This is a genomic window from Paenibacillus sp. FSL H7-0735, from assembly GCF_038008505.1.
GTDB classification, from domain to species: Bacteria; Bacillota; Bacilli; order Paenibacillales; family Paenibacillaceae; genus Paenibacillus_AQ; species Paenibacillus_AQ odorifer.
On record NZ_JBBOZH010000002.1, the window covers coordinates 749,729 to 807,399 of the forward strand.

The 57,671-nt window shown below is 45.3% G+C and carries 48 protein-coding genes and 1 riboswitch (2 of these 49 running past the window's edge); of the genes, 14 read left to right on the top strand and 34 right to left on the bottom strand.

Features of this window, described 5'->3' with window-relative positions; translation table 11 throughout:
- Positions 1 to 500, bottom strand: the 5' portion of a protein-coding gene (yyaC, locus tag NSS82_RS30925) for a spore protease YyaC (protein ID WP_036680201.1). The gene continues 25 nt to the left of window position 1, outside the view; only the first 500 of its 525 coding nucleotides appear in the window; the start codon lies at positions 498 to 500; its stop codon lies off the left edge, out of view.
- Between the two features lie 144 nt (positions 501 to 644).
- Between yyaC and NSS82_RS30930 the strand changes: the two genes are divergently transcribed.
- Positions 645 to 869 carry a DUF1128 domain-containing protein gene (locus NSS82_RS30930; RefSeq protein WP_036680203.1) on the top strand — a complete coding sequence of 75 codons (225 nt, stop codon included), beginning with the start codon at positions 645 to 647 and terminating at the stop codon, positions 867 to 869.
- A gap of 130 nt (positions 870 to 999) precedes the next feature.
- Here NSS82_RS30930 and NSS82_RS30935 read toward each other — a convergent pair whose 3' ends face one another.
- The 4 genes from NSS82_RS30935 to NSS82_RS30950 form a co-directional block, all read right to left on the bottom strand.
- The gene (locus NSS82_RS30935) at positions 1,000 to 2,004 is read right to left on the bottom strand and encodes an asparaginase (protein WP_036680204.1); all 1,005 of its coding nucleotides are present in this window, start codon (positions 2,002 to 2,004) and stop codon (positions 1,000 to 1,002) included.
- A 308-nt stretch (positions 2,005 to 2,312) separates the two neighbouring features.
- Positions 2,313 to 3,149 (bottom strand): sugar ABC transporter permease, encoded by an 837-nt coding sequence (locus NSS82_RS30940; protein WP_036680210.1) that lies wholly within the window; start codon positions 3,147 to 3,149, stop codon positions 2,313 to 2,315.
- Positions 3,146 to 4,453, bottom strand: coding sequence for a sugar ABC transporter permease (locus NSS82_RS30945; protein ID WP_076104195.1), 1,308 nt, complete (start codon positions 4,451 to 4,453; stop codon positions 3,146 to 3,148). Before NSS82_RS30945 ends, NSS82_RS30940 begins: the two co-directional genes overlap by 4 nt.
- A gap of 18 nt (positions 4,454 to 4,471) precedes the next feature.
- On the bottom strand, positions 4,472 to 5,818 hold the full coding sequence (locus NSS82_RS30950) for a sugar ABC transporter substrate-binding protein (RefSeq protein WP_076104194.1): 1,347 nt from the start codon (positions 5,816 to 5,818) through the stop codon (positions 4,472 to 4,474).
- Between the two features lie 447 nt (positions 5,819 to 6,265).
- Between NSS82_RS30950 and NSS82_RS30955 the strand changes: the two genes are divergently transcribed.
- The 3 genes from NSS82_RS30955 to NSS82_RS30965 all read left to right on the top strand — a co-directional run bounded on the left by NSS82_RS30955 (position 6,266) and on the right by NSS82_RS30965 (position 9,264).
- A complete protein-coding gene (locus NSS82_RS30955) occupies positions 6,266 to 8,032 on the top strand; it encodes a glycoside hydrolase family 13 protein (protein WP_305953667.1) in 1,767 nt (588 codons plus the stop codon).
- 253 nt (positions 8,033 to 8,285) lie between these two features.
- Complete coding sequence (locus tag NSS82_RS30960; protein ID WP_038573324.1) at positions 8,286 to 8,783, top strand: YtxH domain-containing protein; 498 nt, start codon at positions 8,286 to 8,288, stop codon at positions 8,781 to 8,783.
- Between the two features lie 148 nt (positions 8,784 to 8,931).
- Positions 8,932 to 9,264 (top strand): DUF5665 domain-containing protein, encoded by a 333-nt coding sequence (locus NSS82_RS30965; protein ID WP_036680215.1) that lies wholly within the window; start codon positions 8,932 to 8,934, stop codon positions 9,262 to 9,264.
- A gap of 185 nt (positions 9,265 to 9,449) precedes the next feature.
- On the opposite strand, the gene NSS82_RS30970 is transcribed toward NSS82_RS30965, so the two are convergent.
- The 9 genes from NSS82_RS30970 to NSS82_RS31010 form a co-directional block, all read right to left on the bottom strand.
- The gene (locus tag NSS82_RS30970; RefSeq protein ID WP_036680216.1) at positions 9,450 to 10,220 is read right to left on the bottom strand and encodes a sigma-70 family RNA polymerase sigma factor; all 771 of its coding nucleotides are present in this window, start codon (positions 10,218 to 10,220) and stop codon (positions 9,450 to 9,452) included.
- Positions 10,217 to 10,672, bottom strand: a complete 456-nt coding sequence (rsbW, locus tag NSS82_RS30975) for an anti-sigma B factor RsbW (RefSeq protein ID WP_036680217.1) — start codon at positions 10,670 to 10,672, stop codon at positions 10,217 to 10,219. Before rsbW ends, NSS82_RS30970 begins: the two co-directional genes overlap by 4 nt.
- A gap of 18 nt (positions 10,673 to 10,690) precedes the next feature.
- A complete protein-coding gene (locus tag NSS82_RS30980; RefSeq protein ID WP_036680220.1) occupies positions 10,691 to 11,029 on the bottom strand; it encodes an STAS domain-containing protein in 339 nt (112 codons plus the stop codon).
- A 96-nt stretch (positions 11,030 to 11,125) separates the two neighbouring features.
- Complete coding sequence (locus tag NSS82_RS30985; protein ID WP_036680222.1) at positions 11,126 to 12,796, bottom strand: response regulator; 1,671 nt, start codon at positions 12,794 to 12,796, stop codon at positions 11,126 to 11,128.
- A gap of 21 nt (positions 12,797 to 12,817) precedes the next feature.
- Positions 12,818 to 13,684 carry a CheR family methyltransferase gene (locus tag NSS82_RS30990; protein ID WP_051491113.1) on the bottom strand — a complete coding sequence of 289 codons (867 nt, stop codon included), beginning with the start codon at positions 13,682 to 13,684 and terminating at the stop codon, positions 12,818 to 12,820.
- Positions 13,685 to 13,763: 79 nt separating this feature from the next.
- Positions 13,764 to 17,432, bottom strand: coding sequence for a response regulator (locus NSS82_RS30995; RefSeq protein ID WP_036680346.1), 3,669 nt, complete (start codon positions 17,430 to 17,432; stop codon positions 13,764 to 13,766).
- Between the two features lie 2 nt (positions 17,433 to 17,434).
- Positions 17,435 to 18,601, bottom strand: coding sequence for a SpoIIE family protein phosphatase (locus NSS82_RS31000; RefSeq protein ID WP_038573328.1), 1,167 nt, complete (start codon positions 18,599 to 18,601; stop codon positions 17,435 to 17,437).
- A 237-nt stretch (positions 18,602 to 18,838) separates the two neighbouring features.
- Positions 18,839 to 19,363 carry a hypothetical protein gene (locus tag NSS82_RS31005; protein WP_051491114.1) on the bottom strand — a complete coding sequence of 175 codons (525 nt, stop codon included), beginning with the start codon at positions 19,361 to 19,363 and terminating at the stop codon, positions 18,839 to 18,841.
- A gap of 59 nt (positions 19,364 to 19,422) precedes the next feature.
- Positions 19,423 to 19,929, bottom strand: coding sequence for a DUF948 domain-containing protein (locus NSS82_RS31010; protein WP_036680224.1), 507 nt, complete (start codon positions 19,927 to 19,929; stop codon positions 19,423 to 19,425).
- 189 nt (positions 19,930 to 20,118) lie between these two features.
- Here NSS82_RS31010 and NSS82_RS31015 point away from each other — a divergent pair, with 189 nt between their 5' ends.
- Both NSS82_RS31015 and NSS82_RS31020 read left to right on the top strand, forming a co-directional pair.
- Positions 20,119 to 20,286 (top strand): DUF1328 domain-containing protein, encoded by a 168-nt coding sequence (locus tag NSS82_RS31015; RefSeq protein WP_036680225.1) that lies wholly within the window; start codon positions 20,119 to 20,121, stop codon positions 20,284 to 20,286.
- Between the two features lie 223 nt (positions 20,287 to 20,509).
- Positions 20,510 to 20,887, top strand: coding sequence for a hypothetical protein (locus tag NSS82_RS31020; RefSeq protein ID WP_036680226.1), 378 nt, complete (start codon positions 20,510 to 20,512; stop codon positions 20,885 to 20,887).
- Between the two features lie 221 nt (positions 20,888 to 21,108).
- Here the strand turns inward: NSS82_RS31020 and NSS82_RS31025 are convergent, their stop codons facing one another.
- Together NSS82_RS31025 and NSS82_RS31030 are read right to left on the bottom strand one after the other, a co-directional pair.
- Positions 21,109 to 22,188, bottom strand: coding sequence for a C40 family peptidase (locus NSS82_RS31025; protein ID WP_036680227.1), 1,080 nt, complete (start codon positions 22,186 to 22,188; stop codon positions 21,109 to 21,111).
- Between the two features lie 203 nt (positions 22,189 to 22,391).
- The gene (locus NSS82_RS31030; protein WP_038573333.1) at positions 22,392 to 23,261 is read right to left on the bottom strand and encodes a cation diffusion facilitator family transporter; all 870 of its coding nucleotides are present in this window, start codon (positions 23,259 to 23,261) and stop codon (positions 22,392 to 22,394) included.
- 133 nt (positions 23,262 to 23,394) lie between these two features.
- On the opposite strand from NSS82_RS31030, the gene NSS82_RS31035 reads away from it, so the two are divergent.
- On the top strand, positions 23,395 to 23,580 hold the full coding sequence (locus tag NSS82_RS31035; RefSeq protein WP_036680230.1) for a hypothetical protein: 186 nt from the start codon (positions 23,395 to 23,397) through the stop codon (positions 23,578 to 23,580).
- A 325-nt stretch (positions 23,581 to 23,905) separates the two neighbouring features.
- Here the strand turns inward: NSS82_RS31035 and NSS82_RS31040 are convergent, their stop codons facing one another.
- Positions 23,906 to 25,531 (bottom strand): ABC-F family ATP-binding cassette domain-containing protein, encoded by a 1,626-nt coding sequence (locus NSS82_RS31040; RefSeq protein WP_038573336.1) that lies wholly within the window; start codon positions 25,529 to 25,531, stop codon positions 23,906 to 23,908.
- Positions 25,532 to 25,686: 155 nt separating this feature from the next.
- Positions 25,687 to 26,652: an MBL fold metallo-hydrolase gene (locus tag NSS82_RS31045; RefSeq protein WP_076104191.1), complete on the bottom strand. Its 966-nt coding sequence runs from the start codon at positions 26,650 to 26,652 to the stop codon at positions 25,687 to 25,689.
- 223 nt (positions 26,653 to 26,875) lie between these two features.
- Here NSS82_RS31045 and NSS82_RS31050 point away from each other — a divergent pair, with 223 nt between their 5' ends.
- Together NSS82_RS31050 and NSS82_RS31055 are read left to right on the top strand one after the other, a co-directional pair.
- Entirely contained in the window at positions 26,876 to 28,012 is a 1,137-nt protein-coding gene (locus tag NSS82_RS31050; RefSeq protein ID WP_036680234.1) for a virulence factor, read from the top strand.
- A 101-nt stretch (positions 28,013 to 28,113) separates the two neighbouring features.
- A riboswitch (Lysine riboswitch) is annotated at positions 28,114 to 28,318 on the top strand.
- 199 nt (positions 28,319 to 28,517) lie between these two features.
- Positions 28,518 to 29,999 (top strand): amino acid permease, encoded by a 1,482-nt coding sequence (locus NSS82_RS31055; RefSeq protein ID WP_076273156.1) that lies wholly within the window; start codon positions 28,518 to 28,520, stop codon positions 29,997 to 29,999.
- A 108-nt stretch (positions 30,000 to 30,107) separates the two neighbouring features.
- Here the strand turns inward: NSS82_RS31055 and NSS82_RS31060 are convergent, their stop codons facing one another.
- From NSS82_RS31060 to NSS82_RS31080, 5 genes are all read right to left on the bottom strand, one after another.
- The gene (locus NSS82_RS31060; RefSeq protein ID WP_076273155.1) at positions 30,108 to 31,247 is read right to left on the bottom strand and encodes a transglutaminase domain-containing protein; all 1,140 of its coding nucleotides are present in this window, start codon (positions 31,245 to 31,247) and stop codon (positions 30,108 to 30,110) included.
- 139 nt (positions 31,248 to 31,386) lie between these two features.
- The gene (locus NSS82_RS31065) at positions 31,387 to 33,759 is read right to left on the bottom strand and encodes a glycoside hydrolase family 95 protein (protein WP_076273154.1); all 2,373 of its coding nucleotides are present in this window, start codon (positions 33,757 to 33,759) and stop codon (positions 31,387 to 31,389) included.
- A gap of 115 nt (positions 33,760 to 33,874) precedes the next feature.
- Positions 33,875 to 35,632, bottom strand: coding sequence for an ABC transporter substrate-binding protein (locus NSS82_RS31070; RefSeq protein ID WP_080742630.1), 1,758 nt, complete (start codon positions 35,630 to 35,632; stop codon positions 33,875 to 33,877).
- Between the two features lie 141 nt (positions 35,633 to 35,773).
- Positions 35,774 to 36,679, bottom strand: coding sequence for a carbohydrate ABC transporter permease (locus NSS82_RS31075; RefSeq protein ID WP_076128700.1), 906 nt, complete (start codon positions 36,677 to 36,679; stop codon positions 35,774 to 35,776).
- Between the two features lie 65 nt (positions 36,680 to 36,744).
- Positions 36,745 to 37,725, bottom strand: a complete 981-nt coding sequence (locus NSS82_RS31080; RefSeq protein WP_076100584.1) for an ABC transporter permease — start codon at positions 37,723 to 37,725, stop codon at positions 36,745 to 36,747.
- Between the two features lie 743 nt (positions 37,726 to 38,468).
- On the opposite strand from NSS82_RS31080, the gene NSS82_RS31085 reads away from it, so the two are divergent.
- Positions 38,469 to 38,870 carry a hypothetical protein gene (locus tag NSS82_RS31085; protein ID WP_076273153.1) on the top strand — a complete coding sequence of 134 codons (402 nt, stop codon included), beginning with the start codon at positions 38,469 to 38,471 and terminating at the stop codon, positions 38,868 to 38,870.
- 79 nt (positions 38,871 to 38,949) lie between these two features.
- On the opposite strand, the gene NSS82_RS31090 is transcribed toward NSS82_RS31085, so the two are convergent.
- The 4 genes from NSS82_RS31090 to xylA all read right to left on the bottom strand — a co-directional run bounded on the left by NSS82_RS31090 (position 38,950) and on the right by xylA (position 45,555).
- Positions 38,950 to 40,500: a response regulator transcription factor gene (locus NSS82_RS31090; protein ID WP_076273152.1), complete on the bottom strand. Its 1,551-nt coding sequence runs from the start codon at positions 40,498 to 40,500 to the stop codon at positions 38,950 to 38,952.
- Positions 40,497 to 42,284 (bottom strand): sensor histidine kinase, encoded by a 1,788-nt coding sequence (locus NSS82_RS31095; protein WP_076273151.1) that lies wholly within the window; start codon positions 42,282 to 42,284, stop codon positions 40,497 to 40,499. Before NSS82_RS31095 ends, NSS82_RS31090 begins: the two co-directional genes overlap by 4 nt.
- 207 nt (positions 42,285 to 42,491) lie before the next feature.
- Complete coding sequence (gene xylB, locus NSS82_RS31100) at positions 42,492 to 43,988, bottom strand: xylulokinase (protein WP_076273150.1); 1,497 nt, start codon at positions 43,986 to 43,988, stop codon at positions 42,492 to 42,494.
- A 250-nt stretch (positions 43,989 to 44,238) separates the two neighbouring features.
- Complete coding sequence (gene xylA, locus NSS82_RS31105; protein WP_076142240.1) at positions 44,239 to 45,555, bottom strand: xylose isomerase; 1,317 nt, start codon at positions 45,553 to 45,555, stop codon at positions 44,239 to 44,241.
- A 268-nt stretch (positions 45,556 to 45,823) separates the two neighbouring features.
- Here xylA and NSS82_RS31110 point away from each other — a divergent pair, with 268 nt between their 5' ends.
- Together NSS82_RS31110 and NSS82_RS31115 are read left to right on the top strand one after the other, a co-directional pair.
- Positions 45,824 to 46,984, top strand: coding sequence for an ROK family transcriptional regulator (locus NSS82_RS31110; RefSeq protein WP_076273149.1), 1,161 nt, complete (start codon positions 45,824 to 45,826; stop codon positions 46,982 to 46,984).
- 193 nt (positions 46,985 to 47,177) lie between these two features.
- A complete protein-coding gene (locus NSS82_RS31115) occupies positions 47,178 to 47,378 on the top strand; it encodes a hypothetical protein (protein ID WP_036680251.1) in 201 nt (66 codons plus the stop codon).
- A 135-nt stretch (positions 47,379 to 47,513) separates the two neighbouring features.
- Here NSS82_RS31115 and NSS82_RS31120 read toward each other — a convergent pair whose 3' ends face one another.
- The 7 genes from NSS82_RS31120 to deoC form a co-directional block, all read right to left on the bottom strand.
- Complete coding sequence (locus tag NSS82_RS31120) at positions 47,514 to 47,750, bottom strand: glutaredoxin family protein (protein WP_036680252.1); 237 nt, start codon at positions 47,748 to 47,750, stop codon at positions 47,514 to 47,516.
- A 67-nt stretch (positions 47,751 to 47,817) separates the two neighbouring features.
- The gene (trxB, locus tag NSS82_RS31125) at positions 47,818 to 48,759 is read right to left on the bottom strand and encodes a thioredoxin-disulfide reductase (RefSeq protein WP_036680254.1); all 942 of its coding nucleotides are present in this window, start codon (positions 48,757 to 48,759) and stop codon (positions 47,818 to 47,820) included.
- 183 nt (positions 48,760 to 48,942) lie between these two features.
- On the bottom strand, positions 48,943 to 50,907 hold the full coding sequence (locus tag NSS82_RS31130; RefSeq protein ID WP_076273148.1) for a heavy metal translocating P-type ATPase: 1,965 nt from the start codon (positions 50,905 to 50,907) through the stop codon (positions 48,943 to 48,945).
- Positions 50,908 to 51,231: 324 nt separating this feature from the next.
- Positions 51,232 to 52,371: a 3-dehydroquinate synthase gene (gene aroB, locus NSS82_RS31135; RefSeq protein WP_036680257.1), complete on the bottom strand. Its 1,140-nt coding sequence runs from the start codon at positions 52,369 to 52,371 to the stop codon at positions 51,232 to 51,234.
- 963 nt (positions 52,372 to 53,334) lie between these two features.
- Complete coding sequence (locus NSS82_RS31140; RefSeq protein WP_076273147.1) at positions 53,335 to 54,405, bottom strand: hypothetical protein; 1,071 nt, start codon at positions 54,403 to 54,405, stop codon at positions 53,335 to 53,337.
- Between the two features lie 206 nt (positions 54,406 to 54,611).
- Positions 54,612 to 55,904, bottom strand: a complete 1,293-nt coding sequence (locus NSS82_RS31145) for a homocysteine synthase (RefSeq protein ID WP_036680260.1) — start codon at positions 55,902 to 55,904, stop codon at positions 54,612 to 54,614.
- A gap of 311 nt (positions 55,905 to 56,215) precedes the next feature.
- Positions 56,216 to 56,893, bottom strand: coding sequence for a deoxyribose-phosphate aldolase (deoC, locus tag NSS82_RS31150; RefSeq protein WP_076273146.1), 678 nt, complete (start codon positions 56,891 to 56,893; stop codon positions 56,216 to 56,218).
- A 297-nt stretch (positions 56,894 to 57,190) separates the two neighbouring features.
- Between deoC and NSS82_RS31155 the strand changes: the two genes are divergently transcribed.
- Together NSS82_RS31155 and NSS82_RS31160 are read left to right on the top strand one after the other, a co-directional pair.
- On the top strand, positions 57,191 to 57,532 hold the full coding sequence (locus tag NSS82_RS31155) for a hypothetical protein (RefSeq protein ID WP_076099934.1): 342 nt from the start codon (positions 57,191 to 57,193) through the stop codon (positions 57,530 to 57,532).
- A 10-nt stretch (positions 57,533 to 57,542) separates the two neighbouring features.
- On the top strand, positions 57,543 to 57,671 hold the 5' end (the start) of the coding sequence (locus tag NSS82_RS31160) for a ketoacyl-ACP synthase III (RefSeq protein WP_076137015.1). The gene runs 864 nt beyond the window's last position; the window shows 129 of its 993 coding nt (coding positions 1–129); it begins with the start codon at positions 57,543 to 57,545; its stop codon lies beyond the right edge, outside the window.

Here is a 57,671-nt window from a genome sequence, read left to right on the forward strand (position 1 = left end):
GCCGCTATAGCGATATGTTCTGCCATAACCATCACTCTATGCAGTGGAGTAGTCTGCAGCGTCCGATAAGGTTTCGGGCCATTCATATCTACAACGGCCGCCAAACTATAGTGACCTACGGCTGGAAGATTTGCCCCCACCGATTGTGCAGGCAGCAGTGGCTCACTCGAAACGAAGTAATATCCAAGCGCGATCGGAGGGCCCAGACAAGCATCTACTGCAACTACAATATGCCCGGAGGGAATCTCAGCCACTCTGGCCACCAAATTATCTGCATCGCAAGGAGAAGGCAACGTACCGATTACATGTCGGAAGCCATGTTCCACAAGTTTGCTGCCCGTCAACGGACCGAGTGCATCTCCTGTAGATCGATCTGTTCCGATACAAAGAAACGTGACTTCCTCAGCGGGATGCAGAGCAGCTATTTCCATGAAAAAGGACACCAGTCCAGCATCGTCCATTTTAATGCGTTTTCCGCTTCCCTGTTCTCTGATTGCCAATACATTTGCTCCCTTCGATGATATTTTTTGATCTCATGCCTTTAATTTAACATGATTTCAGTGAACCCGACAAAAAAATGGTGGTCAAGCTGCCAAACATGGTAAAATACATGAATCAGTATACAGAGAGGATGTTTTAACCTAATGGATTTAACAAAGCCTAGTCAGGAAAATGTTGAGTATATGATCGAGGCTATCAAAAACAAATTAAAAATGGCCAGTGCTGCGGCGATGCAAGCCTCCGCTTTTTCAGTAGATCATTATGAAGATATCTATGATGTATATGAGGTAGCCATGGGCAGCGACAGACTGAGTATTTCTCAGGTGGAAGCACTCGTCTCCGAACTCGGCCGTCTACGTCATAAATAATAGTTCTCCCTATACAAGAAGAAACGATGTTGCCGTCCTTTAAAGATGACCACCGCTTCTCGTAGAAAAAAGCCCTTCGCTGCGTATCCAGAAGATGGATTCGTAGTCGAAGGGCTCTTTTTATATGATCCTACTTTATGAAATTAAGCTTGAACTCGGTATCCGCATGGCCTACTCGTGTACCCCCGTCATTGTAAATCACGCCTGAAAATGCATTGCGCAGCTTTTCCAAGGTATTTTTCTGACTATAACCAATTTGGTTTAAAATTCCCTGTACAATAAGTCCCCACTCTTCTTCCGACCCATCCAGAATCTTGAAGGCAATCCCCAGTCGCTCACGGCGTAAACCGAAGCAATACACACCCTTAAATCCACCTTTAGCAATAATATTATCATCTTCCAAAAGAATAGAATCAAGGCGACCAGATCCAGAAACCATCTCCGGATAAGCATTCATTGCCGTTGTAATAGTAGTAACCGCTTTGCGAGTAGCTTCATCTGCAATCAAATCCGGATTGGCTAATTTCAAATAGGCTGTCGCCAAGGCGGTCAGAGGCAGAGCAAATACCGGAAGTCCACATCCGTCCGTACCTAAACCGATGCTGTCTGGGGCCACACCAGCCATATAAGCAATGGTGTCGATAATCTCACGCTGCACCGTTTGCTCCGGCTGTGAGTATTCTTCAAGCGGCAAACCTTTGAGCTTACTGTAAGCTAAGATGCCCATGTGCTTGCCCGCACAGTTATGATAGAACTTTCTTTTGCCCGCACCACGAATGGCGTTCTCCCTGCTGGAATAATCCAGCGGGTAACTCGTTGCACAGATCATTTGTTGCTCATCGATGCCAATCTTGGAGGATATGCTCTCTAGCGCAGCAACATGGTAGCTCTCTCCCCGATGAGAGGCGGTCATCAGGGCAACCTCTGCGGGAGTAAAGCCGTAATGCTCCACGATCCCCCCACGTACGCCTGGAATAGCCTGAAGGGGTTTAGCAGCTGAACGGGTGAACGATACAAATTCCGGGTCACCTGCATACCCCATTAAATTTCCATTCTCTCCTACGATGGCAATATGCCCACTATGGACACATTCCAGCAAATCCGCCCGATACTCTCGTACTAATACGGTTTCCAAAATATCTCTCCTCTTTTCTCTAGATGCTCTATAACTCACAAGGACTTATTAGTATTCACATTTAATAAATGCTAGAAAATAACCCCGTGCTCCGGGGATTTTTGAGTACTCCACAAACTCCCTTAAGTGTTGGTTCCATGAGGAATTCTACTCCTATTTTCATTATTCTTCAATCCTGTCCACACCAAGAAGATTATAGAAACCGGATAAAATATAAAAAACCGCTTCCTTCTCAGAAGCTTAATCTCTGAGTAGAAAGCGGTTTTTATCGAATTCAGCGTAGCTTCACAAGGGTAGCGCAGTTCGCCTTATCCTTTGCTTGCACCTGCGGTGAGGCCATCCACCAAGAAACGCTGTAGGAAAATGAACAGCAGCGTGACTGGGAGAGCGACCAATACCGCTCCGGCAGCGAACAACGTAAACTCGGTTGAGTTGCTCTGGTTCACCATCCGGTAAAGCCCAACGGCGAGCGTTCTTGTATCCTCCGTGCGCAATACAAGGTCGGCGAATATAAAATCCACAAAGCAGCCGTTGAAAATCATAAGGCTGGCATAGGTGAGCATCGGCTTAGATAACGGGATCATGATAGAAAGGAATACTTTCATATGGCTCGCCCCATCCATTCGCGCAGCATCTTCCAAGCTTTTAGGAATCGTATCAAAAAAACCTTTAGCCACAAAAACATTCGTGATAATAGCGCCGCTGCTGTATACGAGCACAAGTGCCCAATGAGAATTCAGTAGCCCAAGTGTGTTCAGCAGCACGTAAACTGCAATCATAGCCATAAATCCCGGAAACATCTGCAGAACTAGGAGCGCGGTTAGTGTAGTTTTTCTGCCCGTAAATCGATAACGAGAAATGGCGTACGAAGTCAGCAGCAGCAAAAAGGTGCCGAGCAGCGTAGACAACGCCGCAATCTTTAGCGTATTCATGAACCATAACAAATATTTAGTTTGCTCAAACAGTTCCTTGTAATGAACAAAGGTAAAATTCTTAGGAATCAATGAGTCACTGAACAAACTGTTTCCTGTTTTGAACGAAGACATAATAATCCAGAAGGCTGGGAAAAGACTAATAAAACTGAGCACAATCAGCAATAAATGGCTTCCAAACGTTTTTAACGCTTCCGTCAGTCTTAGCTTCATGCAATCATATCCTCCTCTTTAAAGGATCGCGTCCGCCGGTAGCTCCAGATGGAGAATGTCGCGACCATCAGGAAGATGACAATCCCGATGACAGAAGCAAAGCTATACTGCGACTGGTTCAGCGCCAGTTTATAAAGCCAAGTCACCAGCAAGTCAGTGTGGCCCGCGTACTGGTAGTTGGGATTAACCGGTTCTCCGTTAGTCATTAGATAAATGACATTAAAGCTGTTAATGTTGCCGGCAAACTGCATAATCAGGATAGGTGCGGTTGCGAACAATACCATGGGCAGCGTAATCATGCGGAATTTATAAAATGACCCAGCACCGTCTACTTCTGCCGCTTCATACATATCCTTCGGAATTGTTGTCAGCACCCCGAAGGCCAGAATCATGGTCACCGGAATGCCGATCCACATATTAGCCAGAATTACAGTGACCTTAGCCCAGAAAGGATTGGTTAGCCAGGCCACACCCTCCAGTCCCAAGGCTCTTAAATAACTATTGATCGGTCCGAATTGATTATTGAACATATTGCGCATGACGAGCAGAGAAATCATATTGGGAATAGCGAACGGAACGATCAGAAGTGTGCGCCAAAGCTTTTTGCAACGGACACGGGGCTGGTGAATAAGTACTGCAATGAGCACACCTCCAATGTAAGTCGTCGCAGTAGCAATAACCGCCCAGATCAAGGTCCAAGTCAGCACTCCACCGAAGGTGGAACTCCAGACATCCAGACTAAGCATTTTATTAAAATTACCGAAACCCACCCAGTCTACCAGATGTGCTGGCGGTAAAATCGGGTCGGCATAGTTCGTAAACGCCAGTAGCACCGAAAAAACAAGTGGTAATATCGTCAGAAAAACCACAGCCACAAAGGGAATCGCGAGGACAAGATAGGCAAAATTCCTCCGCCCCATAGCTCTGAGCGATTCAGCGAATGAATGAATGGGCTCTTTCCGGTCCCGTGCAGCTCCAACTAGGAATGCATCTCTGATGTTCAATAAATGAAATGCTGTATAAAAGAGCAGCGCCAGCAATGCCATTAGACCATTGATCATCATAAAAATGGAGTGGTCGCCTTCCACCATCCGGGTTAATTTGCCTACCTTGACCATACGGCTTGGAAATTCCCCAAGCGTAATTAAGCCATGCAAATGACCCATCAGATCATGAGCAATATAGAAGATTCCAGCAGACCCTACCAGCAGGAATACCAATCCTTTCAGCCACTGCCGGTTGTAGAACTGGCCCAGTCCCGGAATAATAGCCGAGAGTAGCGCTGCGCCTGTTTTTTTCCTCATGGTTAAATCACCTGCCCTTTACTTCGACTCCAGATCGGCCTGAATCGTGGTTACAGTCTGATCCAGCGTCTGTTTAACATCAAGATTCGAGTCGTTCCACAGGGACACAAACGCTGCTTTTAGGGGTTCCCAGACGGATTTGATTTCTGAAACGGAAGGCATTGGAACGGAATTTTGGAATTGCTCGAAGAATCCGCCAATAATAGGGTCATCTTTGATTTCCGGCGCTTCTCCAGCCTCTATACTCGCAGGAATCGCTCCCGTCATCTCAAAGTTCTTAAGCTGGTTCTCCTTGTTGCTTGCAAAATGTGCGAACAAACGGCCTGCGACCGGATATTCCGTATATGAGTTAACATAATACGATTTGACACCGGAGAAAGAAAGACTGTCTTGACCGTCAGGTCCCTTTGGAAGAGGAGCCACACCCAGGTTAACATTTTCCTTAAACGCCGCTATGGACCATGGCCCATCGATATTCATCGCCAGCTTACCTTCTTGGAATAATTGGGTTTTCACGTCATAAGTGATATCTCCTGCATTCAAAGGCAGAATTTTTTTGAGGCTCTGCAGAAACGTAAATCCTTTGATAGTGCCCTCATTGTTCAATCCAATATCCTTGAAATTCGTATTGTTGTCTCCGTAAATATATCCGCCGAAGCTGCCAATAAACGGATAGCTGTAATATCCGACGAATTCCCACATGATTGCGAATTTGTTTTCCTTCGGATTGTTGTACGTATCTGCAAAAGCAATCACATCATCCCACGTTTTAGGAGCCTCAGGAATCAGATCCTTGTTGTAGAACAGCGCATAGGTTTCCACCGATTTAGGATAACCGTAAAGAATGCCATCATAAGACGATGCCTGAACGGCTGTTGCCACCATCGTTGATTTGGTTTCTTCCTCAAAAACATCATTTGGCAAAAGCAGCCCTGCTTTTACGGCTTGCCCGATCTGGTCATGGGGCAGAGTCAACACATCTGCAGCAAGTTTAGACGGACCATCCGTCGCCAGTCTTGCGCCTTGATCGCCACCCGCCATTTCCTCAACCGTGACGGGAACACCATATTCTTTTTCGAAATCAGCAGCTACCTGCTTCATGTATTCAAGCTGCTCCTTGGCTTCCCAGACCATAAGTTTGGCCCCTGCTTCTGGCTTCATTTCCTCATCAGTGGTTTTCTCTTCGGTATTTGTCTCATTTGTGGTTCCCCCCGGCTCGTTCACTGCGGAATTCGGACTCGAATTCGGCTTTGATGCGGAGTTCCCATTGCCAGAACCGCATGCGGTGACCGTCAAAGTTAACAGCAGGCATAGGACTAAACTAAATGTTACCGCTTGCATTTTGGAACGTTTACTCTTCTTCATTTGCTCATCTCCCCTTCGATCATGAGTGATTAAACCTAACCCGCATTGAAAAAAAGCATATAAAAAAAGGTACAACCTCATTTGCACAAAGTGCCGAGGTTGTACCTTTGCAGGTAACAGTGCCTTTAATTTGAATGCGTGTTATGAAAAATCAAGTTCGTTCGCCCTCATTCTATAATATCCATAATTTTGATTGCAATCAGGGTATAAGTCCAAACAAGACGGTTTAACAAAGTTTATCTTATCTTTTCTCTTATTTTCTCTTTATTCCTACCACATACTAAATATTCCATATTGTAAATTATTGTGAAATAACCTCTTGCTTTGCTCTTGAGGGTTATGGTAAGATGCAGACAAATTTAAAGGCAATGAAACCGCCAAGGGTTCAACCTCTGAAAATCATGAGGTTGGCCCTTTTTTGCGTTTACATGCCCGAAGGGATGGAAAATGAGTATGATTCAACCGGAAGCCGTTTATCACCGTATGGGACAAAATTGGTCATATGCCTACGATGAGTCTACACTTCATATTCGCCTAAGAACTAAGCGGGACAACGTATCACAGATCGACCTTTTCTGTGGAGATAAATTTGGCTGGGACAAAACGCATGAGGTCATTCCAATGCAGCGCCTCGCTTCTGACGGCTTGTTCGATTACTGGCAAGCCTCCGTCCGTCCTGTTTACCGCAGACTCGCGTATTACTTTGCGCTTTATAACAAAGACGAAGTTCTTTATTTTTTGGAAAAAGGATTTTATCCAGAGCCACCTGCTGTTGTATATGAGGGTCTGTTCGACTTTCCATTTTTGAATCGTGAAGATGTGCACTCCCCTCCATCTTGGGTGAAAGATGCAGTATTTTATCAAATATTCCCGGAGCGTTTCGCGAATGGTGATCCCACCAACGATCCGACAGATGTACTCGAATGGGGCGGCACACCGAGTCCTCGGAATTTCTTCGGAGGAGACTTGCAGGGTGTACTAGATCATTTGGATTATCTCTGTGAATTGGGCATCAATGCTATATATTTTAATCCTCTATTTGCGGCAACCACCAATCATAAATACGATACAGAAGATTATTACTTGGTCGATCCTCATTTTGGCACCAACACATTGCTGAAAGAGCTTGTGGACTCCTGTCATTCCAAAGGCATCCGTGTCATCCTGGACGGTGTCTTTAATCATTGCGGCCATACCTTCCCGCCGTTTGTTGATCTGCTCGCGAACGGGCAATCTTCGCGTTATGCCGATTGGTTCCATGTACGCGAGTGGCCGCCACAGGTCATCGACGGAATTCCCACCTATGACACATTTGCATTCGAGCCTATCATGCCTAAATTCAACACTGAGAATCCTGAAGTCATAGAATATCTACTGAATGCAGGCCGCTATTGGATCGAGGAAATCGGTATAGACGGCTGGCGGCTTGATGTCGCAAATGAAGTCTCCCATTCGTTCTGGCGGCAATTCCGCAGTACGATCAAAAGCGTTAATCCAGAGGCCTATCTCGTAGGAGAAATCATGCATGATTCCTTGCCGTGGCTGCTTGGCGATCAGTTTGACGCCGTTATGAATTACCCGCTAACGAATATTCAAATTAATTTTTTCGCCCACGGACAGATCAATGCTGCACAATTCTCTCAGTCGATTGCTACTATGCTAGCGAATTATCCGCAACAAATTACGGAAGCCGCCTTTAATCTGCTAGACAGCCATGATACAGTTCGTTTCCTGACACTTTGTGGCGGTGACATCAGGAAGTTAAAGCTGGCCGTTTTGTTCCAGATGACCTTTCAGGGAGCACCCTGTATTTATTATGGCGATGAAATCGGCATGGATGGCGGATACGACCCGGACAACCGAAAATGCATGGAGTGGGACTCCCAGAAACAGAATCAAGAATTGCTCGAATACTATCGCTGGACGATCAGCCTTCGTAAATCTCATCCCGCATTCCGGAGCAGTGGATTTAAAGCGCTGGAGATTCCGGGTTATCCAAAGCTGCTTGTATATGAGCGGTGGGACAAACAAAGCCGATTCATAATCGTATTGAATAATGAAGATGTTATGGCCGATGTCATCATTCCTGTAACCGGGGCAGACATGATATGGGTAAACCTAAAGACGCAGAAGCGGACTGAATCCTCCACATCCCAGCTGTATCTGAATCTGCCTGAATTCGGCTATGCGGTACTCCAAGCCGTTAATGATTAATCCGTAACATTCTAAATTCAATCGTAGAAGGATGGAGACATATGCTGCATATCACAGCCTGTCTTCGCCCTTCTTTTTGCGCATAAACAAATGTTGATAAAGCCTCAAAAACGCGGTTTATATGACCTAAAGCCATCTAGGTTACCGTATCCTCCCTTAACCTCCCGTAATCTCCCCCTTGCTCTTCAACTGTTTCAGCCCATACGCCAAAGTTTATATACGAAGTAAGATAAATTATAAGGAGTGATTGGTGATGAGTAACGTAGAACATGAAGTAGAGAACGGAAGCAGCTTATTAAAAGGTATCTTTATTGGTAGCTTAATTGGTGCCGCAGCAGCCCTGCTATTTGCACCAAAGCCTGGCCGTGAAATGCGCAGTGATCTGTCAGATAAACTTTCTCTAGCTACAGACAAGACCAAAGAAGTTGCTGGTGCCGTAACTGACAAAACCAAAGCTATTGCGACAACAGTTGGCGAAAAAGCAACCGATTTGGCTAGTACGGTATCAGATAAAGCCTCTGATATCTATACCACTGTCAGTGACAGCAAACAACAGATTGCCGCCACTCTTCAAGAGGCTGGAAGTAAAATTGGTGACACTGTAAGTGAAGCCTCAAGCAATGTAAGCTCGGATGTTAAAGACGCCTCTAAAGACGTAGCTGATGAAGCCAAAGCATCCTCTAAAGAGGTTGCCAATCAGGCTAAGGATGCGAAAGAGGATGTAAAATCCTCCTATAAATCCAATTACTAATCTGCGGCATCATACAGCTATCACTTTAACAAACAACAGCCAGCTGACCGCAGCTGGCTGTTGTTTAGTTATACCTTTATTCACATCAGCAGATACAACTAGACATTTAATTAATGCCCGTTCGGGCTATAGAAAGCAGGGATGGCGCATGGCAGATTCAAATAACCAAACAAAACCTTATGAAATTGATGAACATCCTTTCGAGTTGCGACATGAAGTGAAACGCTTAAACAGTCGTCTTGATAAGATCGCTCACTCACTGGAAAAATCAGAATTCAAGGACATTCTCGACAACTATTCAGATCCGAAAAAAAGAATCATCACAAACCTGATGGCCGGTATATCTCGGGGACTTGGACTATCTCTCGGAACATTTGTAGTCCTTGGTTTATTAGGCTACATTCTTAGTCTTTTTCTTAATGTTCCAGTAATCGGAGAGTATCTTGGCGAAATTAAAAAATACATTGATGCTAATAGCTAACCGCAAGACTATCGATCTATTCCCCAACGACCGCTTCCCCCGCTTGTCCGTCTAATCCTCTAGGTTGGACGGACAAGCGGGGGAATAAGTCTACAACAGTATACAAATAAAGGACATGCGGGTCTCCAGTCAGCGGAGAGAGGCATGTCCTTATCGTCGAAAATGTATACTACCCATACAGGAACTCAATAGGAAGAGTTGGCCATAATCTGCTTTAACTTCTCAGTGGCCCGCTTCTGTATGCGTGAAACGCTCATCTGTGATACCCCCAGCTTCTGGGCGATCGCCCGCTGGGATTGTCCATCTTGAAACGCTAACAGCAGCACCTGCTGCTCCTGTTCCTTCAATTGACCTAGTGCTTGTTGTAAATCCATACGTTTCTCTACGGTCTCGTAATCATTTGCGTCAGAGCTGATCAGCTCGCCTAGTGTAGCTCCTGTCTCCTCTTGAGAAAGGGGCGAGTCTAGGGAGACGTAATGATAACATTCTCTGCCCGCCAGTACTTCTACAGTTTCTTCAACAGACAAATCAAGATAATGAGCAATCTCATCCACCGCAGGCGAACGTTCCAGCTTCACTGTTAGTTCGTCAATCGCATGTTGAACAAGTGCTCCCTTTTCTTTAATCCGTCTAGGTACCTGTATGTACCAAGATTTATCACGTAGGAAATTCTTCATATGTCCAATCATGCTTTTCATCGCATAGGGCTCAAAAGGGATTCCAAGGCTAATATCATATTGCTGTAATAACCGGATGAGCGCCATTTGCCCGACCTGATATAAATCCTCATACAAGTCGGGGCGGTTGCGAGAAATTTTTCCAGCAGCCATTTTTACCATAGGCTCATATTTCTGTATCAGCACTGTTGCGCGTTCATTATCCTTAGTCTGCTGATATTCCCAAATTTGGGTGACTGCTTCATTCATGGACTCGGGGGGAGTCACCTTATCACTCATACCTTTTCCTCGCTAAAGTTAAGGTGCTTCTTCAAAGTTACTACCGTCCCTCTTCCGGCCTCACTTACGACGCTCACGTCATCCATCAACGCTTGCATTAAGTAGAACCCTAAACCGCCGACCTGAACGTCACTCAACTCTTTATCATGCAGTGTCATACGCTCACTGGACGAGTCTTCCAAACCGTCAAAGCTCTCCCCCTCGTCTTTGACTGTAATGGATAAGGCACTTTCACCCACCTCAAAGATTACATCAACCATTCCGTCTTGTTGTCCATAGGCGTACAATACTGAATTGTTACACGCCTCTGATACAGCTACCTTCATATCTTCAATATCTTCGTAGGTGAAGCCCATTTTTGAAGCAATACCATATAAATTTAACCTAACAATATCCACATACTCTGCGCTAGCCGGCAGCTGAAGAATTACTTTTTGCACATCATCACTCATTCTTTGTTCTATCCTTTCCTAGTGGGAATTCTCTTGGGAGGCAAAAAACTTGGTAATACCAGTCATGTCAAACAGCTTCTGAATTTGGGGAGGAACATCCTCAACCATAAACTTAACGTCCATACCTTGTCTTGATTTCAGGATCGAAAGTAGAATACCAATACCCGTGCTATCGATGTATTTTAATTCTTTAAGATTTATTACTAAATCATGCTTCGTATCACCTACAAGCGGCTCCATTACCAAACGGAAATCGGAAGCAACGGATAGATCAAGTTCACCATTCAGGAAAACCGTACATACATTTTCTTTTGTCTCTGTCTTAGCGTGAAACTTATTACTTTTATGCGTGTTCATAGACGATCTCTCCTGATAAATATTTTCTATATTAATAACCTCATAGTCCTACCTTTGAAACAAATAACATTAAAATATAAACTAGTAAATCTTGGGTTACGCCTGAAAAATAGATGTATCTGGTTCAACCATCCGATTATCGCTGCTAGAATACCGAGAGATAATCTGCTTAATACTGCTCATCTTAAGTGGCTTGCTGATATAGTCATCCATTCCTGAGGCTTTACAGCGATTCTGAATGCCATCCATGACATTCGCAGTCATTGCAATAATAATAGTCTTCTCAGCCGCCGGACCGCCTTCTCGACGGATTTGGGCGGTTGCCTCCAGGCCATCCATTACTGGCATTTGGAGATCCATAAAGATAAAATCATAGGGCTGCTTAAGCGCCATTTGCACAGCCTGTTTCCCGTCCTCAGCCATATCAGCTTCATAGCCGAGCTTATCTAGCATGCTAACCATCAGACGCTGATTGATAGGATGGTCATCTACAACAAGAATTCGGCTTCTGCTCTCCTGATTAAGAAGAAGATGAGGCGATTCCTCTTCTTGATAACCTCCTGTCAAATCTTCTCCAGGTACGGATGCTTGAATCGTAAAAATAAAGGTAGCTCCTTTTTGCTCCATGGATTCTACCCGTATTTCTCCGCCCATCATGCCTACAAGGGATTTACATATGGCTAAACCAAGCCCTGTCCCCCCGTATTTCCGTGTCATTGAAGAATCCAGCTGTGAGAACGGTTGGAATAATCGGTCGCATTTCTCTGGAGAAATACCAATCCCTGTATCCATGACCGTAAACTCGACTTCTACCTTGTGCCCAGATGTTTCTTTGATGGAAGCGACTAAATAGACACCGCCCTGATTTGTAAATTTAACTGCGTTAGCAATCAGATTAATTAATACTTGGCGTAGACGAGCCATATCTCCATATAAAAGTCTAGGCAACTTCTGATCGATAAAATAAGCGAGCTCCAGGTTCTTTTTTCCCGCTTCCACCGAAAAGAGGCTGAACACCTCTTGAATACATGTGCGAAGTTCGAACAGCTGCTCTTCGATTTCCATTTTACCGGATTCCATTTTGGTGAAATCAAGAATATCGTTTATAACCGTAATCAACGTGTCTGCACTTTTCCGAATGATCTCGGAATACTCCTTCTGCTCAGGAGCAAGGTCAGTCTCCATTAATAAATCAATCATACCCACTACGCCATTCATTGGTGTACGAATCTCATGACTCATCATAGCCAGAAATTCCGACTTCGCTTTGGAGGCGATCTCCGCCTCTTCCTTAGCCTTTACGAGCTCACTATTTATGATTTCCAGCTCTTTCGTCTTTTGCTGCAGCAGCATGGTCTGAGTCTGATGTTTTTTGCTCGTAATATACATCTCGACAAAACCTTGTATCTTAGACTTCAGAATTTGTGGAATGAAGGGTTTAACCATATAATCAATAGCCCCTGCAGAATAGCCCGCGAATAAATGCTCCGCTTCCTTACTATTCGCAGAGATAAAGATAATCGGAATTTCCTTTGTTTTTTCTCTGGCTTTAATCAACTTTGCGGTCTCGATCCCATCCATACCTGGCATCTGCACGTCCAGTACGATGACAGCAAAATCATACCTTAACAAACACCGCAGCGCTTCTTCGCCGGAGGTGGCTTTGACTAGCTCATAATGCTGGCTTTCAAGTACCGCCTCCAGCGCCAGCAGATTTTCAGGACGGTCATCTACTAGTAGTATATGAATTGGTTCTTGAAACCCCATAGGACCACCCTCCTTCATGCGTTATTTTATGTTACGGTATATTTTTTCTACTCTGTCCAAAGACTCATAACAATCGCTGTACTTCGTAAAGTGAATGGATTCTTTAGAGCCTAGAACAAGTATTCCAAAACGACTTAAACTTTCATGAAACAAGCCGTGAACATGATCACGCAGCTCATCATTGAAATAGATCATCACATTGCGGCAGAAAATAACATTAAACTCATTAAAAGAAGTATCTGTAGCTAAGTTATGCTCAGCAAATATAATGTTTTTGCGTAAATATGGCTGTAAAATAACCGAGTTATACTTCGCTGTATAGTATTCAGAGAATGCCCGGGTACCTCCCGCCTCCAAATAATTCTTAGTGTATTGCTTCATTCTGCTAATATCATAGACGCCTTCTTTAGCCTGCTGTAAAGAACGCTCATTCATATCTGTGGCATAAATCCGAGCCTTATCGTAAAGCCCTTCTTCATGAAGCAGGATGGCCATAGAGTATACTTCTTCACCAGTGGAGCATCCAGCATGCCAGATACGAATATAGGGATAAGTCCTCAACAACGGAACTACCTTCTGGCGAAACGTTAAAAATAACCCCGGGTCCCTAAACATTTCGGTGACCGGAATGGAGAGACTATAGACAAATCGTTCAAAACAGGCACGATCATGCAGCACCTTTTCTTGCAGCGCGGATATGCTGTGTACATTCTCCGCATGCACATGATGCCAGATACGCCGCTTCAAAGAAGGCAACGCATAATTCCGGAAATCATATCCATATAAACGGTGTACTCCATCAAGGAGCAGCTCGATCTCAATTTGCTCCAACTCGTCACTTCCTACCATAACGGGCTGCTCCTCATATCCGTGTTCTATCGCTTTCATTGTTATCCCGACTCCCTTATTAACACACCGTAATTCTAGTCATGTTAGTTCTTAAAAAGGTATTACCCCAAATTTGAGTTTACGAATACAACCAGACACGCATTAACGAAAGAAGTTGACCTGTTGCGATCGGTTTCTTCATATAATCAGAAGCTCCCGCTTCAATACATTTGGCACGATCCTCTTTCATTGCTTTGGCGGTAAGCGCAATAATAGGCAGTTTCTGATATTGCGGCATTTCACGGATTCGGCGCATAGCTTCATATCCGTCCATTTCCGGCATCATCATATCCATAAGCACGAGATCAAAATCTTCTTGCTCTACCAGCATTTCCAGCGCTTCACGTCCGTTCTCCGCAAACTTCACTTCCATGTGGTATTCTTCCAGTACACTAGAGAGTGCAAAAACATTACGAATATCATCATCGACGAGCAGTATTTTCTTCCCTTCGAATAACTCTTCCTTGTTATGCAGCTTCTGCAAAATTTTACGTTTATCTTCCGGAAGATTGGCTTCTACCCGGTGCAAGAACAACGTTGTCTCATCCAGTAGTCGTTCCGGAGAACGAACATCCTTGATAATTATGGATTCAGCATACTTGCGGAGCTGTGTCTCTTCTTTGCTATCTAAATCCTTACCTGTATAAATAATAATAGGAAGATCGTTTAATTCCTCATCATCACGAATCTGATCCAGCAGTTCAAAGCCGTTCATATCCCCAAGCATAAGATCCAGAACCATACAATCATATCTCTGCTTGCGCAGCTCCATCAGTGCCTCATTGCCGGTTGATACCGCGGTAATAGCTACATCATCATGACCAATCAATTCCATAATGGAACGACGTTGAATCTCATCATCTTCTACAATCAGAAGGTACTTCACAGTGCTGGACGTATAGTTCTCAATTTGTGAGAAAGCCCGCTCCAATGCTTCTCTTGAAGATGGTTTTCTTAGATATGCCATAGCTCCCATCATCAATCCTTGCTTCACTTCATCGTTCACTGAAATAACATGAACAGGAATGTGACGGGTCTGAGATGCACTTTTCAGCTCTCTAAGAATGGTCCAGCCGTCCATTACAGGCAGCTGTATATCGAGAATAATCGCATCTGGCAAATAAGTTTTTGCCATCTGCAGTCCAATATCGCCTTGAAGCGCTACTAAGCCTTTAAATCTGCGACCACGAGCCATGTCTAGCAAGATTTTCGCAAAGCTTTCATCATCTTCAATAATAAGCAGGACTTTGTCATTCGCCGTCAAATTGTCACGGTCATCCTCAATTGTCAGTTGTGGAAGGGGTACGTTAACGGCTGCTGGCACTAAGGTTGGAAGCATGTCTCCAATATATTCATCATATGTTGAATCCTCTTTGGACACAGCAGCTTCTATTTCTGCAGGTTGTTTACTGTAATTTGCCTTCACCGGCAAATACAAAGTGAAGGTACTGCCTTGCCCCTCACGGGATTCGAGCACAATAGCTCCACCCATTATACGAACCAATTCACGGCTGATCGACAATCCCAGGCCCGTGCCTCCATATTTACGGCTGGTTGTTCCGTCTACTTGCTGGAAGGCTTCGAATACAATATCTGTTTTGTCAGCCGGAATACCAATGCCACTGTCCTTCACAGCAATAGCAATATATTCATTATCACTCGGCAGATTTAGTGGCAAGAGATTTGTATCTGCCGGGCTAACTGAAAACTCGATAAAACCTTCGGTTGTAAATTTAAAGGCATTGGAAAGCAGATTTCTTAAGACCTGCTTCAACCGATGACTATCGGCAATTACGCTATCTGGCAGCGGCTCGTTAAAGGCTATCCGTAAGGAGAGTCCTTTTTTGAGCGCCTGTGGAGCAAAATTCTGCTTCACAAAGCTTTTCAGCTCAGTCAGTTTAATTTCTTCATGATTCAGTTCCATTTTTCCTGCATCAACCTTGGACAGGTCTAAAATTTCATCAATCATCTTAAGCAGGTCAGCACCTGACATATAAATCGTATGGGCAAATTCAACCTGCTTCTCCGTTAAATTACCATCCTTGTTCTCGGTAAGCAGCTGGGACAAGATCAGCAGACTGTTGAGCGGCGTCCGCAATTCATGGGACATGTTCGCCATAAATTCTGATTTATACTTACTAGTCACGGATAATTGCATAGCCTGTTTCTCTAGCTGAACCTTAGCATGCTCAATTTCATCTTTTTTCTCCTCAACCTCCTGCACTTGCTCCTCTAGTGCACGAGTCTTGGCGACGAGTTCCGTATTGTAATGTTCCAGTTCCTCCTGCTGACGTTGCAGCAGTTCTTCTGAACGCTTAAGTGCGTCCGTCTGCTCTTCCAAGTTCTCATTGGAACGACGCAGTTCTTCTTGCTGAGTCTGCAGCTCTTCTGACTGACATTGCAGTTCTTCCGTAAGTGCCTGTGACTCACGCAGTAATTTCTCTACAATCAGACGACGACTAATATTATTGAAAATAATGCTTAAATTATTCGCAAGTTGTTGCAGCAAATCATTTTTCAGACTGCTAAATGGCTGGAATGAAGCGAATTCTACTACACCGAGCAGCTCGTCTTCAAAAATAAGCGGATGAATGGAAATATATCCTGGCTGTGAATCCACAAAGCCGGATTTCACGGAGATATAATCTTCAGGAGCCCGCTCCAATCTGATTGGGTGCATATCAAGCGCACTTTGTCCTACGAGTCCTTCTCCAATCACAAAACCTTCCTTTGGTTTCTTATCGCTATCTACTGCATAATAACCACTGCTTCGCAGAAAATCGGGACGGTTAGCATCCTTTAAATATACTGCCCCAAACTGGGCTCCCAGCACAGGGGTGAACTCGTTGATAAAGGTCTGTGAGACCTGATCCAATGAGCTAACTCCCCGGAGAAGTTCTGTCACCTGAGCAACATTTGCATTCAGCCAGGATTGATCATTCTGCGCCTGTGCATAGGCCTGTTCCATTTGCTGTTTCTCTTCAAGATCTAAAGCCATTTTCTTAAAGACAAGGGCAACCTCACCAATCTCATCTTTAGAAGTAACCTTGATGCGCCTTATAGCCCGAATTCTGCCGTTGCCGAAGCTGGTAATCATCATCGAAACGACGTTAAGCCCCCGCGTAATGCTTGGAATGATCCATAGAACAACTCCAAGTCCAAGTAGTAGACCCACAATCATCATCAAGATGACCATCTGAGTAGAGCTTTGATAGGCATCTTTAGCTTTTGCGCTCTCTTCATTCATAATAAAGGCATTATAATCAGAGAGACTGTTCAGAGCGTTTAATACCGCATTCTGAATCGCTTGTCCCTCTGTGTTAGAATACGTGCTGGCATTCTGGAAATAACCAGCTGATAGCAGCTTCAATATTTTTTCCTGATAATTTAGATAGATCGTATAAGAATCATCAATTTGAGTAACGATCTGCATCTCTTCAGCGCTAGTCATTGATTCTTTTATTTTGTCGTAGTGCTCATTCGCCTTAGCTATTTTTTTATCAATCTCTTTTTTTTGTGATTCTACCGTTGATGTATCAGCGCTTAACATGGTCGTCGTTAATATTCGCGCCATATCATTCACTTCTCCACGCATACCTGAAGAAGAACGCCCCTTCATATATCTATCCTGGTAACCCTCAAGCTGACCATTCATATAATCCAAACGATCGTATCCAATCATAGTAAGTGCCAGCATAATCGCCAGCATCGCACTAAAACCAATTAAGAGTTTAGCCTTTATTTTCATCCTCATTCTGTTCCCTTCTTCAGTGAGATCCACACTATACATTTGTCATCGTCACGCTCTTTAGGAACATCAGCATTGAAAAAAGCAGCCCGTATAGTTTCTTCCTTCCATTCATGCTCAACATTTAAATGCTTAATCATGAACTTCAGCTGCTCTTCCTGTTCACCCTCAACCAGCTCCAGCAGACCATCTGTATAGAGAACCAAATGCCCTTCATCTTCGTAGGTCAAGCTCTGAGGCTGAATATCAATCCGTTCAAACAGGCCTACAGGGTGACAATTACTTTCCAGCAAGACCGGAGTCTTAGCTGTGCCCTCAAAAAACAGCGCAGGTGGATGCCCAGCGTTAACATAGTCAATACGCTTTATACGAGTGTCAATCACAAGATAAATCGTCGTAAAATAGTATTGAATCAGCTTTTTCTCAATATAAAGTTGGTTAAACCTTCGATTGAGTTCCTGAATTACCTTTTCCGGCTCTACATAGGTAGTTACCGTATCCTTTAATACTGACGCAAGGAACATGCAAAAAAGAGATGATGATATACCGTGTCCCATAATGTCTAGGAGGATTACGCCATATCGGCCATCCCCAAGGGGATACCACGCATATAAATCACCTGCCAATTCAGAGGAAGGCTGATAGATAGCATGCACCTCGAAATTCTCTTCCTGCAGCGGCAGGCTGAGTACAGCATTCTGCACAAGCGCAGCCAGTCTCAACTCCTCCTGGATTCGCTGATCCCGTTCTTTATGCCAATCTTTCTCACGTTTCAACCGCAGAGCAAGCCGAATCCGGGCCATTAGCTCCACTTTATTAATAGGTTTCGTAACATAATCTACTGCACCTGCATCCAGCGCTTCGGCCAATTTCTTAGAATCGCCTACAGCTGTAACCATTATTATTGGAATATCCTTAAGATGTTCGTATTGCTGCACAACACGACATGCTTCAATCCCATCCATTTCTGGCATCATCATATCCAGTAAAATCAGATCAATATCTGACATCCGGGGACGTCCATCTTCACTCCCAGAACCGATTCCAAGCCGTTCCAACATCTCTTTGGCAGAAGATGCGGTTACGAAATTTCGGTAATCTTCTTTTTTCAGGATTTCACGGATAATGATAACATTAGTCGGATTGTCATCCACGATTAAGATTCTCATCATCTTCACCTCACACGAATAGTATTACGACCGTAAAATTCTGCAAACCTACTAACTATATCATACGCTATTTTACAGTGTTATTTCTATTTTCATAATATGTAAATATAGTCATAGGATCAATTTACGTATTCAGCAAAGTAACCTCCAGCCCCACTATACCTAGTGGTTCTGGAGGTTACTCTATTCTAAAGACAGCCTATGTTTATTAACCAATTTGCTCAAATATGAAACACATTAGGAAGAAATACTATCAAATAAATCAATTCCTTCAAATTCACCCGCCAAATTTCGATATATTTTGAGTGCATTATTCCCTCTCATATATACATCCCCATCTTCAGCTATAAAATACGGTTTGCCCAAAGTATCTTGCAAATTATCTCTTACAGGATCGATTTCTACACCATCTACATGTAAACCAAACTGCCGTGCTTGCGGAGGTGAAACATGTACATAAAGTACCATCCCCTCGCCCACACCCACTGTCACATCTGCGTAGTGGTACTCCACCGTCTCTTGTAATGGATCATTTGTCACCGCAAGTGGATTGCCTTTGGCCAGAAACATTTCTTCCTTTGTGGCATATAAAGCAACACCTTGCAGAGAATCAAAGTCATTGATATATGGGCTGGATTCTGAAGCATGTTCAAATGCGAGAACCGACTTAGGTTGTTCAATAAAAGTAGCGATAGGCGCCAACTGTGGAGACGCATCAAAGTATGGGAAAAGAAGACCAAATAAAAGGATCATCATGTTCATGTTGTGTCCCACCTTTCTTATCTGCAGCCACCGATTACAGAAGCTTTACTATCTTATGCTTAATGACGAAATTTCTTCCAAAGAGTTGCAGCTACGTCTACACCTTTTAGCACTGTAGCTATTTTTCCCGGTGACTTCTCAGCATAAATGGCATCATAGGAGTTAACAGTACGTTCTTCAGCAGGAGTTAACGGAGCTTCTTTTATAGAGACTTCCTTACTCTTCTCCTTCAGCTCACGCGATTTACGATATTTCTCAATCACTGTGACTGACACTTGTTTGACCGTTAAGGTCAGCTCATTCATGACATCACCCAGATTCTTGACAGAATCGATGACTGGGTCAATCTTTTGAATCTTATGCTGTACATCGGCAGTGATTTCATTTGCGTGTCTGACCGTCGTTTTCACTTCATAAGTAAGCTCATCCATCGTCTTCTGTACTTCCACCAAGGTTTGGCTGACTTTGTCGAGTGAATCCTTTGCCGACTTTAAGGTTTTAATTAAAAAGAAAACAAGTACTGCGAATGCAATTGCGACGAGAGCTACACTAAGTTCAATGATCATATTCATAACCCCTTCCATATCTCATAAATATCGGCTAATCAGCCTTGTATACTGCATAGTTACCCCTGGTCCCATAAGCCGAAACATCTTGTCGAGTCTTGTCAAGAGTCCCTCTTCCCTTTTGTTTCAAAATCAAAGTCCCCGTTTATACAATGACTACATTAATCAAAAAAGGATAGGTGATATGTAATGTTAAAATGGTCCGCAATACTACTTGTAGTCGCAGTAATCGCCGGAATCTTTGGTTTCTTCAACCTTGTAGCCGCCGCCGCTGGTCTTGCTAAGATCCTGTTCTTCGTCTTCCTGGTTCTGTTTGTAATTTCTCTCTTCACGGGACGCAGAGGTAGATCTATGTAGTAGCCCCTCATTTTAATGGTGTGACTGTCGTATCCCTCCCATATCTATCCATATATCTTATTCATCATGCAGAAAGTATAGGTCATTCCTGCACGGATGTCACTTGAGAAAATAAGAAATGTTGGATGGGTGGTTCATCACGCATCATTTACGTTTACTAGCATATTAGCAAACAGCGCTTTTGGAAAAAAATACATCCAACCCCCACTAGGAGGAACCAAACATGAAAAAAATCGCCAGCCTTACAGTAGCCTTAGGACTTATGGCTTCCATTGCTGCTACAGCTTCAGCAGCTGAAGTAACTAACACTACTACGGATCCTGCAACCGTAACTGGAAGCACTTACAGCAATTCTTTTGAAACAATTATCACTCCAGCGGATATGATTCCAGCAACACCACAAATAGTGCTGACCGAGAAAACACCTTTCTACTTTTCCGTCGGAGGTATAATTCCAGCAGGCTGGCTTGGCGTTCAGACTCTTGATACAACAGGTGAAGTTATTTCGGACACTTGGGGTAATGAATGGAGAGAAATCTACACTTGGCTAGGAAAAGCATGGGTTAAGGTTCCTGTAACAGCCAATGTGATCTTACCTTAATTATCAATATGCGAAAAAAGGGTGTCCCAAGAGCCAGAAAAATGGCCGATGGTACTGCCCTTTTTTTATGTGGAGAGTACATATTCTAAACAGATAAAACAGGAAGAGCTACCCCTTCAGTAGAGAATTCTACTAAAAGGATAGCCCTCTTGCGCGTACGCCCGCCATCGTTCACCCGTCACAAACATGCGATGCTGTCGCTTCCTGCATTTTTCATATATTTAGCGAATGACCGAACCTCCGTAGAGAAAACGATTCATCCAAGAAGCGCTTAGTTTATCTACTCTTACCCCGCCTGAAGCTACGGAATAAGTTTGTAGAACTTGTCCATCTCCTAGATACATAGCAACATGCGATATTCTAGCTGTAGATTTGTCGATTCCCTCATAAGCAGAAGCAGAATTCCCCTTATAATCCATAAAGAACATTAAGTCGCCGCGCTTCAAATTGGAAATAGACGTAACCATCGTACTATTCGACTTCACCCAATCTCCTTGTTGACGGGAATCCGCCGGCAGTTTGAGATTCGCAGCATCCATAAAAATTTGCCGGATGAAGTCCGAGCAGTCAAAGGTTCTTGTATCATTTCTGCTGGAGCCATACTCATAAGGCGTTCCTAGATATCCCATGCCTGCAGCAATTACCCGTTCGATTTGGGCTGAAGCCCCCGGTGTTGTTATAGGCGGATTGGGTGTAGGTGTAGGTGTAGGCGTTGGTGTAGGCGTTACCGTTCCAGATCCCCCACCGTTTCCTGAAAGTGTACTATATTGATCACTTGAACTTATATATCCGATGCTACCATCCGCCGCTTTAACTTGATACCAGTAACTGTTAGGCTGTGCCAGAACTTCTACTTTTTCTCCCTTATTCAAAAGCTTCATTACTTTTCCGCTTGTTGAAGGTGAAACCCGAAGATTCACACCATACTTAATGGTGCCAGTTTGTGCCGATGGTGTCGTTACTGAAGCAGAGGATACGCTGATATACTTATCTCCTGCACTTGTATAACCCACTGAACCATCAGCCGTTTTTACTTGATACCAATAGCTGTTAGGCTGCGAAAGGATCTGCACTTGATCTCCCTTTTGCAAGTACTTCACTATTTCTCCGTCAGTAGAAGGGGTGCTGCGAAGGCGAACACTAGCCTCGATTACACCTGTTTGAACGGCTGAAGCTGCTGTAACTGAATTAGATGAACTTGAGGCTGCCGCTGCTTGTCCAGGAGCAGATACTCCTAAACCTGCAACAATTGCAGCAGATACTAACAAAGATGCTGTAATTTGCTTATGTGATTTGATCATACGTTCCCCCAAATTCCATGATGAGATTTCAATAAAGGATTGTACTACATTATTCCTTTATGCCCTCATTATAGGCTTGCCCGGGATTTGGAACATGCTCCAAATTTCACATATAATCATGCCACTTTATGGTAACATACAGGTCTAAAGTCTTGATTTCTCCTTGAATATGTGTGTTTTTCCCTTAATATAGCATTTTTAATTTATTTTTTAGGTTCCACGTGCACCTGCACATTCATAATATTATGCATTTTGCTCATTCTTTCTTCGATGGAATCACTTATTTCATGACCTTCCGTCACAGAAATATTCGCATCCACCTCCACTACAACATCCACATGCACATGATTACCATGAACCCGTGCCTTCACATCTTTAATCTCTTCTACTCCCGGCGTTCGAGCAATCGTACTGCGTAGATCCATCAATTTATCTTCATCAAAGCCATCGGTAAGCCGATAGGTCGAATCACGAAAAATATCCCAAGCAGTCTTGGAGATAATGAGTCCGACAAGAACAGCCGCTGCGGAATCAATCCATGGCAAACCAAACTGTGCGCCTACAATCCCAACTGCGGCTCCAACACTGACCATAGCATCAGAAAAATTATCCTTAGCCGCTGCCATAAGTGCCCCACTGTTAATTTGCTTGGCCAGTCTTTTGTTATATATATATACTCCCATCATAGCCACTGCACATACAATAGCCACCCCTGCCGACCAGAGCTGTGGCGTTTCTTTTGTACGATCGAAAAAGGACCGCACCGCCTCTACAATCACTTGAATGCCCACTACCGCCATGATAAAAGAAGCCAACAACGCCGCTACGGTCTCTGCGCGGAAATGCCCATAAGCGTGGTCAGAGTCAGGTGGCTTCCGCGAAATCCGTAAACCCACCAGCACAGCTATGGATGCCACGATATCTGTTAAATTGTTGACCCCGTCCGCTACGAGTGCGCTAGATGCAAATAAATAACCGCAAACCAGCTTGAATGATGATAGGATGAGGTAAGCCGCTATGCTAACCCAAGCTCCTCGTTCCCCTTTACGTATATCTTCGTAAATATCAGTCATCTTGGCTCCCCCTCTTTTTCCCCGATTATTTAAAATACGGAAAAGAATTCTTTCAATTATTCTTGCCCTTGTGGCAGCATTTAAAAACAATTAGAATAAAGTGTAAGGACTTGCTTCGAAGGAGGTTATCATAATGAGCGAAAGCAACGATAAAGGAAAAATCAACTTAGCGGAAGCTATCCGTAAAAAACTGGAGCAGAAGAAACAACAATCTTCCTCCAAACCTGGATCCACATTTCAGGCTGGTTCCGCCAAACCGCTAAAAAGCCAAAATAACAAAAAGCCTAACAACCAACGCCGTCGTACTGGCGGATCTTAGTATTTACTTATATTTAAACATAAACGGCTGCGAATCCCTCGGGGAAACGCAGCCGTTTATACGTTCGTCCTGCCTGATAGGATGGATTAGAACTCTTCAAATTCATAACTGATTCTCTTTATTGTACGATTAGTCAGCTGAAAACATGCGCTTTGGAAAACTCAAGGGCTAAAGACTCCCGTCTTAGAAGCCCCGCGTATACTCTCCGTAGAATTCTACTTGTTAATAACTTTTCAAAATCGAAATTATAAAGACAGCTACCCTGATCCTAAAAGGATTAGAGTAGCTGCTTCATGGGTTCCTTCCGCATAGCGGAAATTAAATATTATACTTCTACAGGATACATGCGCTGGCGCATTTCCTTAATTTCTGGATTCTCCAAATATTCATCGTAGCTCATGGAGCGGTCAATTACACCTGTAGGTGTAATCTCGATGATGCGGTTAGCAATGGTTTGGATGAACTGATGGTCATGGGAAGTGAATAGAATCGTGCCATCGAAATCGATCAGCCCGTTATTCAGTGCCGTGATGGATTCCAGATCCAAGTGGTTGGTTGGTTCATCGAACACAAGCACGTTTGCGCCGTTGAGCATCATTTTGGCCAGCATACAGCGAACCTTCTCGCCCCCGGACAGCACGCTTGCTTTCTTCAGTGCTTCTTCTCCGGCGAACAACATACGGCCCAAGAATCCACGCAGGAAAGTTTCGTCCTGATCTTTAGAATACTGGCGTAGCCATTCTACAAGATTCATTTCTACACCATCGAAATAGCTGGAGTTGTCTTTCGGGAAATACGCTTGAGTTGTAGTTACTCCCCATGTATATTCCCCCGCATCCGCTTCTTGCTCACCCATGATCACATCAAACAGCAGTGATTTAGGCTGGGAGTAAGGGCCCACAAAAGCAATCTTATCCCCTTTGTTTACTACAAAGCTGATTTCATCAAGAAGCTTTTCACCTTCAACCGCTTTGGACAAACCGCTGACTGTCAGCAATTGTTTACCCGCTTCACGTTCAGGTTTGAAGTTGAGGAACGGATATTTACGGTTGGACGGACGAATATCGTCCAGTGTAATTTTCTCAAGTTGTTTCTTACGTGATGTCGCTTGTTTAGACTTGGAAGCATTGGCCGAGAAACGCTGGATAAATGCCTGCAATTCCTTGATTTTATCTTCCTTCTTCTTGTTCGAATCACGCTGCAAAGCTTGTGCAAGCTGACTGGACTCATACCAGAAGTCGTAGTTGCCGACGTACATTTGGATTTTGCCAAAATCAATATCCGCAATATGCGTACATACTTTATTCAGGAAGTGACGGTCATGGGATACGACGATAACAGTACCTTCATAGTCCATGAGGAAGTTCTCTAACCAGCCAATAGATTCGAGATCCAAGTGGTTGGTAGGCTCATCTAGCAGCAGGTTATTTGGACGGCCAAACAAGGCTTGCGCCAAGAGTACCCGTACCTTTTCATTGCCGCTCAGTTCGGCCATTTTTTTGTCATGCAGTTCACGCATAATTCCGAGACCAATCAGCATGGCAGCTGCATCTGGCTCAGCATCCCAGCCGTTAAGCTCAGCGAACTCACCTTCAAGCTCCCCTGCACGCAGGCCATCCGCTTCTGTGAAATCGGACTTCGCATAAAGCGTGTCCTTTTCTTTCATAATTTCATAAAGGCGTGTGTGACCCATAATTACGGTCTCAAGTACTGGGAATTCATCATACTCAAAATGGTTCTGTTTGAGTACTGCGAGACGTTCGCCTGGTGTAACATGTACCTCACCGGTATTTGCTTCGATCTCACCAGACAGAATTTTCAGAAAGGTTGATTTACCGGCACCATTGGCGCCAATCAAACCGTAGCAGTTACCAGGGGTGAATTTTATGTTTACATCTTCAAAGAGAGCGCGTTTTCCGTAGCGGAGTGTTACGCCGCTTGTGCTAATCATTACGCATTACCATCCTTTTCACTTAGGGTTTCGGCTCATTATAGCATAAATAGAGAGCAAAAAGCCCGTAAAATAGCCTTTTCAGCTGTTCTCTCCAATACTAAAGTTATTCCAGCTGCTGTACAGAGGTCGCCAGTAAGGAGGAATTTTTTCAATTATTGTCCAGTTATGCGATTCTCGGGTTGTATAACAAGCGTTTCACCATAACTGAGCGTACGGATTCTTTCTTCAGAAATACCTTGTTTAAGCCGGGCACTTTCCATCCGATCCAGCGCTTCCCGGGCCGTATCATCAGCAAGTCTATAGGTGCCGTAATGCATCGGAATCATGGTCTCCGCTCCAACATCTACAAATGCTTGTATAGCCTCTTCAGGGGTTACATGCTGCGAGGTCATGAACCACTCGGGTTCATAAGCTCCAATCGGCATGAGTGCAACATGAAGCTTATAGCGGCTCCCAATCTCCTTAAAACCCGGAAAATAACCGCTATCTCCTGCGAAATACAGGTTTGGGGGCAGCTTGTCGCTATCCGATTCGATCGGCTGCAGAATATATCCTCCCCAATGCGAAGTATTCGTGTCCCAAGGCGTTCTCCGCGTCCAGTGCTGAGTCGGCACGAAGGTAAGCTTAATTTTACCCAGCGTATTTTCCTGCCACCATTCCATTTCTATGCAGTTGCGAAATCCTTTGCGGAGCATCTTTCGTTTCAAGCCTATAGGAACAACAAGGGTTGTCCCTGCTCTATATAATTTACGGATAGAAGCCATATGCAAGTGGTCATAATGAGAGTGCGAGATCAGAATCAGGTCAATGGGAGGCACTTCGCTGAGCGGAATCCCGGGTTGCCCCAATCTTTTCTCAAAGCCTAGTCTTCTCGCCCAGATTGGATCAGTAATGATATTCATCCCTTCATATTGAAGGAAAAACGTGGAATGCCCAATCCACGTAATGGTAGTCTCCAGCCGATTCTCCGCCAGATAAGCTAACCTCGGTGGCGTACTTGGCACTACATATGAATAATCTTTTTTCTTCCGTCGACGTTCCTCCCGCCACTTACGAAACTCTTTAAGTGTTTTATCGGTACTCACATTGTCGAGGTTATTGTAGCGAAATTTAACCATAGAGCACCTCATCTTTAGAAGTTTGCCGAGCACGCTTTACTTTAGCGAATATAATACAACTATATTGAACGGCAGAGTATTTTGCAAAATATACAAGTTACTTGGTAAGGGTGCGCCCTTTTTCCGCAAAATATCTAAGCACCCTTTTGTGTTTCACGCCAGAAATGAGATAATATGTGTATAAAGTATGGCGGTGCATATACCGTTCAAGGGGGAGCTACGTATGAAGATTACTTTTATTGAACCGACTCCAAGTCCAAATACGATGAAGCTTCATTTGGACGAAAGTCTGGAACCTGGAATCCGCAGAACCTATACACCAGAAAGTGAACGTTCCGCACCTGCCTGGGCACGCGAAATGTTAACGATACCGGGCGTTATTAGCATCTATCATGCTGCTGACTTTGCAGCGCTCGAACGCAAGGGCAATGCGGATTGGGCAGCGATTCTAAGAGAAGTCCAGAACCGCTTCGGCAACAGCGAAGGCTTAATTGACGATTGGAATCTTGCCGATGAGAACGCTGGCGCTCATTTCGGCGAAGCCCAAGTCTTCGTCCAGATGTTCCGCGGAATTCCGCTGCAAATCCGCGTTAAGACCGGCGCGAATGAAGAGCGCATCTCCTTAGCAAACCGCTTCACGAAGGCGGTTATGGATGTGGCTAGCGCCGTGATGATTAAAGAGCGTAAGCTCACTGATTACGGCGTGCGTTATGGCGAGCCCGCGGAGATTGCACGCGAGGTGGAGCAAGAGGTTGAAGCGGCGTATCCGCAGGAACGCCTCGACTCTCTCGTGCAGCAAGCCATTGCGCACGGCGCTGAAGGCGAGTTCGTCGAGCAGAGACGAACCCGCAGTCAGGATGAGCTGCTGCGAGACCTGAAGCATGAGGATTGGCGCGTGCGCTACGCCGCGCTGGAGGACCTTACGCCGACGGCGGAGCTCCTGCCGGAGCTTAAGGCGGCGCTGCACGATCCCAAGCTGCATATTCGCAGGCTTGCGGTCGTGTATCTAGGCGACCTTCGCACGCCCGAAGCGATGGAGCTGCTCTATGAGGCGATGGCAGACAGCGCGCCAGCCGTGAGACGTACGGCAGGCGATACGCTGTCCGACATCGGCGATCCTGCCGCCACGCCTGTGATGACGGCGGCACTGACGGATAAGAGCAAGCTTGTCCGCTGGCGCGCAGCACGTTTCCTCTATGAGGTGGGCACATCCGATGCCCAAGCAGCGCTGTCAGTTGCGGCGGAAGATCCGGAATTCGAGGTTGGACTTCAGGCCAAAATGGCTTTGGAACGTATCGCTTCCGGTGAAGCAGCGGCGGGTACCGTTTGGCAGCAAATGTCAGAACGTCGTCGTAACTAATGTTCCCTACCGGATTTTGTCATTGCTTGACTTGCGAACTTGCTTTATACTAATTCCTGTTGTTTATAAATGAATGAAGTAAAGATAGCCTCGTCATACTAAGATGAGGTAGAGGTCGCGGATATAAAGAGTACGCGCGTGGAGACGTTAGAGCCGTCTATGAATCGCGTCGAAAGGAATATCTGCCGAAGTTTGCACTGTCGCTCTTACAGCGGTGCAGGCTGGGGTCGTTGCCGAAAGGCACGGAACTGTCACATTGTATAACCTGCATAGTAGCAGGTCATAATGTGTTGCGCTATCTTCACAGGGAGTATGATGCGGAGCTGTATAGATGGAAACCGCAGATATAGTCTGCGGTTTCTTTGTGTTTACAGAATTTGTATATTTAGTGTTTGTCCATAACCTTATGGAGACCACCAAATACACTCTCTCGCTCTGCGGGAGGAAGCAGCTCAGCACTCCCCGTTCATGAATTGAAAGATTAGATCATAAGGAGTGTCAAATCATGCAGGGCAAGCAGCAAAATCTAGCACAAGGCAGCATTAGTAACCCGCCTGAGCTAAAAAAATCATTTAAAGCAAGGCATTTGACCATGATTGCGCTTGGAGGATCTATTGGTACTGGACTCTTCCTCGCCAGTGGTGGCGCTATCGCTTCAGCCGGACCCGGTGGAGCACTTCTAGCCTATACGGCTGTTGGTGTTATGGTTTATTTCCTCATGACCAGTCTGGGAGAGCTCGCTACCTATTTACCGGATTCGGGCTCATTTAGCACTTACGGCACGCGTTTCGTCAGCCCCGCTTTTGGGTTCGCCATCGGCTGGAACTTCTGGTATAACTGGGCGGTTACGATTGCAGCAGAATTATCTGCCGCCACCGTCATTATTAAATACTGGTTCCCGGACAGTCCCTCCTTTCTCTGGAGTCTTGTATTCCTGCTGTTGATGTTCGGTCTTAACTTCCTGTCTGCTCGTGGATACGGAGAATCAGAATATTGGTTTGCCATTATCAAAATTATTACTGTTATCGCCTTTCTTATTGTCGGAGTTTTGATGATTTTCGGAATCATGGGTGGAAAAGCCGTAGGCTTCAGCAATTTCCAGATCGGGGGCAGCTCGTTCCACGGTGGCTTCTTCGCTTTCGTCGGTGTCTTTATGGCTGCGGGATTCTCCTTCCAAGGCACCGAGCTAATCGGTGTTGCAGCAGGTGAGAGTGAGAACCCTCGCCGCAACGTACCTATTGCTATTCGCCAAGTATTCTGGCGTATATTAATCTTTTATATCCTCGCTATACTTGTAATTGGAATGCTGATTCCTTACACGAATCCAGATCTGCTACGCGGTGGTATTGATGATATCGGAGTCAGTCCATTTACGATCGTATTTAATAAGGCTGGGCTTGCTATTGCCGCATCCGTCATGAATGCTGTCATTCTCAGCTCCGTATTGTCAGCCGGGAACTCGGGAATGTACGCCTCCACCCGCGTCCTGTACGCTATGGCTAAGGATGGAATGGCTCCACGTGCTCTAGGCAAGCTTAATCGCCGCGGTGTTCCCGTTGGAGCTTTGCTAGTGACCACAGCTGTCGGTATGTTGGCCTTTTTGGCATCATTCTTTGGTGACGGTGCCGTATACAACTGGCTACTTAATGCTTCCGGTATGTGTGGATTTATTAACTGGCTCGGCATCGCTGTCTGCCATTATCGTTTCAGACGCGCCTTTATAGCTCAAGGTCATTCCCTTGATGAGCTGCCTTACCGGGCTAGATGGTTCCCGTTTGGACCTATATTTGCCTTAGTACTTTGTGCGGTAGCCATCCTTGGCCAGAATATGGGCGCCTTCTCAGGTGGAAGCATCGACTGGTACGGTATTGCCGTTTCTTATATCAGCCTGCCATTATTCGTCTTAATTTGGGCCGGCTATCGCTTCTTCCGCAAGAGTAATATTATTCCTTTGGATAAATGCGATCTTAGTACTCACCCAGAATAAATAGTCTCCGCAAAAAGGGATATCCAGAAGCCTGAAAGGCTGCGGGATATCCCTTTTTGCATAAAGCAATCTAGCATATTCAGCTTCTGATTCTACTTAGTCCTTTGCCTATTCCCAAGTCACATATACTTTAAGATCACCCGTATTATCAAAAGAAGTGCTAGAATAAGACACTTCCTCTAGTCCAAGTTTATATAATTCCTGTAGATCATTCTTCAGCTGGGTTCCACTACCGTGATAACGGAATAATAAAGATCCCTCTCCTGAAGCGACAGCCTTATTCGCCAGCTGAATTAAATCTGCTGCTGAACGTACAATCCGCTCCTCGGCATACAGCTCATAATTAAGGTCCTTCTGAAGCTGCTTATACACCCCGGCGCTCTGTCCTCCACGCTCTACAAGTGCTGACAAGGTCTTATAATAGGCAACCGAGGCTGCCGGATAAGACTTCGTCCAGCTATGGTCCTGACGCATTTGTGCATCAGTCTTCAAGTAATACGCGGTGCTTACCACGCCGGCTTTATCAGGTGTCGGGTCATCCCAAGTTGTGTCGAGATGATACCATCTTCCTTCGAGCAGCACTAGATTCCAAGCATGAGACTGGCTGCGTCCTCCCGGCTGTTTTGCAGTGCCCTCAACGATTTTATTACTGAATCCCGCTTCCTTGAGCAGCTTATAGGTCAACAGCGAATACCCCTGGCAAACGGCACTGCCACTCTTCAGACCTTCATAAGCCGTATATTTACGATAAGAAGTATCATACTTCAGACGCAGCACCACCCAGTCGTGGATAGCCTTAACCTTCTGATGATTATTCATGCCCGGTGTAATGATCTTCTTGAGCGTTGCCTTTACTTCTTTGTTCACAAAAGCGGTCTGCTCCAGCGTTTCCAAGTATTTCACTTCTACCGTAACCTTTACAGAGCTTTTGCTCCCTCGATAAGTGTATCCGTAGCTGTCTATGATGTAATACAAATAGGGATCGCTATTCATCGCTTGATCTAGACCCGTTTGTATCTGTGTTTTTAAATTCGAGGTTTTCCCCTCATAAGTAAAAGTGATAGTCTCTCTACGATTATTCATCGCACCGGTTAGCTTCTGGGCAATTTCACTCACAGAACGAACGGTCGGTGAAGTCGTGGCCGCATAAGCATGCCCCCAGGTCCAATACAATGTCGGGGGAATGGCTGCGCAAATAATCACTCCTCCAAGAATGACTTTTGCCAACGTGAAGCGTTTTTTCCACATAATTATTCTGATCCTCCGGCTCCTACAGACTTATTCAAAACCCTCCATTTAATAGATAATGAGGACTTGGGCAAAAAAAGACTGTTCTCTGTAGAATAATTCTACTCTGAGAACAGCCACTAAGCCAGACCGATATGGATTATTTCTTTAGGGGTGTAATGATATAGGTCTCTCCTATTGCTGTTTCAAATTCCAGCCCCGCTCCTTCAATCTGTGTACCATCCGGTTTTTGAATGAGCAAAGGCTGGTGTTGAACAATTCTGCAGGATCGGCCATGAGTGGATGTAATCTCTGCCCTTGTTAAACAGCCCCCGCTCCATTCTATAGTCGTGACAAAGCCACCCCGTGCCACCAAACCTTTCACGCTGCCTTCAGACCATTCCTCTGGAAGAGCAGGTAATAGTTCCAGACCCTCCTGATGACTTTGCAAAAGCATTTCTGCTATTCCGGCTGTAGTTCCGAAGTTTCCATCAATCTGAAACGGAGGGTGATTACCGAACAGGTTCGGCAAACTGGAATCTTGCAAAATGCGACGTAGACAGCTAACCGCACTCTCGCCATCCTTCAGACGCGCATAAAGATTAAGCAACCAAGCTGCGCTCCAGCCTGTATGGCCACCTCCGTGTTCTATGCGTTTCTTCAGTGTGAATGTTGCCGCCTCCGCTAGCTCTGGTGTGGAGGAAGGGCTAATTACGTTCCCAGGGTACAGGTCATACAAATGAGAAACATGACGATGCCCAGGCTCTTGTTCAGCGAAATCCTCATTCCATTCGCGGACAGTTCCGTCCGGTGCGATCCCCTGGTGGGCAAGCTGCTTCTGTTTCTGCATAAGCTCCTGACGCAGCTCTACATCGGTATTTAAAATGTCAGCAGCCTGAATGCAGTGCTTGAACAACTCAGCGATGAGCGATAAATCCATGGCTGAGCCAGCCGAGACACTGCATGGTATGCCTTCAGCAGTCAGAAATACATTCTCTGGCGAGGTAGACAGACCTGTCGTCCATCTTCCATCAGGCAGCTCCACTAGCCAATCCAGACAAAACAATGCGGCTCCCTTTAATAAGGGATAAGCTGTGCGCAAATAGTCCTCATCTGGACGGAAAGCGTAACGCTCCCATAGATGGCGAGAGAGCCATACCCCGCCCATCGGCCAAAAAGCCCACATCGCCTTACCGTCTGATGGAGAAGTCATCCGCCACAAATCGGTATTATGGTGTACTGTCCAGCCGCGTGCGGCATAATGAATATTCGCTGTACGGCTGCCAGCCACGCTAAGCTCCGTAATAAAATCTATTAAAGGTTCATGGCATTCGCCCAATCCGCATAACTCGGCCGGCCAATAATTCATTTCGGTGTTTATATTTGTCGTATAATTGCTGTTCCATGGTGGCTGAATATAGGGATTCCAAATGCCCTGCAGATTCAGAGCTTGTGTCCCCGGCCGTGAGCCAGCAATCATAAGATAGCGGCCATACTGGAACAGTAGCGCTTCCAGTTCAGGATCCGTCTGTCCTTCGCGGTATTGTGCCAGTCGCTCATCAGTCGGAAGCTCTCCCCGGGAGGCAGCAGATGCAAGCGTCAACTGCACACGGCGGAACAGGGATTGATGATCCTCTAGGTGGCGCTGCTTAAGCTCTGCGTATCCTTTTGAGGCTGAAGCTAACTGCTCTAGGCACAATTCCGCTGGCAGCTTGCCACCGCTTCCCGGCATCCGGTCATACCCGGCATAATCGGTTGCCGCAGCCAGACGAAGGGTAATGGAGTGCGCGCCAGAAATCAACAGCGAGCCGTTCTCCGCTGCACAAGCCCCACCTTCCGTCTGGATATCCATAACCGCAGCAAAACTTATGCCAAGGCCCTCTTCATATAATACGGCACGCGGGTGATCCCCTACGTAGTTATCAGCCACATGCGACGGGGCACGGCCAGTCATAATAAGCAAGCCATTCGGAGTAATCTCCGAGTGGGAAGGATGCGGTGATGCCAGATCCGCCCAGAAATCTGGCAGAGTAGCTTGGCCCTCTCCCCCCTCCGCACGGATATGAAGAGCTATAAGCTCATCCGGTCTGCTGGCCAATACTTCACGTACGATCCTTACACCACCGGCAGTATAGGATACCGTAGCCAACGCCCGATCCAGATCAAGCTCCCTCCGGTAATCCTCTACAGCACCTGCAAAATTAAACTTCAATCGCAAATCTCCAAGTGGTTGATAGGATTCCGTCCGGCTGCCTAACATTTTGGCGTCCACCAGTGCTTCTGCTTCCTTGTATTTTCCCTCTGCTACTAGCTGTTTGGCTGGGGCTAAATGCCGCAGTGCCTCATAATTGGCTTTATCCCGCGGGAAACCCGACCATAAGGTGTCTTCATTTAATTGAATCCGTTCTTCTTCGATTCCACCAAAGACCATGCCGCCCAGCCTGCCGTTACCTACGGGCAGCGCCTCTTCCCATACAGCCGCCGGCTGCTTGTACCATAACTCATGCTGTCCGGAGTTCTTGCTCTCTCCCATGTATATTCCTCCTGTCCTGTTATGACCGGTGAAAAGCAATCAGCGGGAGGCCCGGACTTTCGTTCGGACTTCCCGCCATCTTCATGCTTTTATTGTATTAGACGAAATTTAATAATTAATCATTCCAAAGTTTCACGCGTTGTTTAACCAGCTCTTCACGCAAATCTTCAGCTTTCGTTACACCAGCTTTATCTAGCTCAGCCATGTAAGCATCCCAAACTTTATCGAAATCAGCTGGTTTAGACAAGATTGCTTCAGGGATCCGTTTCCAACTGATATCCTTCAGCTTGTTGTCAAGAACGACGATTTCGCTATCCCCAGGAATCGTGATGTTCCATGCCGCGCCCCAAGGTTTAACTTTGAACTCATCTTCACTAGGGAAGAGGTCTTTCCAAGTGGTTGCTTTGTAAGCAGCAAGTGTTTCTTTTTCAACCGCATTGTAACCTACGGTTACTTGCTCAGGGAAACGAGTTGTGTAGTAGTTACCAGATGGATCCAATACACCGTCGCCATAGTGAGCGCTCAGCAATGCATAGTTTGATCCGACATTACCCAAGCCAGTTTCTTTTTGGAAGTTGGTAGTGTCATTATATTTACGGTCGTTCACATCTTCAGGAATGACACGTTTGCCATCAACAACATTGTAGTGTTTGCCTTCAATACCCCAGTTGACCAGTACTTGACCTTCGTCGGAAGCTAGGTAGTCCAGGAATTTAATTGCACGAACTGGATCTTTAGCATCTACGCTGATCCCAATTCCGTTACCACCCATGAAGCCTGTAGGCCAGAAGGAGGTTTCTTTGTACTCCTCAGACAAGGTTACAGGATAGTGTCCATAGCCTTGATCCAGCTTGCCTTCAGCTTTCAATGCTCTTTCTCCATCGCCATAACCCCAGTCTTGGTCAATCAAACCAATAACGCGGCCGGTAGCGATTTTAGCTTTGTACTGATCATACTTTTGAACGAAACTTTCTGGATCAAGCAATCCGATATCGTTCATGTGGTTGAGCCAGCGGAAATATTCTTTTTCAGCCGGACGACGGAAGTGATAAGTTACTTCTTGGGTGTCGATATCAATCGCATATTCACCATCGTCAGGAGAACCAGTAGTAATAAATGCTGGGTTAGTTACTGTAATGTACATGTACCAATCGTCTGCATTCAGAGTCAGGCCGATGTTTTTGTTACCATTTTCATCGGTAGGATGTTTTTCCAGGTAAGCCTTGATTACGTTCTCATAATCTTGAACAGTTTTGATTGCAGGATATCCAGCTTCTTTAACAGCACGGTGCTGTAGTTCAAATCCGCCACCAGCATCAAAATATTTGTTGTCCACACCTGCATAGGTAGGGATGGCATAAATCGCATGATCATCGTCACTGTAACGTGAACGTTTCATGCCTTCTTCGCCCAATACTTTTTTGATATTCGGAGCATATTTTTCAATCAGGTCTGTTAGATCAAGCATTGCGCCTGCATCCACCAGCTTGCTGACATCAGTCTTAGCACTGATCAAATCCGGATATTCACCGCTCGCTGCGATCAAGGCTACTTTTTGTTGAGGATCACCAACTGCATATTCAGCATTTAGGGTTACTCCCGTTTTTTCCGTAATCACTTTACCAACTTCATCTTGCATACCTGTCCAGTTCGGGTTAGGGTCTGCACTGAAGAAGGTCATCGTGAGCGGGGAAATATCCTCAGCCGCATTGGTCGCATTTCCAGCATTAGTTGCGTTGCCGCCTGTATTTCCAGCTGCAGCATTACCGTTGTTGCCATTGTTACCGCCGCAGCCTGCAAGCACACCGAGCAGCATAATAGAAGTGAGCGTTAATGCCGTAGCTTTGGCTTTTATCTTTCTATTACTTCCCATTAAATAAACCCTCCTTAAAATTGTTTATCTATCGTATCACAGGTGAAGACCTGTTAATACTTTACCCAGCTTGCCAAAAGAAAACGGATACACAATAGGTTTTAAGCATAGGGGAGACTAAGCTCCCCCGTTGAACTGTGATTAGCTCTTCACAGCACCAAGTGTCATACCTTTAACAAAATACTTCTGAATGAACGGATAAACCAACAGGATCGGTACGGTTACGACAATCGTAATCGCCATTTTGAGCGACTCCGGCGAGACCTGATTGGAAGCCAGCGAAGCAATGTTGGAGCGGTAGTCGCCTCCGTTACCACTGGTTGTGGTCTGTAGAACCTTCATCAATTCATATTGCAATGTGGTCAAGTTAGGGCTTGAACCATTGTACAGATAAGTATCAAACCAAGCATTCCATTGACCTACTGCTAGGAACAGCGCGATCGTTGCTAGCGCTGGCTTCATCAATGGCAGAATAACCCGGAAGTAGATAGTAAAGTCATTGGCTCCATCCAGCTTCGCCGATTCCTGCAACGCATACGGCAGGCCGTCGATGAAGGAGCGGATAACGAAGACGTTAAAGGCACTAACCAGTCCAGGCAATACATAGACTGCAAAGCTGTTCATCATATGCAGATCCTTGATCAGCATATATATTGGAATCATTCCTCCTGAGATATACATGGTCATTGCCAAGAATGTGGAAACAAACTTGCGACCTGCAAAGTCAGGGCGGCTGATCGTAAACGCCAGCATCGAGGCACTGATCAGTCCGAACAAAGTACCGATAATTGTCCGCAAAGCGGATATTTTAAACCCGGTGATTAATCCGGAGAAAGTGAAGATCTTTAGGTAATTGTCCCAGGTAAAATCCCGGGGATAGATGGTCACTCCACCGCGCACACTGTCCACTGAATCATTCAGTGAGATTGCAAGCACGTTCAAAAACGGATAAATCGTGATTACAACCACGAACAGTACTACAAAATATACAAAGAAATCAAAGATCCGGTCTGACCATGACTTTCCGGTGATAGCTGAATTTCCCACTGTAATGCTCTCCTTTCATGAAAAGGGCAATTTACTGCCACGATTGGGTAGAAGGGCCTTCTGTGCTACAGAAGGCTCTCTTTTGTTGTACGTTTGAAGATTCCATTAATCGTAAACAGTAGAATTACACTGATCACTGAGTTGAATATATTGATCGCAGTACCGTAGGAATATCTCGCCATGCCCAGTCCGTATTTCAGTGAATACAGGTCTAGCACTTGAGAATAGTCGGTAACGAGGTTGTTTCCAAGCAAGAATTGCTTCTCAAAGCCGATATTGAGCAAATTACCCACCGACATAATGAGTAGTACAGTAATTGTTGGGCGAATACCCGGAAGTGTAATATGCCATACCTGACGAAGCCTGCTGGCACCGTCTACCCGGGCCGCTTCGTACAATTCAGGCCCAATACCTGCGATAGCTGCAAGGTAGATGATGGCGTTCCATCCGGTCTCTTTCCAGACATCCGATAAGGTAACGATTCCCCAGAAGAGATGGCCCTGGGCCATAAACTGGATAGGTGCGTCTATGAATCCTATTCCTAACAAGATATCGTTTACAAGACCATTTTCACCAGATAACATTTTAGTTACAATCCCCGCTGCAACCACCCATGATACAAAGTGGGGCAAATACGAGACTGTTTGAGCAAATCTTTTAAAGAAGCCAAGACGCACTTCATTGAGCAATATTGCAAACGTTATTGGAAAGATAAATCCTGCGACTAAGCCCATTCCACTCATCGCCAGCGTATTACGCAGCGCCAGAAGGAATTGCGAGTCACTGAACAGTGTCTTAAAGTGTTCAAAACCTACCCATTCTTGTTCAAAAAAGCCACGTGCGGGCTTGTACTTTTGAAAAGCCATCGTCCAACCCCATAACGGGAGATAACTGAAGACGAATGCCCAGATCACAAAAGGTATTGACATCATCCATAAGTACTTTTGATTCTTAAAGCTTCTCCAAAACCGTCCTCCTGAAGCAGGCTTTTTGTTGCGTGTTCGGGTATCCGGCGGGATTTGAGAAGTTACTGTGTCCGCTTTCATAAAGCCCCTCCTCTCTATGTCTATATTCTAAATCTCTGTAAGCGATTGCAGTACCCTATAAATTCGACCTAAAATCAGGTGAAAATTAGAGATTTATAGCCAAAATAAAGCGGATACATCGTTGAAAAAACTGAAAACAAACATGAATTTACTGAAAATATAATCACGTGAAATTATTTGATTTCATAAATCAATACGATACTTAATCCCCTGTCTATTTCACACAATTAATACTTCACCCCATAATTAATAAAACGCCCCGAGCTAACGTTCTATAAGTGAACGTGGCCGGAAGCGAAGGCGCGGACTGAAATGACCCTATTTAAGCAAATTGCACATCCTATTGTGTTAGGCGGACTATAAAGACCTTATTCACTTAAAAAACCACCTTTTGGAGAACATTTGCAGCTAATAACGTCCATCGAGTCCGATAAATCGAAATTGGACTCGAAATAGCCCAAATAACGACTCTGGAGTCCGTCATACCCGCGAATGAAGACTGTAATGTGCTCTCAGATGAGGCGTAACAAGTATACCCGTAACCTCTGCCCTGCTCCTCAACGAAAACCTCCGTATGGTTCAATTAAAATTAATTACTTTAATATCATCTTAGCTAGAAAATATTACCTGATCCGTCAGTACTTTAACTATTTCAGATACATATTCCTTATATGCACATGCCGAGTCGACATTATCTGTTGTACCTGCAATTTCTTTTCCTGAAGGAGGGTAATAGGAGAGCAATGAAAAACAAAAACATCAAGATATTATTATTGATTATCGCCGCAGTATTATTGACACTAAATTTATTTCAATTCAATAACAACGTAAGCCATAACAGATTTATGGATAGGCTAGACCTGAATCTTACATCAGAACTCGACGGTCTAAGAGTGGAATTAGAACGATCCTCAACACCAAGTATTCTTGCTGTAGAGCAAGCGAGTAAAATTGCTGCCCTTTCGACGTATTCAACATTAGGGTTCGATTATGGATATACCTTGGAAACCAGAATACATGACAAATATGTGCAAAACGAACCTTTTAAAGAGATGGACCAAATTCAAGCGTTACTTCTGGCCCTTCTAAAGGACCCTGCAAATCTAGAATTGCAGCAACGATTAGATTTATTATTAGTGAAGTAGCTTTAATGTAAGAAAAAAAAGCCACAGCTAAAGCTCAGGTTATACCTGAACTGCAACTGTGGCTTTTTGGGCTTCTATTTTAGATGTTTTTGCGAAAAGAACTCGGGGAGAGCCCTACATATTTACGGAACTTGGCGTTAAAGTAATCGGGGTTCATGTACCCTACTTTCTCGGCCACCTCATATACTTTCATGCCTTGTGCTAGGAATTGCTTCGCCTTCTCAATCCGCACTTTGTCCACATACGTATTGAAGTATTCCCCCGTAGTGTTCTTGAACATTTTACCTAGATATGCGCTGTTGTAATTAAATAACTCGGATAAGGTCTCAAGCTTAAGATTCTCATTGTAACGGCGGTTGATTAGCTCCGTAATTTTTTTGATCTCATTCCCTTTGCTGCCACTGGACATTTGATCGGCGATCTCCGCCATGAAATTGACGGCCTGCTCTTGCAGGTCTGCCAGATAATGACTATGGTAGAGCTCACCGATCGGCGGGGAATGCTTAGCAGCATTGCTGCGAATCTCTGGATAGACCGGTTCGAGACGGGCCAACACCGTGCTGAGAATCCGCACAAATGTATCTTTAATCTGCTGCTCCTCACTGCCCGCATTCAGTAGCTCCGCACAGATCGTATCCACCAGCGGTTCAATGGCAGCACGGCTTCCGGTTTCAACAGCCAGCATTAGGCGGCTCTCCGCATCCTGCCCTTCTTCGGCGTATGCCTCCGCCACTCCAGGAAACAACATACCGGAGAGATCGGCGCTGATCAGAATCCCTTTGCGGTAAAAGAATGCCCGGCGCAGCAGTTCACGCGCCACTTGAAAAGACTGTGCCGCCTCTTCTGGTCCAGCTACTGGGCCTCCAGTTGCTGCACTGAAGTCGTACCCCTCACGGCAAATTAAGGAAGAAAGCTCTTCCATCAGCCGCTCCTGTTCCTGCTTTCCTGGCAGCGGCTCTTGCAGCAGGAATCCAATATATGGCGGCATCGTGAAAAACATCCGCTCTTCACTGCTGCCAAAATACTGTTCTACCGCGGCCTTAACGGCCCGCTCTCCTTCCTCACTGCCGCCCGCAGGCGCGAGTAGTTCGAGTAGGATCACTTCGACACGGTCTGGTTTAAGACCCAGTGCTGCCGCATGCTTAGCAGGATCATTCTCCCCCTCCTCCGCAGTTGAAGGCTGCAGCAATGCACGCATCAGGCTTTCACGATTACGGGCAGGCTCCTCTTCATTCCAGCGGCTAAAGCGATCTTCCTGAGCGATCGTGACTCTGAGTTCCTCTAAATAGTTGATCAGCTCTTCCTCATCCACCGGCTTCAGTAAATAGCCGTCAATGCGGTAAGAAATGGCTCGTTTGGCATACTCAAAGTCCGCATGACCACTTAAAATCAGCACATGGCTGGTCGAGCCTTCTTCGCGCAGCTCACCGATTAACTCCAGCCCGTCCATACCAGGCATGCGGATATCCACCACAATCAGTTCCGGATAAAAAATATGATATTTCTCCTGAGCTTGCAAGCCGTTGGCGGCCGTAGCCACCACCGTATACCCCAGCTCTTCCCAAGGGATTAGAGCCCGAAGGCCTTCCCGCAGCTTTGGCTCATCATCAACAATCAATACTTTGATCATAGATTTATGTCCTCCATTGGAATACGAAACGTAATAGATGTTCCTTCATTCATCCGGCTTTCGATATTCAGTCCATATTCAACACCGTAGGATAACTTCAAACGGTCGTGTACATTGCGCAGCCCGATCCGTGCCTCTTCCTGCTCATCACGAACCTCAAGGGTATAACGGATCTGCTCCAGCTTGTCCGGAGTGATCCCGGCTCCATTATCGGTAATGGTAAAGACCGCATGATTCTGCTCACGCTTGATATTCACCGTAACCATTGCTCCATCCATCGTGTTGTCCAGCCCATGAATCACCGCATTTTCCACAAGCGGCTGCACAATCAGCGGCGGGATGTAGAGCGATTCGACGGCAGGGTCTACAATAAATTGATATTTCAAACGATCCTCATAACGGAATTGCTGAATATCCAAATAACAACGAACCACTTCAAGCTCCTGGCTAAGCAAAATTTTACTTCGGCCTACCTCCAGATTACTGCGCATCATTTTGCCAAGAAGACGCACTACCCGTGCAATCTCCACTTGCCCTTTCATATGGGCCTCCATACGAATAGATTCCAGCGCATTGAACAAGAAATGAGGATTGATCTGGCTTGCCAGCATTTTAAAACGGATATCATTCTGTTTCTGTTCCAGCAGACTGTTCTGGTCATTAGATTCCTGTACCTCGAACATCAAATCGTTAATACTCCGCACCATAGAATTGAATTGACGAGCTAACAGAGCAATTTCATCTTTGCCATCAATTTTTAATGAAGTGTCAAAATCACCCGTACTAACGCGGTTAATATGTCTGCTTAACTGCAATAATCGACGTGAAAATAACGAAGAGAAACTATATATGATTAAAAAGGCCAATAAAACGCTTACGGCAATCACGGTAATCGAAAGCTTAATCACCCGATTAGGTTCTTTGACTATACTATCAATAGAAAAAACAGAAATAATTCGCAGGGCGTTACGGCTGGCTTGTGGTTTAAGTTCTTCTATCACTATTTTGGAGGCTTCACCATCTACTTCTGCCTCATAGCTCCCGCTTCCTTGCCCCAAAAGCTTTGTATCAAAAGAAACATCTGCCAGTTTCTTTCCTGTTCGATCGCTCCGGTTCGCAGCAATGATGTTATCCTGATCATCCACGATCATGGTATCAAATGATTCCTGGCTCAGAATTGAAGTTAGCTGGTGACTGTTTACATTAATAACGAGCACGCCAATTTTACTGGAGCCCTCCAGCTCGATTTTGCGGACAAGGCTTAAATAATTCCGCTGATCACGCTCATCCTCTATATATTCCCAACCGACGAGGCTATCGTACCGCTGTGCTCTCTGATACCACTGGCTCTCCTTAATGGCAGACGAAGGATTGATCAGCTCCCAGTTGTTAAGCAGCGTAGCATTATCAGTGTATAAACGTATGTTGGATATGTCTTTATATAATCTTAGGTATTCACGCATATCAGTGTAATCCCGATAAGCCTCAACCACATCATAAGTGCTTACATACTGGCGTATGGCGAGTTTTTTCAGCCGGGCATCATTGGACAATCGATACGCTATATCTTGCGATACACCGATGACTTCTTCTGTTCTTTTTTTTACCCGATCTACGTTAATTGAAGCTTGCTCCAGTGCGTTCTCAAACGCCATGGTCCTCATCTCAATCGTAAGATAACCACCTACCAGTAATACCGGCAAAAGTGTAGTCAGTAAAAAAGCAAGCAGCAGCTTATTGCGGATTTTGATGTCATTCAGCACCTTAACAAACCATTGAAACATGGCCTTTCGCCCCCCGAAACCTTCGCTATCTCATTTACAGGCTGCCACTACCTTGGAGATATTCCATACTTTACAGAAGAAAAATGAAAACGGCAACATTTTTGAATATTGCCGTTCATCACCTCTATAAAGAAGATGGTCTTTAAAAAGGCCTTCCGCCAGATGCGAAAGACCTTTTTTATATCAGACAGATAGATAAATGGCGCTTTATTGGCGATATGCAGCCAGCTTGTTATTCAATTCGCGGGTCTGGCCGTAAACTTCCTGATAGAGGTTGAATAAACCATCATAGATTGCCGTTTGTTTCGGATCTGGTTTATAAACATCAGCAGGACGGATAAACGCTTCTGCACATTCCGCAAGGGATGTGAACCATCCGCTTCCATAAGCCGCCAGCATAGCTGCTCCCATTGCCGGACCCTGCTCACTTTCTAGCTTCACGATAGATGCATTGAAAATATCAGCCTGCATTTGCAGCCAAGCCTCATTTTTAGCTCCACCACCAATTGCAATGATCTCTGTAATCTCTTTGCCTGACTCACGTACAATCTCAATGGATTCACGCAGTGAGAAGGTAATGCCTTCTAATACTGCTCGTGTAAAATGCGTCAACGTATGCCCTGAATCCATACCAATAAAGCTTCCGCGAATATTTGCATCTGGATGTGGTGTACGTTCTCCTACAATATAAGGAGTGAATAACAGGCCGCCGCTGCCAGCTGGAATAGAGGAAACTCCGCTTAACAGCTCATCAAAGCTTTTGTCTGCCGCAAAGGTTTCTTTAAACCACGTAAGGCTATGACCAGCAGCTAGTGTAACCCCCATAATATAGTAGGCATCTTTTTCACCATGGTTAAAGAAATGGACTTTGCCTTCGAGATTCAAATCTTTATTGCTCTCATAAGAAAGAACTACACCAGATGTACCAATACTGCACATGGTCCGGCCTTCTCCCAATACACCCGCTCCGAGCGCGCCACAAGCATTATCCGCACCACCAGCAAATACCTTCGTTGAAGATAAAAGACCTGATGCTTCAGCAATGTCCGGCAATAATGTTCCAGTCTGTTCAAAGGATTCTACCAATCTAGGACAAAGAGAAAGTGGAAGTTCAAAAGCCTCTGCGATTTCTGCGCTCCATTCTTTAGAGCCTACATCCAATAGCAACGTTCCGGCAGCATCGGAGTAATCCATTGCATAATCACCCGTCAACCGATAGCGTACATAGTCTTTTGGCAGCAGGAACTGATGCGCCTGTGATAATATTTCTGGTTCATTCTCTTGAACCCACAGAATCTTAGGCAGTGTAAAACCTTCCAATGCTTTGTTTCTGGCGATATCGATCAACTTCGTTCCAAGCGTCTTCTCAATCTTACGGCATTGTGCAGTAGTACGGGTATCATTCCAAAGAATAGCTGGACGCAGCACTTGCCCTTCCTTATCTACCAGTACCAATCCGTGCATTTGTCCGGAGAAACTTAGACCGTCTACTTGAGACGGGTCAATGCCTGATACTTCAATCAGACGGCGCAGGCTGACCAGCGTGCCCTTTACCCAATCCTCAGGATTTTGCTCACTCCAGTTAGGTTGGGGTCTGCTTAGCGGGTAGGACTCAGAATGCTCAAAAGCCACCTTCCCCTGCGGGTCCACTAGAACAGTCTTCACTGCACTAGTCCCCAAATCAACACCTATAACGTATTTCATTTTTGACCTCCTAAAAGTTTTATGGAGCTTAGCTTCTTGATTCTCTTCGCAATAAAACTCGCTTCGTAAGCATCTGCTTAGTTTTATGAGCGTTTACTACGTTGAGTTACCTCGAATAAAACTTACTTCGTAAGCATCCGCTTAGTTTTGGCTACAAAAAGGGGGCTGCCGAAGAATGCTCTCTTCAGCAACCCCCGTTGCATTTGTTCAAACTGGACTCAAAGCTTAAGCTTCAAGCTCCCTGTAAAGACTACTCAGCCAAGATGTATTGGTTAAGGGTAGCTCTCAGGTATTCTTGACGTCCGGATTGGTTAGGACGTGGGTTCTCATTGTTCAAAGCATATTCAGCCAAAGAAGCCAATGTTGCTTTACCTGAAACGATGTCTGCACCAACGCCTTCAGTGAAGCTGCTGTAGCGTTTGTCAACGAAGTCTTCGAATACGCGATCTTCGATCAATTTAGCAGCAACTTTCAAGCCTTTTGCGTAAGTATCCATACCAGCGATGTGTGCCAAGAACAGATCTTCTGGCTCGAAGGAAGGACGACGTACTTTAGCATCGAAGTTAATTCCGCCTTTGCCAAGACCGTCATTCTTCAATACTTCATAAAGAGTAAGTGTTGCATCGTAGATGTTTACTGGGAATTCATCAGTATCCCAACCAAGCAGTGTATCCCCTTGGTTAGCGTCAAGTGATCCAAGCATGCCATTAATACGAGCTACACGAAGTTCATGTTCAAAAGTATGACCTGCAAGCGTAGCGTGGTTAGCTTCAAGGTTCAGCTTGAAGTGCTTGTCGAGCTTGTATTTTTGCAAGAACGAAATTGTTGTTGCTGCATCGAAATCATATTGATGTTTAGTAGGCTCTTTTGGTTTAGGTTCGATCAGGAATTGACCGTCAAAACCAATTTCCTTAGCGTAATCTACAGCCATGCTGAACAGGCGAGCAATGTTATCTTGTTCAAGACCCATATCTGTATTCAGCAATTCTTCGTAACCTTCACGGCCGCCCCAGAATACATAGTTGCTTGCGCCCAGACGTTTACCAACTTCCAGACCTTTCTTCACTTGTGCTGCTGCATGTGCGAAAACATCAGCGTTAGGTGTAGAACCTGCACCGTGCATATAACGTGGGTTAGTGAACATATTAGCTGTATTCCACAGCAATTTCTTGCCGGAAGTCTTCATGCCTTGTTCAAGGATATCAACGATAGTGTCGATGTTGCTGTAGAACTCACGCAAAGATGCGCCTTCTGGTGCGATATCTACATCATGGAAGCAGAAGTAAGGCAAATCCATCTTGTCCATAAATTCGAATGCTGCTTCAGCGCGAGCTTTAGCTTTATCAAGACCATTCAATTTGTCCCAGCTGCGAATTGCAGTTTCAGCGCCAAACGGATCAGAACCGCCAGCAGTTAATGTATGCCAATAAGCCATTGCAAATTTCAGATGTTCCTCCATAGTTTTGCCGGCTACGACTTCTTTAGGATTGTAGAATTTAAATGCATAAGGGTTGGTGGAACGGCTTCCCTCGTAAGAGATTTTGTTCACTGTCTCAAAATAAGCCATTGTGTAATCCTCCTCATATTGTGCTACGCTAGCAAGCGTTTACAGCATCATCTTAACACATCTTTTTGACTTTGTATATTGGTTAAACAAAGTTTTTTTATAAAATTTCCGCCTCTTTAAGTCTCCCTTGCCTATCCGTTTAATATTCAAAAAATCCAACAAACATAGATTTCCTCTTTTCTGCCGATGTATTGCAATTTCCAGCACATCACTCTAGACTAAGTGGCATACAACAAAAGGGAACTATGCTAAAAAGGATGTGTGATTCGTGAAGGTTACCGGAGATCAGGCGCTGGTCAAAAAAATCAATAAATCGATCGTACTACATACTATTCGAAGGAACTCTCCGCTCTCGCGCGCCAAGGTTTCAGAGATGACCGGACTGAATAAAGCTACCGTATCCAATCTGGTGGCAGAGCTATGCGCTCAAGAATTAGTGACTGAAGTTGGACCAGGTCAATCCAGTGGCGGCCGTAAACCGCTAATGCTGCATTTTAATAGCATGGCTGGCAGCGTAATCGGCATAGAGTTGCGAGTGAAGCAGCTGACAGCCGTCTTATGTGATTTAAGTGGTGGCATTCTTTTCGAAAGCGATTTCTCTCTGGATAATCATGCGCTGCCTTATGTACTGGAACGGATGAAAAAAATAATCTCAGACTTGATTGATAAAGCACCTGAATCCCCATACGGTATCGTCGGCATCGGAGTAGGTGTCCCCGGGATGGTGGATGAGAACGGGGTTGTTCTTTTTGCTCCCAACCTTGGCTGGGAAATGGTCGACCTGCGGGGTATTCTGGAGGCAGAATTCGCGGTTCCAGTCACTATTGATAACGAAGCTAACGCAGGTGCACAAGGTGAACTGAACTTTGGGGCGGCAAAAGATGTTAGACATCTGCTCTACATCAGTGCGGGTTCAGGGATCGGATCCGGTATTATTATTGGCGGCGAGCTGTACAAAGGTGCACGAGGATATGCCGGCGAGACCGGACATATGACGATTGAAGCAAAAGGCAAGCCGTGCAGTTGTGGGAGTCGTGGCTGTTGGGAGCTATATGCCTCGGAAAAAACCTATGACCATTCCGAGTTCTCCCTCCCTGCTCATACTACACAAGAACTGGTCCGTTATGCAGCCGCTGGACAAGAAGACGCCTTGCACCACTTCTCATCTATGGGTGAATATCTAGGCATCGGAGTAACGAATCTAATCAATAGCTTTAATCCAGAGCTGATTGTCATCGGTGGAGCTTTATCCGAAGCAGAAGCCTGGTTAGGGGAGCCTCTTCGCGGGGTTGTCGCGGAGCGTACGCTTCCTTATCATAAGCAGCAGCTCGAGATTACCTTCTCCAAGCTGGGCAGCCGGGGCACGATGATAGGCGCGGGGTTCTCTGCGGTTATGCATTTTCTAGGCGATATTCGGGTCACCGTTTAATGTAGTCTAATGGACAACGATTTTGCGGGACAGTTTCACGAGTGAAATTCATAAGCGGATAGAATTGACGTAAAATTGCCGCATTTAGGTGGATCAAAAGTGCAGTAAAAGCAACTTAAATCCTATATAATAAAGGATAAGTTAGTGTGACATTTATCACTACAACCCCTTTTTTGAAATGGAGAGCGAGTCCATGACCTATGTTGATACGTCTGATATCTCGGCACAGATGTTCATCACTGTGTTGCTTTTTCTGCTCATTATTGCCCCTTTGATCAGTCTCGGTGTGCTCCGTTTTTTTCAAGCCAAAAAGAAATCAGGATTCATTCTGATCGGCAGCGGTGTTGCTGTATACGTCCTATTTCAGATCATTACCTCTTTCACTCAAGCTTAAATTGAACTTCGCGATTTACATCATAAAAAATAGCCTGCGCATATAAGCGTCAGGCTATTTTTGTATACCTAGACCACAAAAAGGTCACCTCCAAAATGGAAGCGACCTTTTGCAATTTCTTCGCAGAAATCTTATTTAATTAACAGTCGCCAATGCTTTGTCGAACTGAGTTTTGTTCATCCCCACGATTTTGTACTCACCAATTACAGTTACAGGAACAGCTCTCATTCCCATATCCCAAACCTGCTGTGCGTAATCATCATTCTGCTCGATGTTACGTTCTTCATAGGCTACGCCTTTTTCGCTCAAAAAGCTCTTCACCTGACGGCAATGTGGACAATTTGTTGAAGTATATACAATTACATTTTCCATCATTAGACCTCCTGTGGAAGATTACAGTTATGTTATTTATTGTAGCACTGGGAGTTTTCTAACCAAATTACAGAATGACCGCGCTATGTTCCAGACTTTCAATGTATTTCTCAGCATCCATAGCTGCCATACATCCACTGCCTGCTGCCGTAATCGCTTGTCTATAACGGGTATCCTGCACATCACCACAAGCGAATACGCCTGGGATATTAGTTTCAGAAGTACCGGGATTAGTCATGATATAACCTTCAGCATTAGTTGTGATTTGTCCACCCAAGAATGCAGTGTTAGGATGGTGGCCAATCGCCACAAACACTCCGCTTGCTTCAATGATTTCTTCTTGTCCTGTCTCATTGTTCAGCACTTTTAGTCCACTCACGCCTTTATCTCCAGAAGTTACTTCCAGAGGAGTACGATTCAGGCTCCAAGCTACCTTAACATTATCGCGAACGCGATCCTGCATGATCTTGGAAGCACGTAGTTCTTCACGACGGTGTACCAAAGTTACTTTGGAGGCAAAACGAGTCAAGAAACCCGCTTCCTCAAGCGCAGAATCACCACCGCCAACAACCACGATCTCTTTATTACGGAAGAAGAATCCATCACAGGTAGCACAGGTGCTCACACCGCGTCCCACATTATCCTGTTCGCCTGGGATACCGAGGTATTTTGCCGTAGCGCCAGTGGAAATGATCAAGGTATCCGTCGTAAGAACACCCAATCCTTCAACATTAAGCTTAAAAGGCCGCTCTCCAAGTTCTACACTGTTCACCCAACCCGTACGGAATTCCGCACCAAAACGTTCAGCTTGTTTACGCATATTATCCATTAAGTCTGGACCCATAATCCCATCAGGAAATCCCGGGAAATTCTCCACTTCTGTAGTGGTGGTCAATTGTCCGCCAGGTTGGGGTCCTTCGATTACTAGTGGGTTCAAATTGGCACGAGCCAAGTAGATAGCGGCAGTCAACCCCGCCGGTCCGGTTCCAACAATTATTGATTTATACATATCTATATCCTCCTTGAGTTAGACGGCAGTGACGTCGCTTCTTATTTAAAATAATTATAATGTAGTCTTAATTATGCTAACTGAAAGCAAAAATGTCAATAAGCCAGACTCCCTCAGGAAAAAATCATTTGTGAACAATTTAATTTTTGGCAATAAATAATGCGCAATAACATCACTGACCTCTTACCGTAACAATCGCAGCCCATTAAGAATAACTAATATCGTACTGCCTTCATGACCGATCACGCCAAAAGGAAGGGCGATGCCCTGCACAAAGTTACTGATCATCAGAGCCGCGATTACTGTTACAGCAAAAATCATATTTTGCTTCACAATACGCTGTGAACGCCGTGCCAATGAAATGGTCGAGGCGATCTCTTCAATATTATCATTCATAAGCACTACATCGGCTATCTCAAGCGCTGCACCACTGCCTTTCATGCCCATACCCATGCCAACAGTCGCTGTAGCCAGAGCAGGCGCATCATTCACACCGTCACCCACCATCACAACATTACCGTGCTTTTCACGAAGCGCCTTAATATGCTTTACTTTATCCTCTGGTAAAAGGTCGGCAAATACTAAATCTACTCCGGTTGAAGCCGCAATAACTTTTGCTGTAGCTTCCCGGTCACCCGTAAGCATAGCCACTTTAATCCCCAGCTCCTGCAGCTTCCGCACTGCAGCTTCTGCTTGTGGGCGAACTGTATCCTGCAATGCAATCATACCTGCAATATGCTCACCGTCCAAAATAATGGAGACAGTCTTCCCCTCTTCCGCCAACTGCTGCCGTTTAGTTCTCCAGAATGCTAGCTCAGAATTCATCGCAGACGAAGTCAGCTCATCCAGTAAATTGGACTTACCAATTTTCCAGAGATGCCCGTCAACTTGACCTTCAATTCCCCAGCCAGTGATGGTTTTACTTTCCTGCACCCCCCGAAGCTCCAGATATTCTTCCTCAGCTTTACGCACAATGGCTTCCGCCAATGGATGGCGGGACATATGCTCAATGGATGCGCTAATCGCCAGTAATTCTTCCCGGTTGTAGCCTTCACCTGCAATAAAGTCAGTCACCTGCGGAGTTCCCTCTGTAAGGGTCCCTGTCTTATCAAAAGCTACAACTGAGGTCCGGGCCATATTTTCTAGGTGGACCCCGCCTTTAAATAAAATCCCTTTTCGCGCACTTTTGGAAATAGCCGACAGCATCGCAGGCATAATCGATGAGACCAACGCACAAGGCGAGGCTACTACAAGAAAAACCATCGCTTTATAAAAGGTTGCGCTCCAGCTCCAGTCCAGCAAAAAGGGTGGAAGGAAAATAAGAGCCACAGTCGAGGCGACAACTACCCGTGCATAGATGGCTTCCAGTCTTTTAATGAATCGCTGTGAATTTGGAACATCCGTCTCTGCTTCTTCTACCATCTTAATGATCTTGGAAAAAAGTGTGTTCTCTGCTGATTTCGTTACTTCAATATAAAGAGGACCTTCTCCATTGACCGTACCTGCGAATACTTCGCTGCCGGCACATTTTTCAACAGGCACTGACTCTCCTGTAATGGAAGCCTGATCTACTGCCGATTCTCCTCTGTACACCTTACCATCTGCAGGAATAAGATCCCCTGGACGTACAAGCAACAGATCTCCGATTACTAACTGATCAATAGCTACCTCGTTCATGCTTCCTTTTTCAATCCGCATGGCTGTGGCAGGTTTTAAGGCCATAAGTGAGGAAATATCCTTCTTACTCCGTTCCATCGTATAGCTCTCAAGTGCTCCACTAAGCGCAAAAATAAAGATGAGCATAGCACCTTCATTCCAGTACCCAATGGTAGCTGCGCCTAGTGCAGCCGCAATCATCAGCAGGTTCACATCGAGATCACGTTCTTTGACGAGCGTCTCAACGCCTTCTTTGGCTTTGTTCCAGCCACCAATGGTATACGAAATAACATAAAGTACTATAGAGAAAACTTCTGACCAGCTACCCATAGCCCAAGCAAAAAGCATAAGCACTCCGCTGCCAAGCGCAGCCTGCATCTCGGAGTTGCTGAGCATGGCTCTCAGATCGAACCGGCGTTTTGGAGCGCCTGGTTTCTTCATGCTGCCGGAGATTGAGGTTTGCTGGGGTAAATGTTTTGATGTTGCTTGCATAATAATCACCATCCTGAAAGTTTTGTGTAGGATTACTTCATTAACTTCTCTTCGCAACAAAACTTGCTTCGGGAGCACACGCTTTGTTTTGTCTAAATGATAATGAGAGCCATTCTTAAGACCCCTAAAATGACACATGCTGCCCCGGCTTAGCCGGGACAGCATGAATGATAACTATGAGTAGTGAGAATGATAATCATTGTTGCAACAGTACAACTATATTTCCTTAGTGCAACTTATATTTTAATAATACCACCTTGAACGAAAAAGTAAACCCTACCTTCCGGGCTATTCGTCATAAATTTAAAATAACGTTTTCCTATCTTAACTGCGTATTTTATTTAAAAGCTCGGATAGGACTTGCTCTTCGACTGGCGTCGAATAAGCTCCACCTTCAAAAGACTTCATCGCTCCAATTCCAGCTTGAAACACAAACCGTATACGCCCTTTGCGAACCTTTTTATCCGTATACATCTTATCGATCAGCATTCTATTTGTAATGGTTGCTGGTATTTCAGTCGGAAGTCCCGCCTTCTTCAACAAAGCAATCACACGCTGAGTTTCGTCAGCCGTTACATACCCCAACTGCTCTGCCAGCTGCACCTGAACCGCGAGTCCAATCGCAATAGCTTCACCATGTAATAATTCATAACCACTTAAAGCCTCTAACGCTCGGCCAGCAGTATGCCCCAAATTTAGAATTTGGCGCAGGTTGCTCTCTAGTTCGTCCTTTTCCACCACGCTGTACTTGATCTCGCAATTATGAAAAGCAATCCGTTCGCAAACCTCTCGATCTAATACAAGTTCGCCTTCTAAGGAGACAACTCGCTCCATATTCTGTTCAAGAAACTCAAAAAAGTCAGCATCCGCGATGCAGGCATGTTTGATTGTTTCAGCCAAACCACTGCGAAGCTCACGTACCGGAAGCGTTCTCCAAGTGGCTAGGTCGATGTAGACCTTTTTAGGCTGATGAAAAACACCAATTAGATTGGTTGCAACCGGTGTATTCACGCCCGTTTTACCACCAATAGAAGCATCCGCTGCTGCTAAAAGGGTAGTTGCATAGTTCAAACTTGGCACTCCCCGACCAAATGTTCCAGCCAAAAAACCTGCCAAATCCGTTACCGCCCCGCCTCCAATGGCAAGGATACAGCAATCTCGTCCATAAGAACGGCTTAATAGCCGATCCTCCAGCTCTGCCTTCGTTTCTCGGGTTTTGGACTTCTCTCCAGCAGGGAAAGAAAAAAGCTCCGCTTGAAAATCATTCTGAAGCAGCAGTTCCAGCAAGGCTTGTCCATACAGGGCTTCGACTTTGGAATCTGTAATAATCGCGAATTTGCTTACATTCTCGACAATTCCACGTTTTAAATCCTCAATCAGAGCGCCAAAAAGACCTTCCCCAATCTCAATATCGTAAGAATGATCTACGACCTTTTGCAAGCCAACTCTAAAATTCGTGGACATCTACAGCACCCCTATTCAGTAAGATGCTAATAAAATTCGAGCCTCCACTGTCATTATCCTGTTTATGTAAAATGTAAGAAGATGCTGGAAACAAATGTAGATGTTCCAAAACTAATGTTTCCTTGTTGGTCCTGATGATAGTACAGAGGTTCGATGCTGATTAGTTTGAGTGCGGGGGATGAGTTCGGAGGTTGAGTGCGGAGGTTGCATCCAAAGCATGAGTGCAGATTAGTTTAAGTACGGAGTTTGGGCACAGGGTGAGAGTACAGGAGGTTGAGGCGGAGGTTGAGCGTAAAGTATGAGTACGACAAGATTGATGAACGTATGATGCAAGTTGCTCGCGTATGTAGCTACTATCGGACTCAGCTGACCCTAATCGCTGGTTTTAAACACATTTGGTAATCTAACGGACCTCATTGCAGCTATTGACCTGAAAAGCACCAAATATGTACCTCTTCCTAACGAATAGCGTCTCTCGTATCCGAAACCATGCTAAAAAAGCTAAAATCAGGAAAATAGCGTCATCTGGGTCCTTAAGCATCGGGGGTTGAGGTGTGCGGAGGTTAGTGCCGAGTTTGAGTGCTGATTAGTTTAATTGCGGAGGTGCACGATTAGTTTAAGTGCGGAGTTGAGTGCAGTGTTTGGGCACATGGTATGAGTACGGCGTTTAAATGCAAGCATGAGTGAAGATTAGTTTAAGCGCTGAGGTTGAGCACAGGTAGGAGCACGGCGTTTAAATACAAAGCATGAATACAGATTAGTTTAAATACGTAGGTTGAGTACAGTATTGAGCATGGAGGTTGAGTATAGTGATTGAGTAATGGGTTATATGTACGCTGTTGAAGCAGGCAGCTAACGACCAAAAAAACAGAGCAACGATTCCCCGATAACCGGATAATCGCTGCTCTGAAGTCTTTTTACGATTCTTATATGAACTGCACCGTATCGTTCAGCAGAAAAAGCTTACTGCCTTCCCCCGGCGGCAGTATCCAGCGTTTCACGCTGCCTGGCGATCCAGATCAGGCAGGCCGCTCTCAGCAGCGCTTCGGTCCGCTGACCGGCGCTGCAAAAGATCCCGCTGAGCCCGATCTGATACAGATCGGCCAAAGCCGACGCCGCCGGTGTCCCCGCGGCAAGTACCACCGCCGCCGGCTTCACGCTCGTCACGGCGGCAAAGATCTCCCCCGCCGCCAGGGCGAAGTCCTCCGCGGCGGTCTCTTCCGGCGCGTGCTCGCCCGCCGCGCCGTCCAGCACTAGGAAATCGGCGATACGCGCGATTTCCGCAGCGGCGGCTGGCTCCACATCGGGCGCGATCAGCGCCCCGATGCGACATGCCGCCGCATAAGCGTGGCCGAGTGTCTGATCGGCCACGTCTTCGATGAATTCGCGCTTCGCGGCGAATTCGGCTGCGCTTGCGGTGTAGGCGACCAGCAGGTCCAGGCGGCAATCGCCGCCTTGCCGCTGGCTCTCCGCCACCGCAGCGAACAGCGCTTCGAGCTGCGCGTCCTGAAGCGCGGCAAGCTTGGCGGGCTGCGCCACCGCAAGCGACTCTGGATGCAGCAGGGTGACCGCTGCCCATTCGCCATCCGGCGATTCGAGCAGTTCGGCAGCAGCTGCGCGCAGACGATAAGAGATTCGCTGCAGAATCCGTGCTGCTTGCAGTTCATCCTCGCTAGATAACCAGTTCTCATAAAGACAGAACAGCTCTGGTTCCAGCAGCCATTCCTCACTCCGTATCAAACAAGGGCCCGCTTGAGCAGTCCTTGTTCCTTCCCGTCCAGCAAGACGTTCTTCTCTTCCTTCACGCAGCACTAGGAATGTCGATGGTTCCCCCGGCCGCTTAAAATAAGACCGCTTCAAAGGCTCAATGACATCCCTCTGCTCTACTCCAGCGATAAATTCTGCGGCAGCCGAGGCTACGGACCCAGCTTGGCTCATTTCCATTCCCACAGTCCGATCACCAGCCTTATACATGAACTTGAACGGGCGCTCTTCACTACTCCGCAAACCATCCTGCTGACGTTCACCCTTCATCCTCGCACCCACCCTTTATCTTTGGATTGCTGCCGGTATGCCAAGCTATATAACATAAGCGACCGACATTTCATTACCTCACTTATAAATACGGGAGCCACACCTGAAATATGCAAGCGTTGCCAAATCCGATGAATATTCCAACTTTTTTACGCAACAAAAAAAGCATCACCGCAGAGCGGTAATGCTTTTCGAAATATAAACTTCTATTGTTGACTGGCTGCAATAGCTTGCTCCAGATCATAGATAATATCATCAATGGATTCCGTCCCGATCGACAAACGCAGCAATTCCGGCGTTACTCCGGCTGTGATTTGCTCTTCATCCGACAGTTGTGCATGTGTTGTGCTTGCTGGGTGGATGATCAATGACTTGGAATCACCCACATTCGCTAAATGAGAGAACAGCTTCACATTCTCAATCAATTTACGTCCCGCAGCACTTCCACCTTTAATACCGAAAGTTAGGATCGCTCCTTGGCCTTTAGGCAAATACTTTTGCGCTAATTCATGAGATGGATGCGTAGGAAGTCCCGAATAACTTACCCATTCCACATCGGAGTGTGCCTCCAAATATTGTGCTACCTTCAGCGCATTCTGGCTATGACGTTCCATCCGCAAATGAAGAGTCTCCAGACCTTGCAGCAGCATCCAAGAGTTGAACGGAGAAATCGCCGCCCCTAAATCGCGAAGCAATTGAACGCGGGCTTTAATAATATAAGCAATCGGGCCCACCGCTTCCGTATAAACCACTCCATGATAGCTTGGATCTGGCTCCGTAAGACCTGGGAATTTACCGCTTGCCTTCCAATCAAATTTACCACCGTCAACAATAATCCCACCAATGGATGTACCATGTCCACCGATGAATTTGGTTGCTGAATGGACAACAATGTCCGCGCCATGCTCAATCGGACGCAATAAATATGGACTTGGGAACGTATTGTCTACGATGAGAGGAATCCCATGTTCATGGGCAATCGCTGCAACTGCCGCAATATCCAGAACATTTCCCTGTGGATTGCCGATTGTTTCTGCATACAAAGCTTTGGTCTTATCCGTAATCGCAGCACGGAAGTTCTCAGGATTATCCGAATCTACGAAATGAACCTTAATACCAAGCTTAGGCAGTGTTGTCGAGAAAAGATTATAAGTTCCGCCATACAGGCTTGCAGCAGATACAATTTCATCCCCAGCGCCCGCAATATTTAGAATGGAAAAGGAAATAGCCGCTGCCCCGGAAGCTGTAGCAAGCGCACCTGCCCCACCTTCAAGTGCCGCCACGCGCTGTTCAAATACATCCGTAGTTGGGTTCATCAGCCGAGTATAAATATTACCGAATTCTTTTAGCGCGAACAGATCCGCTGCATGATCAGCATCACGGAACCCGTAGGAAGTGGTCTGATAAAGCGGAACAGCACGTGAGAAAGTAGTTGGATCAATTTCCTGGCCTGCATGGACAGCCAAAGTTTCAAACGACAGCTTGCGATCTTCTGACATAGGTATTTCCTCCCCTATAATTAAGTATAGAAATGATTAACAATTTTGAATTGTACTCATTCTCTCACAAACCACATCATTTGAAAAGAAAAAAATCTCATTATTCCGGTGTGAATTATTGTACTTTGGTCAAATGCTTCTGCTAGTGTCCTCTATCTACTGGATAACGCTTTCAATATAAATTAATAAAAACCTCAACCTTATGTATAAAACACAATTCCTAATCAAACTGATCGGTTAATAGCTTGAATCAGGACAGCGGCGATTGAGCTTGTCCTCCTCACTCGCCGCTTCCGATTCAGCCCCTCGGCTTAGTAATTGCTTTGGCTTGTTTCGCCTTTAGCAATCGCTACACCACCACTAGTTCCAATACGGCTTGCACCTGCTTGTACCATTACATGTGCATCTTCTGCACTACGTACACCACCGGAAGCTTTTACACCGATATTAGGTCCAACTGTAGCACGCATAAGCGCGATATCTTCTTTCGTTGCCCCGCCTGTAGAGAATCCAGTGGATGTTTTTACGTAATCTGCTCCAGCCTCAACAGATAGCTTGCAGGCACGAACTTTTTCTTCTTCCGTTAACAGACAAGCCTCAATGATGACTTTTGTCAGTGCTTTGCCACGAGCTGCATCTACAACGGCTGCAATATCACGTTTAACCAGCTCATCGTTGCCATCTTTTAATGCTCCGATATTGATGACCATGTCCACCTCGCCAGCACCTTTAGCGATAGCATCGGTAGTCTCGAATGCTTTGCTCTCTGTTGTCGATGATCCCAGCGGGAAGCCGATAACTGTACATACTTTAACCTTAGGCGTATCTTTCAGCACTTCATGGGCAGTAGCTACCCAAGCAGGGTTTACGCAGACAGAAGCAAACTTATAAGTTTTAGCTTCCTCCGCCAATTTAATAATGTCTTCTTTCCGTGCATCTGCTTTAAGCAGTGTATGATCAATAATCCCCGATAGTGTAATTTCGCTCATTTTTATTATTCCTCCATGATTTGGATAGTAGTTTTTTTCATCTCTGTAATCATACCAATAGAACTCTGCTTTGCAAAGCAAACAGGGTGAGCATGCCTACCTCAAACCTTAATTTGTGCAGATTTTATGGATTTTAAGTAGTTTATCATTCCCTAAATTATCTTTTTAAAAAAATAAAGGTTTAATCCCCTAAACTTTCCCAATTAAAAATACGATAATAGTCTTAGATAAATAGGTTTTTTTATCCTATTCATCAAAATTTTTCTTAGATAATACTTAGGAGGAGATTAATCAAAAATGGGAAACTTCAATTTCGCCACAAATGCTGCAGATCAAAAACTGAATGTACAAGTCGAAGGAACTATGTCGCCAGAAGATGCAGGACGTTTCATTAATGAGTACAACCAAATCATAAGTGCATTCGACCCCAAACAATATGAGATCATCCTAGATTGCAAGACATTGAATGTATCCTCAAAGGACACACTTCCCATGCTTGAGCAATGCTACATACTGTATAAACAATCCGGATTTAAAAAAGTAACCTTTATTATTGCCAAAAGCCCTGTCCTAAAAATGCAATTAAGCCGAGTGGCACGGGCAACGAAATTAGAAAATTACGAAATTATTGAAGCATAGGAGGCGCCACTTGGGACATATAGCGATTCGCCAAGCTGCTTATTACCACCCAGAGCATATCGTAGATAACGAATATTATCTGAAGCATTTTCAGAGTATGGGCAAGGACATCAAACGATTCCTAGAAGTCATGGGTCGC

Bases quoted from the DNA above. Each gene is read 5' to 3' on its own strand.
- NSS82_RS30930 (WP_036680203.1), top strand. From the start codon at position 645: ATGGATTTAACAAAGCCTAGTCAGGAAAATGTTGAGTATATGATCGAG.
- NSS82_RS30940 (WP_036680210.1), bottom strand. From the start codon at position 3,149: ATGAAGCTAAGACTGACGGAAGCGTTAAAAACGTTTGGAAGCCATTTA.
- NSS82_RS30945 (WP_076104195.1), bottom strand. From the start codon at position 4,453: ATGAGGAAAAAAACAGGCGCAGCGCTACTCTCGGCTATTATTCCGGGA.
- NSS82_RS30950 (WP_076104194.1), bottom strand. From the start codon at position 5,818: ATGAAGAAGAGTAAACGTTCCAAAATGCAAGCGGTAACATTTAGTTTA.
- NSS82_RS30955 (WP_305953667.1), top strand. From the start codon at position 6,266: ATGAGTATGATTCAACCGGAAGCCGTTTATCACCGTATGGGACAAAAT.
- NSS82_RS30960 (WP_038573324.1), top strand. From the start codon at position 8,286: ATGAGTAACGTAGAACATGAAGTAGAGAACGGAAGCAGCTTATTAAAA.
- NSS82_RS30965 (WP_036680215.1), top strand. From the start codon at position 8,932: ATGGCAGATTCAAATAACCAAACAAAACCTTATGAAATTGATGAACAT.
- NSS82_RS30970 (WP_036680216.1), bottom strand. From the start codon at position 10,220: ATGAGTGATAAGGTGACTCCCCCCGAGTCCATGAATGAAGCAGTCACC.
- rsbW (WP_036680217.1), bottom strand. From the start codon at position 10,672: ATGAGTGATGATGTGCAAAAAGTAATTCTTCAGCTGCCGGCTAGCGCA.
- NSS82_RS30980 (WP_036680220.1), bottom strand. From the start codon at position 11,029: ATGAACACGCATAAAAGTAATAAGTTTCACGCTAAGACAGAGACAAAA.
- NSS82_RS30985 (WP_036680222.1), bottom strand. From the start codon at position 12,796: ATGGGGTTTCAAGAACCAATTCATATACTACTAGTAGATGACCGTCCT.
- NSS82_RS30990 (WP_051491113.1), bottom strand. From the start codon at position 13,684: ATGAAAGCGATAGAACACGGATATGAGGAGCAGCCCGTTATGGTAGGA.
- NSS82_RS30995 (WP_036680346.1), bottom strand. From the start codon at position 17,432: ATGAAAATAAAGGCTAAACTCTTAATTGGTTTTAGTGCGATGCTGGCG.
- NSS82_RS31000 (WP_038573328.1), bottom strand. From the start codon at position 18,601: ATGAGAATCTTAATCGTGGATGACAATCCGACTAATGTTATCATTATC.
- NSS82_RS31005 (WP_051491114.1), bottom strand. From the start codon at position 19,363: ATGAACATGATGATCCTTTTATTTGGTCTTCTTTTCCCATACTTTGAT.
- NSS82_RS31010 (WP_036680224.1), bottom strand. From the start codon at position 19,929: ATGATCATTGAACTTAGTGTAGCTCTCGTCGCAATTGCATTCGCAGTA.
- NSS82_RS31015 (WP_036680225.1), top strand. From the start codon at position 20,119: ATGTTAAAATGGTCCGCAATACTACTTGTAGTCGCAGTAATCGCCGGA.
- NSS82_RS31020 (WP_036680226.1), top strand. From the start codon at position 20,510: ATGAAAAAAATCGCCAGCCTTACAGTAGCCTTAGGACTTATGGCTTCC.
- NSS82_RS31025 (WP_036680227.1), bottom strand. From the start codon at position 22,188: ATGATCAAATCACATAAGCAAATTACAGCATCTTTGTTAGTATCTGCT.
- NSS82_RS31030 (WP_038573333.1), bottom strand. From the start codon at position 23,261: ATGACTGATATTTACGAAGATATACGTAAAGGGGAACGAGGAGCTTGG.
- NSS82_RS31035 (WP_036680230.1), top strand. From the start codon at position 23,395: ATGAGCGAAAGCAACGATAAAGGAAAAATCAACTTAGCGGAAGCTATC.
- NSS82_RS31040 (WP_038573336.1), bottom strand. From the start codon at position 25,531: ATGATTAGCACAAGCGGCGTAACACTCCGCTACGGAAAACGCGCTCTC.
- NSS82_RS31045 (WP_076104191.1), bottom strand. From the start codon at position 26,652: ATGGTTAAATTTCGCTACAATAACCTCGACAATGTGAGTACCGATAAA.
- NSS82_RS31050 (WP_036680234.1), top strand. From the start codon at position 26,876: ATGAAGATTACTTTTATTGAACCGACTCCAAGTCCAAATACGATGAAG.
- NSS82_RS31055 (WP_076273156.1), top strand. From the start codon at position 28,518: ATGCAGGGCAAGCAGCAAAATCTAGCACAAGGCAGCATTAGTAACCCG.
- NSS82_RS31060 (WP_076273155.1), bottom strand. From the start codon at position 31,247: ATGTGGAAAAAACGCTTCACGTTGGCAAAAGTCATTCTTGGAGGAGTG.
- NSS82_RS31065 (WP_076273154.1), bottom strand. From the start codon at position 33,759: ATGGGAGAGAGCAAGAACTCCGGACAGCATGAGTTATGGTACAAGCAG.
- NSS82_RS31070 (WP_080742630.1), bottom strand. From the start codon at position 35,632: ATGGGAAGTAATAGAAAGATAAAAGCCAAAGCTACGGCATTAACGCTC.
- NSS82_RS31080 (WP_076100584.1), bottom strand. From the start codon at position 37,725: ATGAAAGCGGACACAGTAACTTCTCAAATCCCGCCGGATACCCGAACA.
- NSS82_RS31085 (WP_076273153.1), top strand. From the start codon at position 38,469: ATGAAAAACAAAAACATCAAGATATTATTATTGATTATCGCCGCAGTA.
- NSS82_RS31090 (WP_076273152.1), bottom strand. From the start codon at position 40,500: ATGATCAAAGTATTGATTGTTGATGATGAGCCAAAGCTGCGGGAAGGC.
- NSS82_RS31095 (WP_076273151.1), bottom strand. From the start codon at position 42,284: ATGTTTCAATGGTTTGTTAAGGTGCTGAATGACATCAAAATCCGCAAT.
- xylB (WP_076273150.1), bottom strand. From the start codon at position 43,988: ATGAAATACGTTATAGGTGTTGATTTGGGGACTAGTGCAGTGAAGACT.
- xylA (WP_076142240.1), bottom strand. From the start codon at position 45,555: ATGGCTTATTTTGAGACAGTGAACAAAATCTCTTACGAGGGAAGCCGT.
- NSS82_RS31115 (WP_036680251.1), top strand. From the start codon at position 47,178: ATGACCTATGTTGATACGTCTGATATCTCGGCACAGATGTTCATCACT.
- NSS82_RS31120 (WP_036680252.1), bottom strand. From the start codon at position 47,750: ATGGAAAATGTAATTGTATATACTTCAACAAATTGTCCACATTGCCGT.
- trxB (WP_036680254.1), bottom strand. From the start codon at position 48,759: ATGTATAAATCAATAATTGTTGGAACCGGACCGGCGGGGTTGACTGCC.
- NSS82_RS31130 (WP_076273148.1), bottom strand. From the start codon at position 50,907: ATGCAAGCAACATCAAAACATTTACCCCAGCAAACCTCAATCTCCGGC.
- aroB (WP_036680257.1), bottom strand. From the start codon at position 52,371: ATGTCCACGAATTTTAGAGTTGGCTTGCAAAAGGTCGTAGATCATTCT.
- NSS82_RS31140 (WP_076273147.1), bottom strand. From the start codon at position 54,405: ATGAAGGGTGAACGTCAGCAGGATGGTTTGCGGAGTAGTGAAGAGCGC.
- NSS82_RS31145 (WP_036680260.1), bottom strand. From the start codon at position 55,904: ATGTCAGAAGATCGCAAGCTGTCGTTTGAAACTTTGGCTGTCCATGCA.
- deoC (WP_076273146.1), bottom strand. From the start codon at position 56,893: ATGAGCGAAATTACACTATCGGGGATTATTGATCATACACTGCTTAAA.
- NSS82_RS31155 (WP_076099934.1), top strand. From the start codon at position 57,191: ATGGGAAACTTCAATTTCGCCACAAATGCTGCAGATCAAAAACTGAAT.